This is a genomic window from Streptomyces sp. NPDC054770, from assembly GCF_053611985.1.
This window is the reverse complement of record NZ_JBSHBL010000037.1, coordinates 1-54,613: the sequence shown is the minus strand read 5'-3', so window position 1 is coordinate 54,613 and position 54,613 is coordinate 1. Positions and strand designations below refer to the sequence as shown.

Below are 54,613 nucleotides of genomic sequence, written 5' to 3'. Positions count from 1 at the left end.
GCGTCAGGATCTCCGCAGGTCCGGGCGAGATCAAGGGCGCGGGCGGCCCCGGCCGCGGCGTCGTGGCCGCCGAGCAGCCGGGTGTTGGCCAGGGCCCGCGCGGACGTCAGTCGCGCCGCGACCGCCTGGTCGAGCCGGCCGGCGCTGAGCAGGGGCTCGATGCGGGACAGCAGCCGGCCGAGCTGACCGCTGAGCCACAGTGCCCAGGCAGCCTCGCCTTCGACGGCGCCGACCAGGTCGCCGTCCTCCACCCGGGCCAGGATCTGATCCGCCACGGCAAGGGCCTCTCCGGCCCGCTGCGTGCGGCACAGCACGGTCAGGCACCGGCGGCCGACTTCCAGCCATTGGATCTGGTCCGGGCGCACGGTGCGGAAGGCGAGCGCGGCCAGATCGCCGGCATCCTCCGGGCTGGGCGTGACCAGTTGCTCGGCCGCGGTGATCAGGATCAGAGCGCTGGGAACGTCACCGGCGGTGGCTGCGGCGCGGGCGTGTGGCGCGGCGGCCAGCGCGTGCCCTTCGTCCAGGTGCAGCTGGGCGAAGCGGCGGTGCAGGGCCCGGACCGTCGGGGCCGGCAGGTCGGCGCACAGCGCCTCGCGCACCAGGTCGTGGCGCGGTGTCAGTGCCCCGTCGTGCAGTTCGATGAGTCCGGAGTCGAAGGCTTGGGTCAGCGCGCCGTCGGGCTCCAGCCCGCGCGCACCGGGCAGCAGCCGGAGCGCCTCGGGCACCGGCAGATCCCGGCCGGCGACCGCGACCAGAGCCACCAGGTCACGCGCGGCCTCCGGCAGTTCCCTCATCCGTTGGGCAATGGCCGCGCTGAACTGTGCCGGAGCCGTGTCGCCTTCACCGCGCACCGCCGCGCGGGCCAGCCCGTCCAGGAGTTCGAGCGCCAGCAGCGGGTTCCCGGCGGACGCCTCCAGGAACCGGCGGGTGCGCTCGTCGGGGACGTGGCCGAGCCGGTCCTGGGCCACCGCCGCCAGGTCGGTGGCGGTCAGGGGGGCGAGCGTGATGTCCTCGACGTGCCCGTGGTCCGGACCGAGCAGTTCTCCGGCGTTCTCCCGCCCGGCCAACAGCCAGACCACGGGCAGTCCGAGCAGGCGCGGAACCAACATGCGGATCAGGAAACGGCTGACCCGGTCGGCCCACTGCAGGTCGTCGATCGCGAAGAGGACCGGTCCGTCCGCCGCGGCAGCCTCCAGATCGGCGGCGATGCGCTCGGCCAGCAGCAGCGGCTCGTGCGCCGCCTTCAGGATCTGCCGGTACTGCTCGATGGTCACCAGCGGCCCGCGCCCGGCCCGCAGCGCGGCGATGACGGGCGCGCCCGGGCTGACCTGTTCGATCGGGTCGCACTGGCCGACGACGGGCCGCACGCCGATCCTCCCGGCCTGCCGGCACACCTCCGCAAGCAGCGCCGACTTGCCGATGCCGGCCGGCCCGTTCACCAGGATCACCCCGCCGGAGCCGTGCTTCTGCGCGCTGCGTACCAGGGACAAGGCGCGCACCATCGGTTCGCTACGACCGCGCAACGGCCCATGCCGCACTCGCACCACTCCTCGGGTCAGGAAGGATCCCTCGACGGACGAGGCTACGAGCGGCGCGAGGGCCGACTGGCGTGTCCAGCCCACTGCCGTAGAGGCTGCCACACCCCAAGAGGCACCTCGTGTGGTCCACTCAACGCGAGCCTACTCGCCTGCTCGCCCGCACAGTGAGTTGGCGATTTGCGGCGGCCTCGCTCCTGCCTGAGCCGACCCCGGCCAGTGGGCCCGGTGGCGATCATGCCGACGGGACGCGACCCAGCCTCCTCACAGCGACGCCGCACACATGTCCCGGTCAGGCCGTGGTGGGCAACGCCACGGCCAGCAGCGTCTCGGCCGCTCGGCGGGCGTCCGTGAAGGCCTCCGCGTCGTCCGTGGAGGCCGCGAGCGCGTTGGCGCCCTCGTAGAGCACGGCCAGTTGCCGGCCCAGGGGCTCCGGGTCGGCTGCTCCCGCCTCGGCGGCGGTGGCCACCAGGCGCTCACGGAAGGCCTGCTTGTGCTGCTGCGCGAGGTGGGCGATCTCGGGCAGTTCGCCGGCACCCTCGACGACGGCGTTGTGGAACGGACAGCCGCGGATGACCGTGGCCGGGCCCCCGTCGATCGGAGCGAAGATCGCCAGCAGCCGCTGGACCGGCGTCAGGTCGCCGCGCTCCAGTTCCGTTTCGGCGAGGAGCGGCGTCTCCTTCTCGAACCGGCGCAGGTACTCCTCCACCAGTGCGTTCTTGGTCGGGAAGTGCACGTAGAAGGTCCGCGGCGACACATGTGCGGCCTCGATCAGTGCCGCCACGCCGGTGGCGTGGATACCGCGAGCGTAGAAGAGCTCGCCTGCCGCCCGCAGGATGCGCTCCCGCGCGCCGCGTCCGCCACCGCGGACGGTCCCAGTGGTCGTAGTCCCAGTCTCCATGCACCCAAGTATAACGACCGCTTTACATCCGTCGAGGGAGGGGGTAGCTTCACCGACGTCGAAGTAAAGCGATCGGTATACATCGACCGCCGGAGATCGATGGCGCTCGGCCGCCGACCAGCGGTTTCTGTGCGCCGGAGTATCCATCCAGGCCCCAGCGGCCGCCGCCGGCTGAACGACAGGGAGACGTCATGTCCACCAGCACCGACTCCGGCCTCGGTTACGACGTGTTCGTCGCGGACCCACTGCCCATGGCCGGTCCCGGACCGCTGCCCGACGGAGAGCCCCGCGCCTTCCAGCCCATCGCGGTCACCCTGATCCACGGCACGCAGGACGCCGTGCTCGTCGACCCGCCGCTCACCCTCGAGCAGGCACAAGCGGTCGGTGACTGGGTCGAGGCGAGCGGTAAGAGGCTGACGCACATCGTCGTCACCCATGGGCACGGTGACCACCGGTTCACCGCCGGGGTGCTCGCCGAACGCTTCGGCGCCCAGGTGGTCGCCGCCGCGGGCGCCATCGCGCAGATGCACAACAACCTGTACGCCAGGGAGGTCCTGTGGCCGGGCCAGACCCCTCCGTCACCCGTCACGGCCGTCGCGGCGCCCGGCAACCGCCTCAGCCTTGAAGGTCACGACGTCGACCTCGTGGAGGTGGGGCACGCGGACAGCGACGACAGCGCGGTGGTGCAGGTGCCGGACCTCGACCTCGTGGTGGCCGGCGATGTCATCCACAACGGCGTCCACGTCCACCTCGCCGAGTCCGCGGACGGCGACTTCGGCGCCTGACGCAAGGCCATCGACACCTCGCCGCGCCGGCCGCGCACGACACCCCGGAGGCGTTCTTCCAGGCGCTGCTCGACCGCTGCCCGGACCATGGCGGCCCGACCGTTCTGCGGGTCAGCTCCCGCGCCCTCTACCTCGCGCGCGAAGGCGGCGACCCGGTGCAGAACCTCGGCGCCGCCTGGCGGCAGTAAACCGGTCGGCCTGCCGGCAGGCCGCCCCCCTTCCTCTCCGGAACGCAACTCCCCACGAATGGACGGCATCCCATGAGCGACCTGCTGAATCTCGTTCTCGAGGGCCACGGCGGCCTCCCCCGCTGGCAAGAGGCTCGGACCATCCGAGCCAAGGGCACCCTGGGCGGGCTGCTGTGGCCCATGCGCGGCCAGGAAGGGATCTTCGCCAAGGCCGACATGACCGTCGACGTACAGCGACAGCATCTGGTCTACGAGGGTTTCACCGGCCCGGAGCTGCGTGGGGTGTTCACCCCCGACCGCGTCACGATCGAGAAGCGGGACGGCGAGGTCGTCGCCGAACGCACCGCCCCCCGCGAGTCCTTCGCCGGCCACGGCCCGGACACCCCCTGGGACGAACTGCACGCGCTCTACTTCGCGGGCTACGCGATGTGGAACTACCTCACGGCCCCCTACCTCCTCACCCGCCCGGGCGTCGTACTGGAGGAAGCGGAGCCCTGGCAGGAGGACGGTACGACCTGGCGGCGGCTCCACGTGACCTTCTCCGAGGACATCGCCACCCACAACACCGAACAGGTCTTCTACTACGACACCGGCGGGCTCCTGCGACGCCAGGACTACGCACCCGACGTCCTAGGCCGCCCCCATGCCGCGCACTTCGCCGAACAGCACATCACCGCGTCGGGACTGGTCTTCCCCACCCACCGGTACATCGTGCCCGCCCAGGAAGACGGACGCGCTCTCAAGGAGCCGGTCCTGATCTCCATCGACCTCACCGAGATCTCCGTCGACTGACAACGGCGGCGGGGGACCCTTCCGTCACGCAGCGCACCCGGCAAGGAAGTCGTCCAGAACTTCAGCGAGTTGCTCGGCAAGAGCCGACCCGGTCAAGCCGGTGGGGCCCTCAGGTGGTGAGCCTGGAGGCCCCACTCGTCGTCAGGGCTGTGTGCAGTGGGCGGCCGCCCGTTCCGCTTCCTGCTCAACGGGACGCCGCTCTTCGCGCGCGGCGCCAGCTGGATCCCCGCGAGCATTCTGCCCGGTTCCGTCACCGCCGGCACGCTGCGTCATCTCGTCGACCGGGCCCGCAACGGCAACATGACGATGCTGCGGGTGTGGGGCGGCGGCATGTACGAACAGGACGACTTCTACTCGGCCTGCGACGAGAACGGCGTCCTCGTCTGGCAGGACTTCATGTTCGCCTGCCTGGACTACCCCAGCGACGACCCCGTCCTGTACGCCGAGGTCGTACGCGAGGCCGACCACCAGATCAAGCGGCTGCGCAACCGCGCCTGCCTCGCCGTGTGGGCCGGGAACAACGAGGTCCACGCCATCCACGGCGCAGCGCACGGCGGGGACCTGGGCCCCGGCAACTGGGGCTGGTCGTTCTTCCATGACGTCCTGCCGGGCGCCGTGGCACGCCTCAGCCCCGAGGTGCCCTACTGGCCGGGCTGTCCGTGGGCCGACAGTGACCCCGCCGGTGTCAACGGTGTGGCCGACGGGGACCGGCACGCCTGGGAGGTCTGGCACGGACTCGATCTCGGCGCCGGTGACCGGACCGACTTCGCGAGCCGCGGAGAGGCGGTCCACTTCCGCCGTTACGCCCACGACCACGGCAAATTCATCAGCGAGTTCGGCATTCACGCCGCCCCCGAACTCAGCACGCTCGAACGCTGGACACCGCCCGGCTCCCTCGCCCTGCACAGCCCCGGTACGTCGACTACTCCATGGCCTGTCAGGCGGAGGGCCTGAAGTTCGGCATCGAGCACTACCGCCGCTGCCAGCCGCACTGCTCGGGAACACTCCTGTGGCAGCTCAACGACCCCTGGCCGGGGCTGTCCTCACCAGCTTCCGCACCACCGAGGACCAGACCCTCGAACTGTGGGTCACCAACAGCGGCAACCGAAGCATCGACCTTCACCTCCACGTGGAGGTGGCCGCGTTCACCGGCGAGAAGATCGTCGACACGCTGCTGACCGTGGCCGCGCCGGCCTACGGTTCCCGCCGCGTGTGGTCGTCACCGGCGGCCGAGCACCAGCCGGGGCCCAACCGCTACGCCTGGGTGTCCGACCTGCTGGGCAACACCGACGCCAACCGCGTCTTCTTCACCCCGCTCAAAGACCTTCGCCTGCCCGGGTCCCGCCTGGCGACCCGGGTCACCGCCCTGCACGGCGGGACCGCGGACATCACCCTCACCTCGCACGGTTACAGCTACCTCGCCCGCCTGCTCGCACCCGCTCCCGGAGTCACCTTCAGCCGCAACTACCTCGACCTGCGCGACGGCGACCAGGCCCGCATCACGGTCGGGAACCTGCCGCCGGACTTCGACCCCGAGCGGCTCCTGGCCGCTGTCTACCCCCACTGAACAGGAGCTCACCATGGGGCAGTTGACACACCTCTACCCATTTCCGGACGCGTCCGTACGCATCCAGGGGGCGCTCGAACTGGAGAAGACCGATCGCGGTCTCACACCGCGACGGCTACCGGCCTGGACCCGACCACAACTGCCGCCGGGACTCGACCTCGCCGCCCAAGCCACCGCCGGCGTACGACCGGCAGGGCGGGCTGACCCCGAGCGGCAATGGTCCGTCCGGCCGACCGGTTCCGCGGGATCCCTGGCGGGCCTGCGACGCCCACACGACCCATCGATCTCCAATGGTAACCATGTAGCAGATGGAGCTATGGACTCTTTTCGAGATGCGATATAGAGTCCCACTGTGACAGCAGAAGACCGATCAGTGAGCGATGCCCCTTACCGGCCGAACATTCTTGACGCGCTCTGCCCCAGCCGTGACGTGTTCGTGGACCTGGCAGACAAGTGGGTTCTGCTCATGCTGGTGAGTCTTCGCGAAGGCGGCGCCCAGCGTTACTCCGAACTGCATCGTTCCCTGGGCGGCATCAGCCGCAAGATGCTGTCCCAGACCCTGCGGACGATGGAGCGGGACGGCCTTGTCCTGCGCTCCGTCGACCCCAGATCGACTCCGCCCCTGGTGCTGTACAGCCTGACCGAACTCGGCGGCGAACTCGCCGAGGAGACAAGGACTCTGTGCACCTGGACCGAGAAGCGGACCTCCGTGGTACAGGAAGCCCGCGCGGCCTACGACCGACGCCAGGACGCCGGCCAGGACGCCTGAGACAGGCAAACGCCCCGCCGGACGCCGGGCTCGGAAACGGGCAAATGGACGCGTCCATGCGCTCGCCGCTCGGCGGGGACCGCCGGATCATCCGACGTCAGTGGCGCCCCTTGTCACTTCCGGTGCGCGGAGGACTCCATCGCGGGTCTCTGCCGCTGAGTGCCAGACTGCGCTCGAACAGGGGCGCATGGGTGTCGTGGGGTACTTCGTCGGTCAGGAGGCCGATGCCGCGCATGCGAGGAGCCTCACGCGCATAGGTGCCGAGTATGACCTTGGGCAAGGGCTCGGGCACGTCGAGATGTTGGCCGGTGGCTACCGCCAAGTCCCAGGCGTGGATGGCGAATTCCGCGATGAGGATCTCGCCGAGTGCTTCGGCGGGCATGGGCGGACCACCGAGGGCCGCCTCCCCCTCCCACGCCGTCGGCTCGGACCACGCCATGGCCGCCGGCTCCGCCAGACCGTTCACGATCAGGGCCCACTCCGACTCCGGCCGTCCGGCAAGAACGGGGACCGGATTCGCAGTCAGCAGGGCAGGGTCCCAAGCCGTACGGGCACCCACGTCTCGTGTCAGCACCAGCATCATGGCGATGTGATTGACGAGGGCTTTCACCCTCCACTCCGAATCGGGAGTCGGGTTCTCGTACTGGTCGACCGACGCGCCGCCGACAGCGGCCGCGACCAGGCCGATACTCTGCGCCAGTTGTTCCGCTCTGGCCGGTGACGCCATGAGACGCCTCTCCTTTCTTTGCCACGGGTGTAGACGGTCTAGTCGATGAAGACGCTCCAGGCGACCGCGTTGAGGTTGTCGTGCAGGAAGATGTCGGTTCCCGCCAGGCGGTCGTCCCAGGACGGCATCAGCTCCGCCGCGCGCGCGACGACGGCGTCCATCCAGACCTTCAGTTCGGCCTGGCGGTTGTTGTGCGGAACCCTGGCGGCGGCCGCGGCCTCCCTCAGGTCGACCGTGCGCAGGGCCTCGGCGGCGGAGGTGCGCAGGTCGCGGATGAACTCGCGGTTCGCCGCCACGTCCTCGCGGGTGCCGGGCAGGGCCATGTGGCCGGTCACGATGGTGTCGTAGTCGTACTCGAGCAACTCGTCCATCGCGTCGTAATAGGCAGGCACGTGTGCGGAGAAGTACAGCCGGAAGAACGGTGCGCTCTTCGGCGAGAAGCTGTCCACCGCTGTCATGAGCCGCTGCTCCGGGAGGTGGATGAACAGGTTGCCGGCCACGTGCCAGTCTCTCGTGTAGTCCAGGACGAACCGGACCCCGTCGATGTCCATCTCCTGATGCCGGCCGCCGAAGGTCTCGGTGGGCAGCGGGCGCCGGTCGTCCTTGGCCTCCTTGATCAGGTCGCCGGTGATCTCGTGCGCGATGATCTTCAGGCCGTCCCGGTTCAGCAGATGCGCGGCGCCGATGTGGTCGGCGTGCGCGTGACTGTAGATGAGGTGGGTGAGGGGCTTGGGGGTCACCGACTCGATGGCCTCCAGCAGTTTGTCCCCGAGGAACGGCGTGGCGTCCACGAGGACGACGCCCTTCTTCGTCACCAGGAACATCGTGTTGATCATCCCTTGCGTGACGACGTAGGCATCGCCGCCCAGGTCGGTCACGGCGTACCCGGTGGACTCCGGGATGTCCGGCCCGAGGGCGAAGTCGGGGATGAGCTTGAACGCGGTCATGGTGATCTCCTCTTTGCGATTCCGCGATTCCGCGATTCCGCGATTCCGCGATTCGGTGATTCGGTGATTCCACCCGGCGGACGCGCGCGGCGATGCGGTTGTGGACGACCCGGGAGGTCGAGCTCGGGGTGGCGGGCTCGTCGGTGACGGCGATCTTGTTGCCCGCGCTCCGCTGCCCGGCCGACGTCGGGGGACCTCTGGAGCTTTATGGTTTCTAATGTAGACCACGTTTCCAGTGGGGGTCTAGTACCCGATGGGCACTTGTGGTGATGTCGGGGGTCGCCGTGGCCGCCTCAGGGGCGGACGCCCTGGCGTCGAAGTCGGGGCTCGTCGGTCTGTCCTTGTCCCTGCCGGCCGCTGCCGACGCCGACGAACGGGCAGGGCGGTCGCCGGCGACACATATCCCTATGGTTTCGCGGGACGGCCGACGACGACATCACCCGAATATGTGACCGGCCGTCGAGGCGCGGCGTGGCCCGTCCGGTGGCTCTCCCCGTCGGGCTCTCCTGCGGGCGATGTGAGGCAGGCCGCGCGCAGGCTTGCGTCGCTGCCTCACCCGTTCATGTGATGTGAAGGAACTCCCTGTGATGGTGACCTTGGTTCAGCCTCGCGGGCGAGGGCCGGTCACGGCGTCCGTGAGCGAGTACGGAGGTCGGCCGTGGATGCTCGGCGTGCAACAGCACCATCGGCTCCCGGGCGCAGCCGGGCGGTCGGGCCCGGGGCAACGCACGTGATCGTGCTGCCCGGCGGCGGCTACACGGCACACGCCGCCCACGAAGCCGAGCCGGTTGCCGATTGGCTCACCGGGCTCGGGCTGTCAGCGAGCGTGTTCCGCTACCCGCTGCATGCACGGCATCCCGAGCCCCTCCTGGCGCTTCGCACGGAGATCCGGCGGCGACGCGATCAGGGTGGCGACCGCATCGGGGTCGTCGGCTTCTCGGCCGGCGGCCATCTCGCGGGACTGGCCGCTCTCGCACCGGGCCATGACCCACGCGAGTCCGTGCAGTTCGCCGTCCTCGGCTGCGCGATCACGTCGATGGAGATGGAGACGTACCGGTCGGCCCGGATGATCCTGCTGGGCGAGGACGCCTCACCCGAGCTGCGCCGAGCGACCACTCTCGATGCACTCGTGACCAGTGCATCGCCTCACTTCTTCCTCTGGTACACCGCCGACGACATCCACGTGTCACCGGAGCACACCTGTCTGCTCGCTTCGTCCCTGGCCTCGCACCAGGTCCCGCACACCATGCACGTCTTCGCCCGCGAGCCGCAGGGTCTCGGTCTCGCCCGGGACGCGGGCGACGCGACAGAGACATGGACGAGATACGCGAAGCCCTGGATCGCGCAGCAGGTAGCCACACGCGCCGCCGCACCCTGACGGTCGGAGTCTTCGCCATCCTGTTCTATGTGGGCGAGGACAGCATCCTCCTGATGGACCCCATCGAGCACTGCTACGACGGTGTCGTCGCGGCGATCGAGTCGGTGACGACGAAACCGATCTGGCCACCGTCCGTGCATGCTGGGCTCGCGCGGTCGGCGGCTGACAGAGCTCAGGCCGCGAGAGCCTCGGCTGTCGTACGGAAGGCGACAGCGTCGTGGCACTGGACGAGGCAGTGACGGCGGAGAAGGCCCAGAGGCGGCCGGCGTGCTCAAAGGCATACGTCCGGTGCTGTCCTGACGGCAGACGTCCGCCAGGAGAGGCGACATCATCCGGCCGTGGTAGTGCACCCGGTGCTCCCGTGCCACTGCCTCGCTCGCGGCCTCGGTCCACAGACCGCCCCGCCGACGCGGGGGTGTTCCGCAGCCCTTCGGCCTGGTCGCCCTGGCCTCGCGCTTTCATGAAGCATGGTGTCCGACGGGTGGTCAGACAGGGGCCTCGACAATCCTCACTCTTGCTGGTCAGAGGCACTTTTCGTCCGATGACCTTCCTGGTCGGGGGCGGCGGCCTCCTTGATGTCGTACGCCAGCTTCAGCGCCTTCTCCAGTTCTGGTCGCGTATTGACGCGCGTGCTGATCTCCTCGGAGGGGATCGGCTTGCAGACCGGGTCAAGCGCGTCGAGCTGACTTGCAACTCCTGGTGGGCGGTCGAGCAGCGCGCGCATCCGATCCGGATGATCGCGGCAGGCTCGGGTCAGCGGGCCGGCCGCCACATGGTGGTGACGATGTGGCCGGTGGCGATGGTGATCCGATCGCGGGCGGTGAAGCCGACGCTCTGGTAGCGGGCGATGTTCGCCGGGTTGGACGATTCGAGGTAGGCGGGGGCACCGAGCGCATCGATACGCGCGAGGCTCTCGGCGAGCAGGCCCATGCCCAGTCCCTTGCCCCGGTGGTCGTCGTGGACGCCGAGCAGGGTGAGGTAGAAGCAGGGCTCCTCGGGGTGGGCGGCTTCGAGCTGGCCGTAGATCGTCAGGATGGCCTTGGCCACCTCGGCCCCGGCGGCCCCGGTCAGCAGGCCTGGCAGGCCGTCTTCCTCCTGATCGGTGAGTTCGGTGCCGCCCGGCGGGATCCACACGGCCGCGGCCTCTGCGCCCGGCGTGACGAGTGTCCAGGGGTAACGCAGTGCGGAGGTGACGTACAGGCGCCACATGGCTGCCGCCTGAGCGGCGCGTTGCCGTTCGTCGGGGAAGGCCGGCCCCCACAGCGGGTCGTGGAAGAAGGCGGTGGTCAGGGCCTCGACGATGGCGTCGGTGTCGGCGGGGGTGGCCGTCCGGGCCGGGACGGGGCGGTAGGTGCTGGTCATCGGCGTACGATAACCGCAGTCACGCACCTGGCGCCCGACGGATTTCGTCGCTGTGGCGCCTCACTTCAGCTCGATTTCGACGAAGGCCAGCGGAGTGGTGCCGGCGTTGGCGACTTCGTGTTCGCCGCCGGCCGGGCGGGCGTAGGACTCGCCCGCCCTGAGCTGCGAGGGGGTGACCGTGCCGTCGGGGGTGATCACATCGGTGCGCCCGTCGGTGACGGGCACGACGACGTAGTCGTACTCGTGCACGTGGCGGCCGGTGCTTTGCCCGGGTTCGAAGTCCCAGCGGGTGACGCGGACCCGTTCGTCCTCGTGCTGCACGGTTGCACGGGCGGTCATGGCGGTCATGGTCGCTCTCCTCGCTGTCGTCGGGCAGGGCCCGCTCGCTGCGGGCAGGCGGCCGGCGTCCCCAGGTGGCAGGCTAGTCGCCGGTTTCTGAGGTGCCGGGGTGGGGCGGGTGCGCGGCGGCGGCCGAGGCTTGCTGGGCGAGAAGGTCGGTGACCAGCGTGAGCGGGGGCCAGGCCAGGCGGCCGTGGCGTGCGACCGCGAAGGCGCGCAGTGTCACCTCGGGGCCGGTGAGCGGCACACCGGGGCCGTGGAACCCGGCGCACACCCGACGCGGCAGACGGGCCCTCGGCCTGCCCGTTGCTCTCCCAACAGGCCGAAACCGCATGCAAGTTGAACCAGTGAATCGTCACGAAAGATCGAGGCTAGTCCTCCAGGGACTTTGGACGCCGTTGTCAGCCGGCCGAGTGGTTATTCTCCCCAAGGAGATGAGGCGGCCGCCAACTCCATCCTTGTCACACCGTCAGTCTGACGCTCGCGCAGTAGCTCGCCGCCGATGGAGTAGCGAGGCGCTGCGGCGTCTGACCGAGCAGCACGTTCCACGATGGCGTCGACCAACGAACGCACCATGTCAAGACGGGGGTAGGCGGCGTGGATCTGATCCTGCCATGCAGCGGCCAGCTCCGCTTTGCGCCCAAAGTCCATCCCCACACCTTCGCGAGTGAGGTAACTCAGCAGTCCTCGGCGCTCAGCAATGCCGGCGGAGGTATGCAGAGCGATAGCCTCCCAGACGCGGTCGATGTCCGCTGCAGGAATGCCATGTGCCTGCAGCAGAGCTGCCGCCAGGTCGGCGCCCTCCACCTCGAAGCGGGCTTCGCCCTTCGCGAGGTTTCCGGTACCCAGATCGTGCAGGACGGTTGCGGCGAACAGCAGGTCACGATCGTATGCGGCATCTTCCAGACACCCCTCGCGCTCAGCCAGGAGCTGCGCGAAATAGAAACTCCGCACGCTGTGGTTGAAGACAGAAGTGGTTTCGGAGTCGCGCACTGCGGAGACGACGGCCTCGGCCAACGGGCCACTCGGAAGCTCAAGCGAGAAGTCCATATGCGCAGGCTAGGCGTCCCTAGTCCAATCACGGCAGGTGCATGCGTGCCACCAGCCACAACATTTGTGCCATTCATTCGACGGACTGGCCGGATCTGCTGCGCCGGTTTCTACCAAGGATCCCGGCGCGGACTTCAACGAGATTTCCTTCGACAACGCGACGAGCGAACTGGGCCTGCTCGATCGTCAGCGGGGGATCAACCAGCACTGTGTTCTGTTCCCCCTGGGCAGCGTGGTTGACATCGGAGACCAGAAGAACCGCTCTCGGTTGACGGCAACGAACGGCCGGAAATCACGTCTTGCTCAACGGGGCCGAGTTGAACGTCTCGCGGTACGCGCGGGGCGGTACTCCGACGTGGGCTTTGAACAGGGTCCGGAAGTTGGCCGGCGTGCCCAGGCCGCAGCGCCGTGCGACCGCTTCCACCGTCAGGTCGCTCGATTCCAGGAGTTCCCTTGCCAGTCCGAGCCTTGCGTCGAGTAGCCAACGCATGGGCGGTCGGCCGGTGTCGGCGTGAAAGCGGCGAATGAGGGTGCGACGCGACATCCCGGCCTTGCGCGCCAACTGGTCGACGGTGAGCTGCTGGTGCAGGTTGCGCAGGGCCCACTCGTACACCGGCGCCGGTCCGTCATCCACGTCGGGAAGTACTGGCAGGTCTATGAACTGGGCCTGACCGCCCGTGCGGTGCGGCGCGGCGACCAGCAGACGTGCTCGCTGGTTCGCCATTCGGGTGCCGTGATCGCGGCGGATGAGGTGCAGGCACAGATCGAGGCCGGCGGTGACGCCGCCGGAGGTCAGCACGTGGCCTTCGTCGATGTACAGAGCCTCCGGCTGCACCGTCACCTGTGGGTACTGCTTCGCCAGTGTTGCCGCGTACTGCCAATGCGTGGTGGCTCGTCGGCCGTCGAGCAGACCGGCGGTGGCAAGGGCGAACGCTCCCAAGCAGATGGACACCATGCGGCTGCCCCGCGCTGCCGCCTCCGCGAGCGCGGCGCTCACCGCGGCGGAGGGTGTGTCGGGCTCCATGTACCCCGGGACTATCACGGTGTCTGCGGTAGCCAGGGCGTCCAACCCGTCGGCGACCGACAGCGCGGGGCCGCCGTGCATCGCGACGAGCCCGGGCTGTTCCGCACACACCGTCAGCGTGTAGGGCCCATCCGGCCAGCTCCCGAAGACCTGCAACGGGATCCCGATGTCGAGTGCGAGGACGTTCTCGAGAGCCACCACGACCACGCGATGCTTTCCGCCTGACATCTCACCTCCCAGCCGATGGCACGATCCTATCTCTGCGTGGCATGCGTGCCACTGAATCCTTTGCCCGGATCGCGCCTACGGTCGTCTCATGACTGACAGAGACGTCGCCTGCCGCTGCCAGGCACCGTGAGGGGTTTACAGCGCCGACGAAAACGCCTGAGCGGATCCGCACCGCGAGACGTCATGGACAAGATCGTGGCCACCCCGTCACCACCGCCCTCCCCTGGTGCACGGCAGCGGGCAGCTTCGTGCGATCCCGTCGGTCGCAACACGACCTCGCACCGCCACCGATAGGGGCAACCGCCATGAGCATCACGCTGGATACAGCCCAAGCGCTGATCGAGAAGGCCCGCGCCCAGGCGGTGGAGATCGGCGTCGCGATGAACATCGCGGTCGTCGACGGCGGCGGACACCTGGTCGCGTTCGCCCGCATGGACGGATCGATCCTCGGCTCGATCGAGATCGCGCTGGCCAAAGCGAAGACCTCGGTCCTGTTCAACGGCCCGAGCGAAAACCTGTGGGAGTTCTGCAAGCCCGGCGGCCCGGCTCCCGCGACCGAGTACACCAACGGCGGCCTGATCCCCTACGCGGGGGGCCTCCCCATGCACGACGACAGCGGCACTCTGATCGGGGCCATCGGGGTCTCGGGCGGCATGCCCGTCCAGGACGGCAAGGTCGCCCGCATGGCGCTCGGAAAGGAAGCACGATGAAGAAGATCCTGATCACCGGCGCCGGCACCGGCCTGGGACGCGGCACCGTCATCGGCCTGGCCCGGGCCGGGCACCAGGTCATCGCCACCACGGAGATCTGGTCGCAGGTGACCGAACTGCGCAAGCACATCGAGGAACTCAGCTTGCAGGACCGCGTCACGGTCGACAAGCTCGACGTCCTGGACGCCCGCGACATCGCGGCTGTCTCCGGCTGGGACTTCGACACCTTCGTCAGCAATGCCGCGATCGGTGACTGCGGACCGCTGGCGGAGATTCCCGTCGAGCTGGTCCGGCGCACGTTCGAGACGAACGTCTTCGCGAACCTGGAACTCACCCAGCAGGTGATCCGCACCTGGGTGGACGCCGGCACGCCGGGCCGCGTCGTCATCGTCAGCTCGATGGGAGGCATGCTCACCGCGTTCGGCCTGGGGCCCTACTGCGCAACCAAGCATGCGCTCGAGGCGATCGCGGCGACCCTGCGCGACGAGCTCGCGCCGACCGGCATCACCGTTCAGACCATCAACCCCGGGGCGTACCTGACGGGATTCAATGACCGTATCGCGGACACGACCTTCCGCTGGCTGGACGACGCGGTCAACTTCAACCGGACCGAGGACGTGCGGGCCCGTTTCGCGGAAATCCTGGCCGACCAGTACGAGCCGCAAGACATGATCGACAAGATGGTCGAGATCATCGGCGCCGAACAGGGAAAGTACCGGAACGTCTGGCCCCCGGCGACCGAGGAGCTCATCAAGGAGGTCCAGGAAGCAGCCTGGACCCGCAAGGTGTGATCCGCCGCCCTCACCGGACGTAGGCCACGCTCGTCACGCCGGCACTGCCGACCGGCGAGCCGTCGATCGACATGGCGAACAAGTGGCCCGACACGGGCCTCACCCGGGACGGGACTTGAACGCCAGTACCGACTACGACGACGAACTGCTGTTCCTCAGCTGCGTCCTGCATGGCATTGGGATGAGCGAGGGGATCACGTGTCGTGCCGCGATGAGCGCCCGCAGTCTTCCCCGACCGCGCGAAGGCGCCGTCGGCCGTGGCGGACCAGGCCGGCAGGATCACGATCAATCGGTTCAGTGAGTGCAGGTGGGTGACCATCCACGTCGACGTGGCCGCCACGTCCGGCGGCGGCACGACCATCGCCCCGAAGAAGATCCTCGCCTGGCGCTCGGGCCCGAGCTGTACGACGCCGTACTGGCCGTCCGCTGGCGGTATTGAGTGGCTACTCCTCGGGCTCCCAGGCGATCAGCTGCTCGAACACCTGCTGGTCGCCCACGATCTTCAGGTCGCTCAGCGTGAGGCGGCCCCAGACGAAGAGGAGCAGCTGCTCGGCCGTGCCCGTGGCCGAAGCGGAGGCGGGCGCGGCGTCGTCCGTGAGGGGTGCGGGCCAGGCGCCGGTGCCGTCCAGCGCGAGGAGCCAGGAGCGGCCCTCGGTGGCGTGGTAGTGGATGGTGGCGGCCTCGTGCGGCCAGGCCGCCGGGGTGGAGTTGCAGGTGTCGAGAAACTCGGCCACGCCGTCGATCGCGACGTCCGCCGGCATCGGCTGCACGGCGCCTGCGGCGAGCTGGGCGTCGTAGGTGTGCACCAGCACCTCGTGCACCCGGCGCCGGGCAACGCCCCAGGCATTCGCCGGCGACACACCGGCGGCCCACCACACCCAGCACTCGCGCTCCGGGCCGGCCTCGCGCAGCGCACTCAGCAGCAGCTCGTTCGACTCGGCGTACCAGGCCAGCAGCGTCTCGAGCTCGCGCGGCACCTCCGCGGCGTCCTTGGCCGGCGGAGCCTCGGCCGGGCCCGCGGCGACGATCGCGGCCCACCAGCGCTGGCCCGTACCCAGGTGCTGCACCAGATCGAACAACGTCCACTCGGGGCAGGACGGCACCGGCGCGTCAAGGCTGGGCGCGGCGGCAACCGCACTCCGGAACGCGGCCGACCGCTCGTCGATCAGATGCAGCAGGGCGGAATACTCAAGGCTCTGTGTCACATCGCTTGCCTATCACCCCAGTTCAGACGACCGCACCGTATTTTCCAGGCCGTCGGCTGCGGGACTGGCACGAGGCCGGGGTATGGGACCGGCTGCACCAGGTGCTGCTGACCGAGCTGCACCATGCCGGGAAGCTGGACTGGTCCCCGGCGGTGATCGACGGCTCCCACCACCAGGCCCGTCGGGGCGGCCCAAAACCGGGCCGAGCCCGGTCGACCGTGCCCGGCCCGGCTCGAAGCAGCACGTCATCACCGACGCAGGCGGCACCCCGCTCGCCATTACCGTGACCGGTGGCAACCGCCACGACATCACCCAGCTGCCGCCCCTGCTCGACGCGATCCCGCGGATCCGCGAAGTGACCGGTCGCCCCGTCACCGGCCGCGGCAGTTGTTCGCCGACCAGGACTACGACTTCGACAAGTACCGTCGGCTCCCGTGGAGGCGCGGCATCAAGCCGGTCATCGCCCGACGCGGAGTTCCGCACAGCTCCGGCCTGGGCTCGGTCCGCTGCGTCGTCACCCTCTTCCAGTCGACCACGCACCCGCGCAGCCAACGCCCTCGATCGTCTGGCTCCAACGTGCAGCTCCTTGCGCAGCGTCTCTGCTGAAGCCGACCGCTGAGGCGGCTCCCGATGCCGAAGATCGAGCCTCCTCGCCTGCGCCAGCAGCGCCTCCTCATCCAGTTCCGTCCCGCCCGCATCCGCCCCGTCCCGGTCGAGCCACCCCGCTGCATCCAGCCGGCCACCAGCACCGACCGCCACTCCAGCCTCGGAGCCGCGGCGACATTCGCGGCCAAGGAGACGGCGATACCGAGCAAGAATGCAGCCCAGACCGCCCACTTGGCCCGACGGCCGACGCCGCTCTCCTGCTTCAGCAGCCCCAGCGTCGACAACAGCAGCAACTCCTGCCACAACCAGCGCGCACAGGGGCCGCACCCATGCCTCGACATCGAGGGACCGGCGAGCATTCTGGTGCTCGCCGAGCCCTTCTTTCGTGCTCACCGGGCCCTCCCCCGCCCCGCGCCCGTTGCACATTTCCGCGGGACATCGAGGGAACTCGCGGGAACTACTGACGAGTCGCCAGAACATCTGCCCGGGTCAGCAGCAGTGCAGGTCAGGCCCAGGAGGCCACCGGAAGGAACGAACTGTCCTGCCTGAACAGATCGGTGCCGTCCGAGAGGGACACGCGGAGTTGGTAGTTGTAGTGGCGCAGGTAGTAACCGGGGTAGTTGTACGACTCGAAGCGGACCGAGCCGGTGGTTGTGCCGGTGCGGGCGATGAAGGTGGCGTCCTGGGCGAAGGTCGTCGTGCCGTCGTTCGCGTCGAAGCGGCCCCGGAAGTCGTAGTGGCGCAGGTAGTTGCCGGCGGCGTCGCGGAAGGAGTAGGCGCTGGAGTCGGCCAGGCCCGCGACCACCGTGAAGGTGGCCGCCTGCTTGTCGGCGGTGGCGCTGGAGCTGGTCACGACCGGGAGGTTGAGGAGTGAGGACACTTCCTCCCAGTAGCGAGTGGGGTAGTTGACGGACTGGAGGGAGCGGGTCGCGTTCTTCGTCAGGGACGGGCCGCCGGTCACCGTCTCCTTGATGACCGTGAAGTGCCGGGCCGTACCGGAGAGTGTGGCCAGGGCCGTGGGGGTGCTCCAAGTCGCGAACGTGTCGTAGCTGTCGCTGTAGTAGTAGTTGCCGTCGGCGTAACCGTCGAAGAAGATCCGCCAGCCGCCGCTGTCGAGCTGGATCACGGAGGGACCCTCGCGGTAGCTGCCCCAGCCCGCCCAGTCGCCGGTCCTGGTGAGGGTGTAGGGGCCCTTGAGGCTGGTGGCCGTACCGTACTCGATGTACTTCGCCGTCTCGTTCTTCGTGAACGCGTGGTACGTCGAGCCGATCCTCACGATGTACGTGTCGATGTGGTTCGAGCCGATGCCGGACAGAGCGGTGGGTGAAGTCCACGCCGTGAGAGCCGAGTTGGTCGCCGTCAGGACGTACGGGGTGAAGATCCACTCGTCGTCGGTCGTGGAGCAGGACACGATGACGTTGACGCTGCCGTCGCTGTCCACGAACCACTCGGGCGCCCAGGCCCGGGACAGGTCGGTGATGGGGATCGTGTAGTCGTACAGGAAGGTCCAGTTGACCCGGTCGGCGCTGCGGGCGAAGCCGATCGTGGTGCTCTCGTCCTCCCAGGTGTGGGTGGTGTAGGTGACGTAGTAGTAGCCGTCCGTGTGCTTGAAGATGCTCGCGTCGCGGATGCGGTTGCTGGGCGGGGTGTAGGCCGAGGACTGGAGGAGGCGGAAGTCCGTGGCGTCGTCGGACTGGTAGACGTTCACCGTGCCGTCGTCGCTGTTGAGGAACGGGACGATGGTGTAGCGGGTGGCGTAGCCGCTCGCGGGAGCGGCGGCCTCGGCCTCGCCGAGCAGGCCGGGCAGTTCGCCCAGGGCCAGGGCCGTCGCGGGCAGGGCGGCCAGCGCGCGCAGCAGGGTGCGACGGGACGGGGTGGGGGGACGTGTGGTCACGGCGGCTCTCCGGGGCTCGTGCAGACGCGGACACAGCGGTGCGGTGCGTCCGGTATTTCGAACTGAGTTCGAGAAGTCGCGCAGAAAGTAGAAGTCGCGACAGGTTCACGTCAATGCTTTGGGCAGGACTGGGGACCGGCTGGATACCCGCTGTGCGAAACCTGTCCTGCGACGGCCGGATCGACGTTACCCTCCGGTAAAAGCTGCACCCCGGAGGTAGGTCCCCCGCATGCCGTACGACCGTTCCGCAGGCCTCGCCGAGTCCGTACGCGCCTTGGCCGCCGGTGAATTGACCTCCCGTCAGCTGGTCGAGGAGTGCCTCGCGCGGATCGAGGCCACCCAGGACTCCCTCAACGCCTTCCGGATCGTGCGCCGTACCGCGGCCCTCGCCGAAGCGGACGCGGCCGACCGGGAGTTGGCCGACGGAGTGCGCCGGCCCCTGCTCGGGGTGCCGGTCGCGGTGAAGGACGACACGGACGTGGCAGGCGAGCCGACCGCCTTCGGCTGCCCGGGCGAGTTCCCGCCGGTGGCGGAGGACGGGGAGGCGGTACGGCGGCTGCGCGCGGCCGGGGCGGTGATCATCGGCAAGACCAACACCTGCGAGCTGGGGCAGTGGCCGTTCACGGAAGGGCCGGCCTTCGGCGCCACCCGCAATCCCTGGCAGCCGGGGCACACTCCGAGCGGGTCCTCGGGCGGGTCGGCGGCCGCCGTGGCGGCGGGTCTGGTGCCGGCCGCGCTCGGCTCGGACGGCGCCGGATCGGTGCGGATCCCGGCCGCCTGGAGCCATCTCGTCGGCATCAAACCGCAGCGCGGCCGCATCTCCACCTGGCCGCGCGGCGAGTCGTTCCAGGGCATCACGGTCAACGGCACGCTGGCCCGCACGGTCGCCGACGCGGCCCTCCTGCTGGACGCGGCGAGCGGGAACCATCCCCAAGACCCGCATCGCCCAGATCAGTTGACGCTCCTCGACGCGGTCGGACGCGAACCCGGGCGGCTGCGCATCGCCCTCTCCCTCAAACCGCCGTTCACCGCGCTCCCCGCCCGCCTCCAGCCGGAGATACGCACCCGCATCCTCGAACTCGCGGAAAAACTCTCCGAGTTGGGCCACACCGTCGAGGAGGCCGACCCGCCCTACGGCCAGATCGGGCTCACCTTCGTCCCGCGCGCCGCGGTCGGGATCGCCGAACGCGTCCGCGAGGCTCCGCACCCGGACCTTCTCGACCGGCGCACCCTGGAGACGGCCCGCCTGGGCCGGCTGCTCGGCGGCGCCCCGCTGCGGGCCGCCCGGCGTGCGGAGGCCACCCTGCGGGGCAGGATCGGCGGCTTCTTCACGTCGTACGACCTGATCCTCGCGCCGACCACCGCCGCTCCCCCACCCCGGGTCGGCGCGCTGCTCGGGCTGGGCCCGTTCGCCACCGACCGGGCGATGATCGCCGCCTGCCCGTACGCCTGGCCGTGGAACGTGCTGGGGTGGCCGGGGGTGAACGTGCCCGCCGGGTTCACCGGGGACGGGCTGCCGGTGGGCGCCCAGTTGCTCGGGCCGGCGGACAGCGAGCCGCCGCTGGTCTCCGTCGCCGCCCAGCTGGAGGCCGAACTGCGCTGGCACGAGCTCTGGCCACCGCAGCCCGCGACCGCGGACTCCCCGGCCGCATGAACGCCAGCCGCGTGGACACCAGCCGCATGAACACCGGCCACGTGGACGCCGGCCACGTGGACACCAGCCGCGTGGACACCGGCCGCTTTCCTGCCGCTTGACCTGACCGTACCCTCTGACCATGGACGATGCGTCGATGGTCGGGCTCATGGGGCGGGTCACCGGAACGGTCGGGCCCGGACTCGTCGGCGAGGTGATCGTCCGGGTCCGCGGGGGTGCCGAGCACTTCCTCGCGTACGCCGCCGACGGCACCGGCCGGTTCGAGCGGGGCACGCTGGTGATGGTGGTCGAGTACCTGCCGCCGCGGACGGTCTACGTCACGCCCGCGTACGACAGTTGAGCGGTTGGGCCCCAGGTGAGGGGCGTATGCGTCAAGACTGCAACAAGGAATCACCGGCGTCTTCACCCCGCGCTCGCGCGGGCGCACACTCCCTTCGTTCGGTGCCGGAAGGGCACCATTCAAAGGGGGGCGTATGCCGATGGTCGTCGGCGTCGTAGCGGGGGCGGCGGTTCTCGCCGTTCTCGTGTTGATCGGTCTGTTCAAGATGATGTGGCGGGTTGCCGAGCCGAACGAGGCGCTCATCATCTCCGGTTCGAAGCATCGGACCGAAGGCCTCGAAGAAGGCATGGGGTTCCGGATCGTCACGGGGCGCGGCACGCTGGTGATGCCCGGCGTGCAGGCGGTGCGCAAGCTCTCCCTGGACCTCAACGAGACCGAGCTGTCGGTGGACTGCGTGACCCAGCAGGGCATTCCGCTGAAGGTGCGAGGGGTGGTCATCTTCAAGGTCGGCGACGACTTCGTGTCGATCGCCAACGCGGGCCGCCGTTTCCTGGACCAGCAGAAGATGATGTCCGAGCGGGTGCACAACGTGTTCGCCGGTCATCTGCGGTCCATCGTGGGCGGGTTGACGGTCGAGGACATGATCCGCGACCGGGACAAGCTCACCGGGCAGACCCGGGCGGCCTGCGGCACGGAGATGGAGAAGCTGGGGCTCATCGTGGACTCCCTGCAGATCCATGAGATCGAGGACCCGACCGGCTACATCAAGAACCTGGCGATGCCGCACGCGGCCGCCGTCCAGCGGGACGCGCGGATCGCGCAGGCCGAGGCGAACCGTCTCGCCACCGAGGCGGAGCAGCAGTCGTTCGCCCGGATGGCGGAGGCCACCCGGGACAGCGAGATCCTCCAGGCCGGCTACCAGGCCGAGCGGGACAAGGCGGCCGCGCAGGCCCGCCAGGCCGGTCCGCTCGCCGACGCGGCCGCCCGGCAGGAGGTCGTGGTCCAGGAGACGCGGGTCGCCGAGCTGGAGGCGCACCGCCGCGAGCAGCAGCTCCAGGCGGACGTCCGCAAGCCGGCCGACGCCAAGGCGTACGAGAAGCGGACGCTGGCCGAGGCCGAGCGCGACGCGCGGATCTCGGCGGCCCAGGCCAAGGCCAAGGAGACGGAACTGGCGGCCGCGGCCGAGGCGACCCGGGTCAAGGCGGCCGCGGGCGCCGAGGCCGAGGCGACCAAGTCCCGGGGTACGGCCACCGCGGCGGCGACCCGGGCCACCGGTGAGGCCGAGGCGGCCGCCGCGCAGGCCAGGGGGCTGGCGGACGCCGAGGCGGTGCGGGCCAAGGGGCTCGCCGAGGCAGAGGCGATCAAGGCCCGCGCCGCCGCCCTCGCGGAGAACCAGGAGGCGGTCGTCGCCCAGCAACTCGCCGAGAACTGGCCGGAGATCGTCAAGGCCGGCGCCTCCGCCTTCGGCAACGTCGACAACATGGTGCTGCTCAACGGCGCCGACGGCATGGCCGAGTTGTTCGCGAAGGCGCTCACGATGGGCGGCACGGGGCTGGGCCTGGCCCGCCAGCTCCTTGCCTCGATGAACCAGAACGGGCAGGCTCCGGGCGGGACTTCACCGGCTCTTGGCGGGGTCACGGCCCCGAAGAGCCAGAAGGTGCCGGTGGAGCAGGACGACTAGTAGCAGCCACGGTACCGGTGAACGGGGGTGCCTCCGGCCACGCGCCGGGGCACCTCTGTGGTCACTCCTGTGGTCACTCCTGTGGTCACTCCTGTGCGTTGAGCCGTCGCAGCAGCTCCAGCAGCGTCGCCCGCTCCGGCGCCGACAGCCCTGCGAAGCAGTCGGCCAGCACCTCGCCGGCCACCCCGTGCCCGGCGGCCAGCGTCCGCTCCCCGTCGGGGGTCAGATGGTGCTCGATGCGCCGTCCGCGGCCCGGCCGTCGTTCCACCAGTCCCTGCGCGGCCAGCCGGCCCACCAGTGTGCCGAGGGCCTGCTCGCTCTGGAAGGTGGCCGCGGCCAGCTCGCGCGCCGAGGCGCCCGGCGACCGGTCGATGGCGCGCAGCGCGTCCCACTGCGCGAGGGTGGTGCCGACGGCCGCGAGCGCGCTGTCCAGCGCCCGGTGCTGCCGGTACTGGGCCTGTTTCACCGCTCTTCCGAGAACTTGCAGGTCATCGTGCATGACCCCACTGTAGCTCACGACTAAGCTTGTTTATATAAACATCCTTAGTTAGATTGTGCGGCATGACGACGAACCGCATCGCCCAGGTGTATCCGGACCTCCCCATCTCGCTGACCGAGGCCGGTTCCGGCCGCCCGGTGCTCGTACTCCACGGAGGCGGCGGCCCGGCCACGGTCGCCGGCCTCGCCGCCCGCCTCGCCGAGACGGCCCGCACCCTCACCCCGGTCCACCCCGGCTGGGACGGCACCCCGCGTCCCGACTGGCTGACGAGCGTCGACGACCTGGCCGTCGCGTACCTCCACCTGCTCCAGGACGGCGAGTTGAGCGACGTCCTGGTCATCGGCTCCTCGCTGGGCGGCCAACTCGCCGCCGAGATGGCCGTACGCGACACGGCCGGGCTGATCACCGGCCTGGTCCTGATCAACGGTGTCGGTGCGGACATCGAGGGCGAGCCGGTCACGGACTTCTTCGCGCTGGATCCCCGTGCCGCGGCCGAGCACTCCTGGCACGACCCGGACCGCTTCTACGTCGACCCGGCCACCCTCCCCGCCGCCGAACTCGCCCGCCGCCAGGCCAACATGGCGACCATGCGGCTGCTCACCGACGGCGGCCGGATGACCGACCCGAAGCTGCTGCCCCGGCTGGGGCGGGTGCGGCAGCCCGCGCTGGTGATCTGGGGCGAGAGCGACCGTATCGTCACGCCCGCCTACGGAGCCGCGTACGCGAAGGCCTTCCCGCAGGGGCGGTTCGAGCCGATCGCCGAGGCCGGTCACCTTCCGCACATCGAACGCCTCGACGCCACGGCCGAGTTGATCGAGGCGGAGCTGCGCGGTACCGGCACCCCGTCTGTTCTCGCAGGCTGAGGCCCCTTAAAGTGCCCTCGTGACTGCGTACATCGACGACGAGAACATCCCCGGCCGGTACGGCCCCACCGCGACCACCGAGGCCGACCCGCACGAGGTCGGCAAGGTGCACACCGAGTACTCCCCCGCCCACGACGGCGACCCCGACCCCGGTGAGATCGTGTGGACCTGGGTGCCCTTCGAGGAGAACGACGGGCGGGGCAAGGACCGGCCGGTGCTGGTCGTCGCCCGGGAGGCGGCCGGCACCCTGCTCGCCGTCCAGTTGTCCAGCAAGCGGCACGACAACGACCGCGAGTGGGTGGCGATCGGCAGCGGGCCGTGGGACCGCTCCGGGCGTGACTCCTGGGTGGACGTGGACCGCGTGCTGCGACTGCACGAGGACGGGATGCGCCGCGAGGCCTGCGCACTCGACCGCGGCCGCTTCAACCTCGTACGCAACCGGCTGCACGAGCGCTACGGCTGGAAGTGAGCCGGGCGCTCCGCTGGTTGCGCGGTTCGTTTACCGCGGGCCGGTGGGGGCTGATCGCGCAGTTCCCCGCGCCCCTTACGGGGCGCGGTCCCGCACCGGACTTCACCAGATCCGCTCAGACCTCAGCGACACTGAACGCCTCGGCGAAGGCGGCCCGGGCCACGGATCCCGGCGTGCGGTCCAGGATGCCGAACACCACGTGTTCGAAGGTCCGTGCGAACCGTCCGCCGGGGCCCAGGAGCCCCCGGAAGGCGCCCGCCACCTGTGCCGGGTCGTTCTGGAACACCCCGCAGCCCCAGGCGCCGAGGACCAGCCGCCGGTAGCCGTGGGCGGCGGCCACCTCCAGGACCCGCTCGGCCCGTACGGCGAGGGCGGCCGGCAGTTCGCCGACGCGGTCCGGAGCCGTACGGCGGATCACGCCCGCGTTGGGCGCGGCGGCCGTCAGGAAGCCCGCGCGGTAGGGCTCGGCGAGCAGGCGGCCGCGGTCGTCACGGAAGACCGGCACGGCCGGGGAGTGGATCACGCGGTCCGAGTAGAAGGGGTCGCGGTGGGCGCGGTGGTGGTCGTAGTACCCGGGGGCCTCACGCACGCACGTGTACAGCGCGGAGGCGCGGCACAGGGCCTCCTCCTGCGCCTGGGCGCCGTTCAGGTAGCCGCCACCCGGATTGCGGGCCGAGGCGAAGTTGAGCACGGCCACCGGGGCGTCGGCCAGGCGGCGGGCGGCCTCCAGGCTGCTCTCGCCGGTGACCTCGAGGACGGCGTCCAGTTCCGGCGCGGACGGGACCGGCACCGGCTCCGGGCCGTACAACCGCGTCCCCGTCCGTGCGGCCGCGATGTCGGCCGCCAGCGGGACCTCCCGGCCGTCGGGCGTGCGGTAGCTCCCCGCCGCCACGATCTGTTCGGTCTGCTGCGCGATACCGCGCAGGCGCGCACTCATGGCACCACCCCCGTGGACGCCATGACCGCGGCCCGCGCGGCCTCCCCCGTCGTGCTCATGCAGGCATCCTGGGTGATGCTGGTGGTGCCGTGCAACGGAGTTTCCATGGCCCGAAACGGTCGGAAACACACGAGGAAGCAGAGGTTACCGATCTAGAACGTCCCTATAGGTGCCCTTGTGCGAATGGACGCGACCGTCTTGGGTGGAACGGACGATGCCGCCCCGGACGCATCCATGGCCGGGGCGGTGGCATGGTGGAATCTTCAGGAGGATCCCGACATGTCCGACTCGATATCCGACGGCGGCGACTGTACCGACGGCTCTGTGAAGACCGACTTCTCGGACGACCGCACCGCTGTCACCGAGGCGGAGGTGGAGGCCCTGGTCAAGGGCATCTGCTTCAAGACCGGCCCGCCCCGCACGCTCGGGGTGGAAGTGGAATGGCTGGTCCACGAGCTGCGCAGGCCGCAGCTCCCGGTAACACCCGAACGGCTCGAAGCGGCCTACGCCGCACTGCGCACGGTGCCCCTGGGCTCGGCACTCACCGTCGAACCCGGCGGTCAGCTGGAGCTCAGCTCCCCGCCCGCCGCCTCCCTCACGGAGTGCATCGGCACCGTCTCCGCCGACCTGGACGCCGTCCGCAAGGTCCTCGCCCGACAGGACCTCGGACTCGTGGGCGTCGGTCACGACCCCTGGCACACACCCCGCCGCTTCCTGCGCGAACCGCGCTACGACGCGATGGAGAACTGCCTGGACCGTACCGGCACCGCGGGCCGCCACATGATGTGCTCCTCGGCCTCCGTACAGGTCTGCCTGGACGCCGGCCACGAGGAGCCCGGTCCGCTGGGGTACACCCGGCGCTGGTGGCTGGCCCATCAGCTGGGCCCGGTGCTGGTGGCCGCGTTCGCGAACTCCCCGCTGGTCGGGCACCGGCCCACCGGCTGGGTCTCCACCCGGCAGCTGCTGTGGATGGAGATCGGCCCGGGCCGCGCGGGCGCGCCCCCGCTGGACGGCGACCCGCGGGCGGCCTGGGCCCGGCACGTCCTCGACGCACCGGTGATGTGCGTACGGCGGGACGGCGGCCCCTGGGAGGTTCCCGAAGGCCTCACCTTCCGGGCCTGGACCCGGTCGGGGACGCCCACCGGCGCGGACCTGGCGTACCACCTCACCACGCTGTTCCCGCCGGTCAGGCCGCGCGGTCATCTGGAACTGCGGATGATCGACGCGCAGCCCGGCGACGACGGGTGGATCGTGCCGCTGGCCGTGACGACGGCGCTGTTCGACGACCCGGAGGCCGCCGAGACCGCGTACCGGACGGTGAAACCGCTGGCCGAGCGGGCGGGACCGCAGCCCGCCCCGCACAACCCGCTGTGGCTCGACGCGGCCCGGACCGGGCTCCGCGACCCGGAGCTGCACGAGGCGGCCGTCGCCTGTTTCTCGGCGGCCCTCGAGGCCCTGCCGAGGCTCGGCGCCACCTCCGAGGTCGTGGACGCCGTGACGGCGTACCGGGACCGGTACGTCCTGCGGGGCCGCTGCCCGGCCGACGACCTGCTGGACCGACTGCGCGGCACGGCCGGTCGCGCCCATGGGAAGGACATCAGCGCATGACCGAGACCGACGCCGACATCGATATCGAGACCCTGCGGGACCGGGCACTGAAGTCCCTGACCACGGCCCGCGACCGCACCACGCTGCTGACCAGCTGCGTGGAGGGACCCGACCTCACCGCCCAGCACTCCCCGCTGATGTCCCCGCTGGTCTGGGACCTGGCGCACATCGGCAACCAGGAGGAGCTCTGGCTGCTGCGCAACGTCGGCGGCCGGGGGGCGATGCGCCCCGAGATCGACAGCCTCTACGACGCCTTCGAGCATCCGCGGTCCGAGCGGCCCACGCTGCCCCTGCTGCCGCCGGCCGAGGCCCGGCAGTACGCGGCGGAGGTGCGCGGCCGGGCCCTGGACCTGCTGGACGGCGCGGCGTTCAGCGGCACCCGGCTGACCGAGGCCGGCTTCGCCTTCGGGATGATCGCGCAGCACGAACAGCAGCACGACGAGACGATGCTGATCACCCATCAGCTCCGCAAGGGCCCCCAGGCCCTGACCGCCCCGGACCCGGACCCGGCGCCGCCGTTCACCGGCCCGGCCGAAGTCCTGGTCCCCGGCGGCCCGTTCACCATGGGCACCTCCACCGAGCCCTGGGCGCTGGACAACGAACGCCCCGCGCACCGGCGGGAGGTGGCGCCCTACTGGATCGACACCACCCCGGTGACCAACGGCCGGTACCTGGCGTTCATCGAGGACGGCGGCTACGAGCAGGAGCGCTGGTGGGCGCCGGAGGGCTGGGCGCACATCCGGCAGCACGCCATCTCCGCGCCGCAGTTCTGGCACCGGGAGGGCGGCCAGTGGCTGCGCCGCCGGTTCGGGATCACCGAGGTCGTGCCGCCCGAGGAGCCGGTGCTGCACGTGTCCTGGTACGAGGCGGACGCCTACGCCCGCTGGGCCGGGCGCCGGCTGCCCACCGAGGCCGAGTGGGAGAAGGCCGCCCGGCACCACCCCGGCGAGAACCGGTCCCGGCGCTACCCGTGGGGCGACGCCGACCCGGCCCCGGCCCATGCCAACCTGGGCCAGCGGCATCTGCGCCCGGCCCCGGCGGGCAGCTACCCGGAGGGCGAGTCCCCGCTGGGCGTACGGCAGTTGATCGGTGACGTGTGGGAGTGGACGGCCAGCGACTTCGAGCCGTACCCGGGCTTCGCCGCCTTCCCGTACAAGGAGTACTCGGAGGTGTTCTTCGGCCCCGAGTACAAGGTGCTGCGCGGCGGTTCGTTCGCCGTGGACCAGGTGGCCTGCCGGGGGACGTTCCGCAACTGGGACTACCCGATCCGGCGGCAGATCTTCTCCGGCTTCCGCACCGCCCGTTCGGCGGAGACCGCCTGATGTGCCGTCACCTGGCCTGTCTGGGTCCCGAGGAGCCGCTCGGCCGGCTCCTCGTGGAGCCCGAGCACTCCCTCTACCGGCAGTCGTGGGCACCCCGGCGGCAGCGGTACGGGACGGTCAACGCGGACGGCTTCGGGGTGGGCTGGTACGCCCCGGCGGATCCGCAGCCGGCCCGCTACCGGCGGGCCGGGCCGATCTGGGCCGACCCGTCCTTCGCCGACCTGGCCCGGGTCGTCCGCACCGGCGCGCTGCTGGCCGCCGTACGGGACGCGACCCTGGCGGGCGCGGACGGGGAGGCCGCGGCGGCGCCGTTCGCCGCGGGCCGCTGGCTGTTCAGCCACAACGGGGCGATACCCGGCTGGCCGCAGTCGGTCGCGTCGCTCGTCCCGCTGCTGCCCCCGGCCGACCTGCTGTCGATGGAGGCACGCACCGACTCGGCGTTCGTCTGGGCGTTGGTCCTGCACCGGCTGCGCTCCGGTACGGAGCCGGGCACGGCTCTTGCCGAAACGGTTCAGCAGGTCGCCGAAGCCGCCCCCACGGCCCGGCTGAACCTCCTGCTCACCGACGGCGAGACCATCGCCGCCACCGCCTGGGGCGACAGCCTGTTCTCTCTCTCGGAACCCGGCCACCGCACCGTCGTCGCCTCCGAGCCGTACGACGACGACCCGCGCTGGCGGGAGGTCCCCGACCGCACGCTCCTCACCGCGAGCCGCACGGGCGTCGAACTCGCCCCGGTCGAGGACCTGGCATCGGTACCACCTAAGGAGCCCTGTACGTGAGTCCCTTCCGTGTCACCCGCACCCTTCCCGAGGACGCGACGGACGCCGCGCTCCGCGCCGATGTCCTGACCGGCCTCACCGCCACCCCCAAGACGCTGCCGCCGAAGTGGTTCTACGACGCCCGGGGCAGCGAGCTGTTCGAGCAGATCACCGAGCTGCCCGAGTACTACCCGACCCGGGCCGAACGGGAGATCCTGCGCACCCGGTCCGGCGAGATCGCCACCGCCTGCGGTGCCCGCACGCTGGTGGAGCTGGGTTCGGGCTCCTCCGAGAAGACCCGGCTGCTCATCGACGCGCTCACCGGTCTCGAGGTGTACGTGCCGGTCGACGTCAGCGAGAGCGCGCTGACCCAGGCCGGCCAGGCGCTCATCGCGGAGCGGCCGCAGCTGACCGTGCACGCCCTGATCGCCGACTTCACCGGCCGGCTGGAACTGCCCGAGACACCGGGGCCCCGGCTGCTGGCGTTCCTCGGCGGCACGATCGGCAACCTGCTGCCGGCCGAGCGGGCCGCGTTCCTGGCCTCGGTGCGCGGGCTGCTCGCGCCCGGCGACGCGCTGCTGCTCGGCACCGACCTGGTCAAGGACGAGGGGGTGCTGGTCCGGGCGTACGACGACGCGGCCGGGGTGACGGCCGAGTTCAACAAGAACGTCCTCGCCGTCGTCGACCGGGAGCTGGGCGCCGACTTCGCCCCGGACGCCTTCGACCATGTCGCCCTGTGGGACGCGGAGAACGAGTGGATCGAGATGCGGCTGCGCTCCCGGGTCGCGCAGACCGTGAAGGTGCCCGCGCTCGACCTGGCCGTGGACTTCGCGGCGGGCGAGGAACTGCGCACCGAGGTGTCGGCGAAGTTCCGGCGGGACGGCGTGACCGCGGAACTGGCCGCCGCTGGACTGGAGTTGACCAACTGGTGGACCGACTCGCAGGGACGCTTCGCGCTGTCGCTGAGCTTCGCCCGCTGAGTCGCTCCGCTGGAAGTGCCGTGCCATGTCGTCGGTCGTCTGCGGCGCCGTCGTGGCTGGTCGCGCAGTTCCCCGCGCCCCTTTGGGGCGCTGCCGAACCGCATGCGTCAGGTCACCCGAAGTCCGGTGCGAGGAGTTCGGTGATGCGTCGGGAGGCGCGGCGGGCCTCGGTCGTGGGGTCCGCTCCGCGGAGCACCTTGGTCATGTAGCCCTTGATCGGGTTGTCGGCCTCGACCGCCGGCCAGTCCGGGGTGTGGGGGGTCGCCCGTCCCCGGGCGGCCCCCGCCGCCATGGCGGCGACCCCCTCCTCCCCCGCCACCGCGCCCGCCCGCGTGGGCTTGTTGGGCACGTAGTTCATGGTGCGGGCCAGTTCGGTGTCCCACTTGGCGCCGGTCAGCGCGCCGACGACGGCGGTGGCGTCGTAGGGCCGGTCGGTGTTCTGCGGTACGACGAGGTCCGAGCCGCCGGTGAAGACCGCGCCGGGGTGGGCCGCAGTCAGCCCCGGCACCGGGAAGTAGCCGATCTGGTCCTTGAGTTCGGGGTTCTCCTGCACGATCGACTGGGCGAGGCCGGGCACCGCGACGATCTGCGCGACCTGGCCGCCCGCGAACACCTGCGCCTGCGGCGGGTGTTCCTCGTCGGCGTCGACGGGTCCCTTGCCGAGTGCCTGGAGTTGCCGGTAGAAGTCCATCCCGCGCAGCGCGGCCGGGCTGTCGAGGGTGCCCTTCCATTCGGTGTCCGTCTCCGTGGCGAGGTCGCCGCCCTCGTCCCAGATGAACCCGGAGAGGGTGTACCAGTCCTGTCCGGCGAGGTAGATCCCTTGTCTGCCACCGGAGTCGAGCTTCTCGGTGTCGGCCAGCCACTGCGCGCGGGTCTTCGGCGGGGAGGTGATCCCGGCCTTCCTGAACAGGTCCTTGCGGTAGATGACCACCCGGTTGGCGGCGTACCAGGGGATGCCGTACTGGCGGGAGTCGTCCCGGCCGGGCTCGGCGAGGCCGGGCAGCCAGTGGTCCTTGCCCCAGTCGCGCATCGACTCCAGGGTGAGGTCGGTGAGCCGGCCGTCCTCGACGTACTGCGGGACCTGGGTGTTGCCGACCTCGATGACGTCGGGCGCGTCGTCGGCGTCGCTCTTCAGGGCCGTCTGCACCTTGTCCACGATGCCGGTCCAGTCCTGGATGCGGATGTCCAGGCGGATGTCCTTGTGGGTGTGCTCGAAGTCCGCGGTGAACCGGCGCAGGAAGTCCGCCGAGGCGCTGTTCCGCATCAGCCACACCGTGACCGTGTGCCGGTCGCCGCCTCCGCCCGGCAGGACTCCACAGGCGCTCAGCAGGGCGGCGGACACGAAGACGAGGGCGAGCGGGCGGCGATGTCTCACGAGGGGGGTCCTGTTCTGTCTGGCGGACAGGCGAAGGGGCCCGACGTGGGGGAACGAGCACCGGGGGCTCGTGCGGGTGTACGGGATTTTGGTATGGACCAATGCGGAGGGTCAAGGGCTGTCGGCGTTTCGGAACCGACGCCTCGCGCTCCGCTTCCGGATGCGGCACGGTGGAGTGACGACGAGAGGAGCTCCCCGATGACGAACCACACCTACCGGGTCACCGAGATCGTCGGCACCTCGCACGAGGGCATCGACCAGGCCATCCGCAACGGTGTCGCACGCGCCAACCAGACCGTACGCAACCTGGACTGGTTCGAGGTGACACAGGTCAGGGGCCAGATCGAGAACGGGCAGATCGAGCACTACCAGGTGGGCCTGAAGGTGGGCTTCCGCATCGAGGACGAGGACTGACGGCCCGAGGACCAGGACTGACGGCCGAAGCCGGTCTCAGGTCCGCCCCTCCCCCTCCTGGGCCTGCTCCAGGGTTTCGGAGCGTTCGGCCCAGCGGGCCCGTACGACCGTGAACCCGGCCCGTTCGGCGGCGTCGCACACCAGCTCGTCGTCGTCGACCAGGACGCGGACCGTACGCCGTTCGGCGAGCCGGCGCAGGATCTCCAGCTTGGTGTGCCGGGCGGGCCTGCGGTCGGCGTTGCGCCGCATGTGCACGCGCCCCTCGGGCAGCCCGTGGGCGGCGAGCCAGTCCAGCGTGTCGCGCCGGCAGCGCTCGGGCCGCCCGGTGAGATAGACGATCTCGCACTCCTCGGCGGTCGCCACGGCCAGCGCGATCCCCTCGGCGATCGGCGGGTCCTGCGGCGCGGCCGCGAAGAACGCGTCCCAGTCCCGCGGCTTGCGCTCCAGGAACCGCTGCCGGTGCGCGGTGTCCGCGAGGGTGTTGTCGATGTCGAACACGGCGATCGGACGCTTGCTGCTCTCTGTCACGCGGCAACCCTAGAACGGGGCGCCGACAGTGGCCCCGGGAGCACTTGAAACACTGGGCGCATGCCGATCTCCGAGTTCACCGCGGACCGTCCCTGCACGGTCGTCGTCTGCCGAGGCTGCTGCTGCGGCGACCCCGGCAAGCACCCCGGCACCGACCACGTCCGGCAGCTGGAGCGGCTGCGGGCCGGTGCGGCCGAGGGCGGCTTCGCGGTGCGTACGACGGACTGCCTCGGCCCCTGCGACCAGGCGAACGTGCTCGTCGTACAGCCCTCGGCGGCCGGCCGGCGCGCGGGCGGCCGCCCGGTCTGGGTCGGCTTCGCGATGGACGACGACTGCACGGACGAGGTCCTGACCTGGGCGGGGGCGGGTGGACCGGGCGTGTGCGAGCCGCCGATCACCCTGGAACTCCAGTTCATCCGCCCGCCGAGGGGCGCCCGGGCCCGTTCCCGCCGCTGACGTGGGGTGACGGCGGGAATCCTGCGGCGGCCGGAGTGTTGAACCCACTGTGAACGCAACGATCGCCCGGACCAGGTTCTCCGTCCTCGACCGCTCGCGCACCCGGGAGGGGCACACTCCGGGTGAAGCGCTGCGGGACACCGTGGCGCTGGCGCGGGAGGTAGAGGCGCTCGGGTATCACCGGTTCTGGGTGTCGGAGCACCACGGTGTGCCCGGGGTCGCCGGGTCGGCACCGACCGTGCTGGCCGCCGCCGTGGCCGGCGCGACCCGGTCCATCCGGGTCGGCACCGGCGGCGTCATGCTGCCGAACCACCAACCTCTGGTCGTGGCCGAGCAGTTCGGGGTGCTGGAGTCGCTGTATCCGGGGCGCATCGACATGGGGCTCGGCCGGTCGGTGGGCTTCACCGACGGCGTGCGCAGGGCGCTGGGCCGGGACAAGGACGACGCCGAGGACTTCGCGGCGCAGCTCGGCGAGCTGCTCGGCTGGTTCGAGGGGACCTCGCCGACCGGGGTGCGGGCCCGCCCGGCGGACGGCCTGCGGGTGCCGCCGTTCGTGCTGGCGATGGGCGAGGGCGCGGACATCGCGGCCCGGGCCGGGCTGCCCATGGTCATCGGCGACCTGCGGGGCCGCGAGAAGATGCGGCGCGGGATCGACCACTACCGCGACCGCTTCCGGCCCTCCCCGTGGGCGGCCGAGCCGTATGTGGTGATCTCCGGGACGGTCGCCGTCGCCGACACCCCGGAGGCCGCGCACCGCATCCTGGTCCCGGAGGCCTGGTCGATGGCGTACTCCCGTACCCACGGCACGTTCCCGCCGCTGCCGCCGGCCGAGGCCGTCGAGGCCCGGACGACGACCGCGAAGGAACGCGGCTTCTACGAGTCCGGGCTCGCCGGGCACATCGCCGGCACCGAGGACCAGGTCGCGCACGAGCTGGAGACGGTCCTGAAGGAGACCGGTGCCGACGAGGTGCTGGTCACCACGAGTACGTACGACCGTGCGGCGCTGCTGGACTCGTACCGGCGGCTGGCCGGGATCGTGGCCTCCTGAACAGACCGGTCAGACCGTGGCCGGCTTGTCGGACCTGATGACGATCTCGCCGTTCGCCGCGTCCACCACCGCGCGGTCACCCGCCACCAGCTGGCCGGAGAGCAGCAGGTCGGCGAGGCGGTCGTCGACCTCGCGCTGGATGGTGCGGCGCAGCGGGCGGGCGCCGAAGTCGGGCTGGTGACCGAGGTTGGCGAGCAACTCGGCGGCCGTGTCGGTGACTTCGAGCGAGACGTCCTGGGCATGCAGCCGGCGCCGGGTGTGTTCCAGCAACAGGCCGACGATCTCGCGCAGTTGGGTGCGGTCCAGGCCGCGGAAGACGATGATCTCGTCGATGCGGTTGAGGAACTCCGGCCGGAAGTGCTGCTGGAGGGCCGGCATGACCGCCTCGCGGACCTTGGTGTAGTCCTCGGTGCCGGCGGCCAGGATGCGGTCGGCGCCGATGTTCGAGGTCATGATGACGACGGTGTTCTTGAAGTCGACGGTGCGGCCCTGGGCGTCGGTGAGGCGGCCGTCGTCGAGGAGCTGGAGCAGGGTGTTGAAGACGTCCGGGTGCGCCTTCTCCACCTCGTCCAGGAGCAGCACGGCGTACGGCTGCCTGCGCACCGCCTCGGTGAGCTGGCCGGCCTCCTCGTGGCCGACGTATCCGGGCGGGGCACCGACCAGCCGGGAGACCGTGTGGCGCTCCTGGAACTCGCTCATGTCGAGACGGATCATGCGGGTCTCGTCGCCGAAGAGGGCCGCGGCCAGGGCGCGGGCCAGTTCGGTCTTGCCGACGCCGGTCGGGCCGAGGAAGAGGAAGCTGCCGACGGGCCGGTCGGGGTCGCTCATGCCGGCGCGGGCGCGGCGGACCGCGCGGGCGACGGCGGTGATCGCCTCGTCCTGGCCGACGACCCGCTCGTGCAGGTGCTCCTCCAGCTTCATCAGCCGCTCCCGCTCCTCCTCGGTGAGCTCGGCGACCGGGATGCCGGTGGTGCGGGAGACGACCTCGGCGATGTCCTCGGCGGTGACCTTGGGCGCGTGCTCCTCGGCGGTGCCGGCCTGCTCCAGCTCGCCCTCGGCCGCCTTGATGCGGTCGCGCAGTTCCTTGGCCCGCTCGTACTCCTCGTCGGCGACGGCCTGGTCCTTCTCCCGGTTCAGGGCGGCGATCCGGTCCTCGATGTCCCGGGTGTCGGTGGGCGGGGTCTTCGAACGCAGCCGTACCCGCGCCGCCGCCTGGTCCATCAGGTCGATCGCCTTGTCGGGCAGGAAGCGGGAGGTGATGTACCGGTCGGACAGCTCGGCGGCGGCCACAACCGCCTCGTCGGTGATGCGGACCTGGTGGTGGGCCTCGTAGCGGTCGCGCAGGCCGCGCAGGATCTCGACGGTGTCGTCGACGGTGGGCTCGCCGACCAGGATGGGCGCGAACCGGCGTTCGAGGGCCGCGTCCTTCTCGATGTGCTTGCGGTACTCGTCGACGGTGGTCGCGCCGATGAGGTGCAACTCGCCGCGCGCGAGGGCCGGTTTGAGGATGTTCCCGGCGTCGAGGGCTCCGTCGCCGCCTCCGCCCGCGCCCACCACGGTGTGCAACTCGTCCAGGAACAGCACCAGTTCGTCGCTGTGCTCGCGGACCTCGTCGAGCAGCTTCTTCAGCCGCTCCTCGAACTCGCCCCGGTACTTGGTGCCGGCGACCATCCCGGCCAGGTCGAGGGAGACCAGCCGCTTGCCTTCGAGGGTCCTGGGTACGTCCCCGGCGACGATCCGCTGCGCGATGCCCTCCACGATGGCGGTCTTGCCGACGCCGGGGTCACCGATCAGGACCGGGTTGTTCTTGCTGCGCCGGGAGAGCACCTCGATGGTCTGCTCGACCTCCTCGTCCCGCCCGATCACCGGGTCCAGGCGCCCGGCCCGGGCGTCCTCGGTGAGGTCGCGGCCGTACTCGTCGACGGTCGGCGTGGTGCTGGGCTTCCTGCGCTCCCCGGCGCCCTCGGCCGGCATCCGGGTCGGCTCCCAGCCGCTGTCGCCGAGCGCCCGCCCGGCCGCCGACTCCGGGTTCGCGGCGAGCGCGCGCAGCAGGTGCTCGGGGCCGATGTAGGAGGCGCCCTCGGCGCGGGAGATCTGGTAGGCGTCGAGCAGGGCGCGTTTGGCGGCCGGGGTGAGGGCGGTGGGCTCGGTCTTCTCGCCGCCGCCGTGGCCGGCGGTGAGCCGTTCGCGGAGCTGGTCGGGGTCCGCGCCCGCCTCGGCGAGCAGCCGCCGGGTGGAGTCGTGGGTGGTGGCGGCGGCCAGCAGGTGCCGGGCGTCCAGTTCCTCGCTGCTCTCGACGGCGGCCAGGTCACGCGCGTCGGCGACCAGCTCCCGGGCCCGCTCGGACAGCAGACTGCCGATGTCGACGCGCTGTGGGCGGCGGGGCTGGGCGCCGGCCCCCGCGCCGCCGAAGAAGCGGGACATCAGCTCGTCGAACTCCTCGAAGGGACTGCGTCCGAATCCGAAACCGGAAGTGCTCATGAGGCCCCGGGCCTTTCTGCGGTCGGCTCTGCGGTAGGCGGGATTCCGCGTCTTCCAAGCTCGCACAGGCACGCCGGGCCCGCACGGGGACGGCCGCCGAGATGCGGACGGCGCCCCGGCCGGTGACGCTGGGGGTGGAAGCCGCAACCAGCGAGGAGGGCTGCCATGTCCATGCTGGACAAGCTCAAGGGGATGCTCAAGGGCCACGAGGACCAGGCCAGACAGGGCGTCGAAAAGGGCGGCGACATGATCGACCAGCGGACCGGCAACAAGTACCAGTCCCAGGTCGACGCGGCCCAGAAGCAGGCCGACGACTACATCGAGCGGGAGCGGAGGCAGGGCAACCCTCCGCAGTAGACATCCCTGCCGCGGGTAGGATCGCGGGGTTTGTCCCTGCCCCGCGAGCCGCCCGTCCCGGAGTGTCCGCCCGATGCACAGCCCCCACGACCCGTACGTCCGCGTCCGCGGCGCCCGTGAGCACAACCTCAAGGATGTCGACGTGGACATCCCGCGGGACGTGCTGGCCGTGTTCAGCGGTGTGTCCGGCTCGGGGAAGTCGTCCCTGGCGTTCGGCACGATCTACGCCGAGGCCCAGCGGCGCTACTTCGAGTCGGTCGCGCCGTACGCGCGACGGCTGATCCACCAGGTCGGGGCGCCGAAGGTCGCGGAGATCAGCGGACTGCCGCCGGCGGTCTCGCTCCAGCAGCGCCGCTCGGCGCCCACCTCCCGCTCCTCGGTCGGCACGGTCACCAACCTCTCCAACTCCCTGCGCATGCTGTTCTCGCGTGCCGGGGACTACCCGCCGGGCGCCGGACGGCTCGATTCCGACGCGTTCTCCCCCAACACGACGGCGGGCGCCTGTCCCGAGTGCCACGGCCTGGGCCGGGTGCACCGGGCGACCGAGGAGTCGCTGGTCCCCGACCCGTCGCTGTCGATCCGCGAGGGCGCGATCGCGGCCTGGCCGGGCGCCTGGCAGGGCAAGAACCTCCGGGACATCCTGGACGCGCTGGGCCACGACGTCGACCGGCCGTGGCGGGACCTGCCCGCCGGGCAGCGGGAGTGGATCCTCTTCACGGACGAGCAGCCGGTGGTCACCGTGCACCCGGTCCGGGACGCCGACCGCATCCAACGCCCTTACCAGGGCACGTACATGAGCGCCCGCCGGTATGTGCTGAAGACGTTCTCGGACTCCAGGAGCCCGGCCCTGCGGGCGAAGGCGGAGCGGTTCCTGACCAGTGCGCCCTGTCCGGTGTGCGGCGGCAGCAGGCTGCGCCCGGAGGCCCTCGCCGTGACCTTCGCCGGCCGTACGATCGCGGAGCTCGTCGCGCTGCCGCTCACCGAGCTGGCCCGACTCCTCGGCCACCAGAGCGATTCGGAGACCGTGCGGGTCCTGACCGCGGACCTCACCTCCCGTATCGCCCCCGTCGTCGAACTGGGCCTCGGCTACCTCAGCCTCGACCGGGCCACGCCCACCCTCTCCGCGGGCGAGCTCCAACGCCTGCGCCTGGCCACCCAGTTGCGCTCCGGGCTGTTCGGGGTCGTCTACGTCCTGGACGAGCCGTCGGCCGGGCTGCACCCGGCGGACACCGAGGCCCTGCTCACGGTGCTGGACCGGCTGAAGACGGCCGGGAACTCGGTGTTCGTGGTGGAGCACCACCTGGACGTGGTGCGCGGCGCCGACTGGCTGGTGGACGTGGGCCCACGGGCCGGTGAGCACGGCGGGGAGGTGCTGCACAGCGGACCGGTGGCGGAACTGGCCGGGGTCGCGGGGTCGGCCACCGCCCGCTACCTGTTCGCGCGGGAATCCGCCCCGGTGCGCCGACCGCGCCCCGCCAGAGGCTGGTTGACGATCGGGCCGGTGACCCGGCACAACCTCCGTGCGGTCACCGCCGAGTTCCCGCTCGGTGTCCTCACCGCCGTGACGGGCGTGTCCGGTTCCGGCAAGTCGACGCTGATCGGCGAGATCACCGAGGATTCGGCCGGGGTCGGCCGCCTGGTCTCGGTCGACCAGAAGCCGATCGGCCGCACGCCGCGCTCCAATCTGGCCACCTACACCGGCCTGTTCGACGTCGTCCGGAAGGTGTTCGCGGCCACCGGGCAGGCCCGGGAACGTGGTTACGGTGTCGGGCGGTTCTCCTTCAACGTGGCCGGAGGCCGGTGCGAGACCTGCCAGGGCGAGGGATTCGTCAGCGTGGAGCTGCTGTTCCTGCCCAGCACCTACGCGCCCTGCCCGGACTGCGGCGGGGCGCGCTACAACCCTCAGACGCTCGAAGTGACGTACCGGGGACGGAATATCGCCGAGGTGCTGGACCTGACCGTGGAGAGCGCGGCGGGGTTCTTCGCGGACACCCCGGCCGCCGCCCGCAGCCTGGCCACGCTGATGGACGTGGGCCTCGGATATCTGCGACTCGGCCAGCCCGCCACGGAGTTGTCCGGCGGCGAGGCCCAGCGCATCAAGCTGGCGGGCGAGTTGCAGCGCGGGCGGCGCGGCCACAGCCTCTATCTCCTCGACGAGCCGACGACAGGGCTGCATCCGGCCGATGTCGAGGTGCTGATGCGGCAGTTGCACGGGCTGATCGACGCCGGGCACACGGTCGTGGTGGTCGAGCACGACATGACGGTGGTGGCGGACGCCGACTGGGTGATCGACCTGGGGCCGGGCGGCGGGGACCAGGGCGGCCGGATCGTCGCGACGGGCCCGCCGGCCGAGGTCGCCAAGGCCGCGGGCAGCGCCACCGCGCCCTATCTGTCCCGTTCCCTCCCCTGACGGCCTTCAGGAACGCTTCAGGTTGCCCCGGAAGCTTGGGCGCATGCACGGACACCACCCCCGCACCCCCGAAGCCGAGCGCAGCCGCCGCTGGTTCATGAACAAGGCGCTGCTCGCCGGCGGGGTCGCCGCGCTGGCGACCATGACCGGCTGCTCCGACGGCTCGTCGAACGCGTCGAGTTCGCCCTCCGGGGCCCCGAACGGCGGCATGCCCTCGGGCGGCCCCGGCGGAGCCGGCGGCATGGGCCCCGGCCAGACCGAGGTCAAGTACAAGGACTTCACGGGCCTCACCACGGACGGCAAGGTCGTCGACGACCTGTACTCGATCCACTCCACCGACGTCTCCACGGACAAGGTCGTCGAGGCCGCACAGGCGTTCCTGGACGGGCTCAGTGCGAAGGAACGCAAGTCCTGCACCTTCGACGTGGCCGACGACGAGTGGCTGGCCTGGAGCAACGTCGACGGCTACGAGCGCAAGGGTGTCCGGATGGGCGACATCACGGACAAGAAGCGGGAGCTGGGCTTTACGCTGCTTGCCGCCGCGCTGTCCGCGAAGGGTCTCACCCAGACCCGCAACATCATGAAGCTCAACCAGTTCCTGGGCGACTACAACGGCGGCAACCGGGACACCCTGACCGAGGGCGCCTATTTCTTCACCTTCATGGGCACCCCGTCGACCAGCAAGCCGTGGGGCTTCCAGTACGAGGGCCACCATGTCGCCATCAACTACTTCGTGCTGGGCGACCAGGTCGTGATGACGCCGACCTTCATGGGCTCCGAGCCGACCTCGGCCACCTACCAGGGCGAGAAGATCACCCTCTTCAAGCCGGAGACCAAGGCCGGTCTGACCCTGCTGCGCTCGCTCACCTCCGCCCAGCGCGGCAAGGTGATCGACTCCAAGGTGAGCAAGTCCGGCACCGACATGAAGGCGGGCGCCGGCTCCGACAACCTGAAGCTCGCCTACCAGGGCCTGCCCGGCTCCGCGCTCACCTCCGCCCAGAAGGACAAGCTCCTCGACCTGGTCCGGGTGTACGTCGGCTACATGGACGACGGCCACGCCGGGGTGAAGATGAGCGAGGTGGAGAAGCACCTGGACCAGACGTACTTCTACTGGCTGGGCGGGACCAAGGACACCTCGGCCTTCTACTACCGGGTGCACAGCCCGGTCGTGCTCATCGAGTACGACGCCCAGTCCCCGCTCGCGTACGGGACGAAGACCGGCACCGGCGGCGGCCAGCCCTCAGGACAGCCCACCGGTCAGATGACCGGACAGCCCACCGGCGGCATGCCCTCCGGCGGGCCGGGCGGCGGTGGCATGGGCGGCCCGAACGGCACCCCGACCCAGCAGCACATCCACACCATCATCCGCACGCCCAACGGCGGCGACTACGGGGTCGACCTGCTCAAGCTCCACTTGGAGACCGACCACTGAGCAGCCCGCTCGGGGCTCACCAGAGCCGCGTGCGTCCAGGCGGGTTCGTGGGTCCCCGGCTGGGCGGCGCGGGCGAGGGTACGACGGTCCGGGTGGCTGCCGGCCGCTATCAGCGGCCGCACCTCCACCTCGGCCACCAGGCCACGGGTCGTCACCACTCGCCACAGGGAGGCCAGCAGCGTGTCCTCGCCGACATAGGCGGGCACGGTGCTGGCCGCTCCCGCTTCCAGCCGGTAGCGCAGCCGCACCGGCTGCACGGGCGCGCCGGCGTCCAGCGCGGCCTGGAACACCGCCCGCCGGAACCGCCCCTGGGCCCGGCCGCACCAGGTGCTGCCCTCCGGGAAGGCGACCACCGCGGCCCCCTGCCGCAGCGCCCCCGCGATCCGGCCGACCATGTCCGGCAGCGCGCGCAGCCGGTCCCGGTCGATGAACAGCACCCCGGCCCCGGCCACCAGCGCGCCGGCCACCGGCCACTCGCGGATCTCCTTCTTGGCGAGCATCCGCGCCGGCCGTACGGCGGCCAGCAGCGGGATGTCCAGCCAGGAGATGTGGTTGGCGACGAGCAGCACCCCGCCGGCGCCCGGGGCGCTGCCGGTGATCCGGACCCGGACCCCGGCGGCCCGGACGAGCGTGCGGGAGAACCGCCGCACCCACTCGGCCGGGATCCGCCCGCCGAGCGGCAGCAGCACGATGGCGACGAGCATCAGGGCCACCACCGCGGCGAACCGCAGCACCGCCCGGGGCAGGGCCGTGAGCGACCCCGCGCGCTCCACGCAGGCGCCCGGAGTGCAGGGCGCGCTGGGCAGCCAGACGCTCATCAGGCCGGGACGAGCGAGAGGAAGTGCCGCAGATAGCGCGCGTTGACGCGGCGCATCGACAGCAGCACGTACATGTCGGCGACCCCGAAGTCCGGGTCGTGCGCGGGCTCCCCGCACACCCAGGCGCCGAGACGGAGGTAGCCGCGCAGCAGGGCGGGCAGTTCGGTGCGGCCCTCGGGGGCCGGGCCGCTGGGGACCCAGGGCCGCAGCGGCCGTACCCGGAACTCCTCCGGCGCGAGGTGCTTGGCCTGGACCCGGTCCCAGGTCGCGGCGGCGAGGGCACCGCCGTCGGCGAGCGGGACGGAGCAGCAGCCGGCCAGCCACTCGTGGCCGCGGTCCACCATGTACCGGGCTATCCCGGCCCAGATGAGACCGATCACGGCACCGTCGCGGTGCGCGGGGTGCACGCAGGAGCGGCCGACCTCGACGAGGCCGGAGCGGATGCCGTCGAGCGGGGTGAGGTCGAACTCGCCCTCGGAGTAGAGTCGGCCGGCGACCGCGGCACGCTCCGGCGGCAGCAGCCGGTAGGTGCCGACGACCTCGCCGGTGAGGGCCTCGCGGATGAGGAGGTGGTCGCAGTACGCGTCGAAGGCGTCCACGTCCAGCCCCGGCTCCGGCCCGTCGAGCCGGGCGCCCATCTCTCCGGCGAACACCTGGTGGCGCAGCCGCTGTGCGGCCCGGACGTCGTCCTCGTCACGGGCGAGCTGCACCAGATAGCCGGAGTCTCCGGGTGGGGCGGCGATGGCGGGGGGTGAGGCGGGCATGGCGGTCATGGAGGTCTCCTGCGCCGAGCGGAAGCTGAGGAAATCTGCACCTGCTTTCTTCCGTGGCAGGCTGGACTCGGCGTGACATGCGCGGGACCCGTGGATGTGGGACTGCTGAATGCCGGGGGTCGGAGCCTCGCCGGTCACTCACGGACGCCTGAGGGTAACGCTACCGTGATCAAACGGCCGTAAAGAACGCGAGACGGGGCCGGAGAGCACCAACCCCGACCCCGCCCGTCCGCACCTTTCGGCGAACGTCTTTCACATGTCAGCGGCCCCGCACTGCAACGCGCCCTCTTGGGGGCGCGGGGAACTGCGCGACCAGCCCCCAGGCACCCGCACTCCCCGACGGCGCTACCGCTTCCCCGCCTTCCGGGTAGCCCGCAGCCACTCTTTGTTCATGCTCGTGATGGACACCAGCGGAATCCCCTTCGGACAAGCCGTCGCGCACTCCCCCGTCAACGTGCACCCCCCGAACCCCTCCGCATCCATCTGCGCCACCATGTCCAGCACCCGCGTCTCCCGCTCGGGCGCCCCCTGCGGCAGCACGTTCAGATGGTTGACCTTGGCGGAGGTGAACAGCATCGCCGCCCCGTTCGGGCAGGCGGCGACACACGCCCCGCACCCGATGCACTCCGCGTGCTCGAACGCGAAGTCGGCGTCGGCCTTGGGTACGGCCGTGGCGTGGGCCTCGGGCGCCGACCCGGTCGGCGCGGTGACATACCCACCCGCCTGGATGATCCGGTCGAACGCCGTCCGGTCCACCACCAGGTCCTTGATCACCGGGAACGCCGACGCCCGCCACGGCTCGATGTCGATCGTGTCGCCGTCCTTGAAGGACCGCATGTGCAGCTGGCAGGTGGTGGTGCGCTCGGGCCCGTGCGCGTCCCCGTTGATCACGAGGGAGCACGCGCCGCAGATGCCCTCACGGCAGTCGTGGTCGAAGGCGACCGGGTCCTCGCCGCGCAGGATGAGTTCCTCGTTGAGGGTGTCGAGCATCTCCAGGAAGGACATGTCGGAGGAGATGCCGTCCACCTCGTACGTGGACATCGCGCCGTCGGCGTCGGCGTTCCGCTGCCGCCAGACGCGCAGGGTGAGCTTCATGCGTAGCTCCGCTGGGTGGGGTGTACGTACTCGAAGACCAGGTCTTCCTTGTGCAGCACCGGGGCGTCCCCGGTGCCGGTGAACTCCCAGGCGGCGGCGTAGGCGAACTCGTCGTCCTTGCGGGCCGCCTCGCCGTCCGGTGTCTGGGACTCCTCCCTGAAGTGACCGCCGCAGGACTCGGCGCGGTGCAGCGCGTCGAGGCACATCAGCTCGGCCAGTTCCAGGTAGTCGACGATCCGGTTGGCCTTCTCCAGGGACTGGTTGAACTCCTCGCCGGTCCCCGGCACCTTGATCCGCCGCCAGAACTCCTCGCGGATCTGCGGGATGCGCTCAAGTGCCTTGCGCAGCCCGGCGTCCGTCCGGGCCATCCCGCAGAACTCCCACATCAGTTCGCCGAGTTCGCGGTGGAAGGAGTCGGGGGTTCGGTCGCCGTCGACGGACAGCAGCAGGTTGAGCCGGTCCTCGGTCTCCGCCAGCACCTCCTGCACGACGGGGTGTTCGTCCGTCACGGCGTCCTGGTGGGGGTTGCGGGCGAGGTAGTCGTTGATGGTGGCCGGGAGGACGAAGTAGCCGTCGGCCAGGCCCTGCATCAGCGCACTCGCGCCGAGCCGGTTGGCGCCGTGATCGGAGAAGTTGGCCTCGCCGACCGCGAACAGCCCGGGGACGGTGGTCTGGAGGTCGTAGTCGACCCACAGCCCGCCCATCGTGTAGTGCACGGCGGGATAGATCCGCATCGGCACCCGGTACGGATCCTCGTCGGTGATCCGCTGGTACATGTCGAAGAGGTTGCCGTACTTGGCCTCGACGGCCGCCCGCCCCATCCGCTGGATGGCGTCGGCGAAGTCGAGGTAGACGCCCTGGCCGCCCGGGCCGACGCCCCGCCCCTCGTCGCACACGTTCTTCGCGGCGCGGGAGGCGATGTCGCGCGGGACCAGGTTGCCGAAGGACGGGTAGATGCGCTCCAGGTAGTAGTCGCGCTCGTCCTCGGGGATCTGGTTCGCGGGCCGGGTGTCGCCCTTGGCCTTGGGCACCCAGATCCGCCCGTCGTTGCGCAGCGACTCGCTCATCAGGGTGAGCTTGGACTGGTGGTCGCCGGTGCGCGGGATGCAGGTGGGGTGGATCTGGGTGAAGCAGGGGTTGGCGAAGTAGGCACCGCGCCGGTGCGCCCGCCAGACCGCGGTGGCGTTGGAGTTCATGGCGTTCGTCGACAGGTAGAAGACGTTGCCGTAGCCGCCGCTGGCGAGGACGACGGCGTCCGCGAAGTACGTGTCGATCTTCCCGGTGACCAGGTCACGGGCCACGATCCCGCGCGCCCGCCCGTCGACGACGATCACGTCGAGCATCTCGGTGCGCGGGTGCATCTCCACGTTCCCGGCGGCGATCTGCCGGCTCAGCGCCTGGTAGGCGCCGAGCAGCAGCTGCTGTCCCGTCTGGCCGCGGGCGTAGAAGGTCCGGGACACCTGGACGCCGCCGAAGGACCGGGTGTCGAGCAGTCCGCCGTACTCACGGGCGAACGGCACGCCCTGCGCCACGCACTGGTCGATGATCTCGACGGAGATCTGGGCGAGCCGGTGCACGTTGGACTCGCGGGCGCGGAAGTCGCCGCCCTTGACGGTGTCGTAGAACAGCCGGTGGACGGAGTCGCCGTCGTTGCGGTAGTTCTTCGCCGCGTTGATCCCGCCCTGTGCCGCGATGGAATGGGCGCGGCGCGGGGAGTCCTGGTAGCAGAACTGGACGACGTGGTAGCCCTGTTCGGCGAGGGTGGCGCCGGCGGAGCCGCCCGCGAGGCCGGTGCCGACGACGATCACGGTGTGCTTGCGCCGGTTGGCGGGGTTGACCAGCTTGGCCTCGAAACGGCGCCGGTCCCAGCGCTCGTTGATCGGGCCGTCGGGAGCCTTGCCGTCGGTGACGGGTGCGCCGGTCGGGTAGTTCACGTAGTCGGTCATGTCAGCTCACCACTCCGGTCATGACGCCCACGGGTACGGCGATGAAGCCGGCCGTGAGCAGCACTGCGAGGACGTCGGCCGTGATCTTGAGGGCGCGGTCGCGGGTGCGGCTGCCGACGCCGAGGGTCTGGGCGGCGCTCCAGAAGCCGTGCCGGATGTGCAGGCCGAGCGCGAGCATCGCGACGATGTAGATGACGTCGCCGTACCAGGTGGAGAAGGTGTCCACGACGTTCTGGTACGGGTGACCCGGCTGGAAGCCGCCGGAGTGCACGGTGCCGGTGGTCAGGTCGAGGATGTGCCAGACGATGAACAGGCCGAGGATGATCCCGCCCCAGCGCATCGTGCGGGTGGCGTAGGAAGCCTGCGGCTTCTTGTGCACGTACTTGCTCGGGCGTGCCTTGATGTCGCGGCGGCTGAGCTGGTACGCGGACGTGGCGTGCGCGACCACCGCGACGACCAGGACGATCCGGATGAGCCAGAGCGTCCACTCGTAGTGCATGAACGGTTCACCGACGGTGCGCAGCCAGTGGGCGTAGTGGTTGAACTCGCCCGCCCCGAAGAAGATCTTCAGGTTCCCGATCACGTGCGCGACCAGGTAGAGCAGCATGATCAGGCCGCTGACGGCCATCACCGTCTTCTTGCCGACGGAGCTGTCCCACATCGTGCGCGCCATGGACGGCCGTCGGTCCGTCCGCGTTGCCAGAGCCATGCGGACGACGCTAGGGCCGGAGGACCCGATCAGTCCAAGACATGGTCCGGCTTGATTCGATAGGCAAGAGCTATCGTGTCACCATGCAGTTCCAGCAGCTTCAGTACTTCGTCGCCGTGGCGGAGACCCGGCACTTCACCCGGGCCGCCGAGCTGGTCCATGTCGCCCAGCCGTCGCTGTCCCAGCAGATCAAGGCGCTGGAGCGGGAGCTGGGGGCGGACCTGTTCCTGCGGGCGCGGGGCAACATCACCCTCACCGACGCGGGCGAGGCGCTGCTGCCGCTGGCCCGGCGGATCCTCGCGGACGCGGACACCGCCCGGTACGAGGTGCAGGAGCTGGTGCAGCTGCGCAGTGGCCGGGTGCGGCTGGGGGCGACGCCGAGTCTGTGCACCGGGCTGCTGCCGGACGTGCTGCGGGCCTTCCACGACCGGTATCCGGGGATCCAGCTGCTGATCGAGGAGAGCGGGTCCCATGATCTCGTACGGGAGCTGGCGCGCGGGGCGCTGGACCTGGCGCTGATCGTGCTGCCGCTGCCGCCGGGGTCGCCCGCGCTGACGACGGTCGAGCTGCTGCGGGAGGACCTGGTGGTGGTGTCCTCGCCCGAGGCGACGGCGCCCGGGCGGGGGCGGGGCGGGGTGAAGATCGCCGATCTGGAGGGGGAGCGGCTGGTGATGTTCCGGCACGGGTACGACCTGCGGGAGCTGACCGTCGCGGCGTGTCGCTCCGCTGGGTTCGAGCCGGGGTTTGCTGTCGAGGGGGGTGAGATGGACGCGGTGCTGGGGTTTGTGCGGGCCGGGTTGGGGGTGGCCGTGGTGCCTCGGATGGTGGCGGCTCGGTCGGGGCGGGGGCTGCGGGTCACTCCGTTGGCTCGGCCGGGGTTGTACCGGACGATCGCGTTGGCTCACCGGAGTGATGTTGCCCCGCCTCGGGCCGCTCGGGAGTTGCAGAGGATGTTGTTGGAGAGGTGACGGAGCGTGGTTGGGTGCGGGTGTGTGGGGGCTGGTCGCGCCCACGCGGCGGAGCCGCAAATTGAAACAGCCCCGCGCCCCTGAAGGGGCGCTGTAGTTGGCGTTCATTCCTTGGTCGCGCCCGCCAGCATCCCTGACACCAAGGTGCGTTGGGAGAAGAGGAACAGGACCAGGACCGGCAGGATTGCGATGATGATCGCCAAGGCCAGTTCGGGGATGGTGATGTTCAGGCCTGCGCCTGCTACCGGGTTGAAGGACGGGGTGGAGGTGAGGAGTTGGTTGAGGCCTACCTGGACCGGGAATTCGTTGCTGTTCGGGAGGACCAGGTAGGGGAGGAAGAAGTTGTTCCAGTTGCCTACGAAGCTGAAGAACGCGACCAGGCCGATCACCGGTTTCGCGAGGGGGAGCGCGATGCGGGCGAAGAGCTGCCATTCGGTGCAGCCGTCGATGCGGGCCGCCGACAGCAGGTCCCTGGGCAGGCTGCTGCCGAAGTAGATGTACACGAGGTACACGCCGAACGGGTAGAACGAGAAGGGCAGGATCACCGACCAGACCGTGCCGATCAGGTGGAAGCGGTTGAGCTCCAGGAAGACCGGCAGGACCAGGGTGGCCTGCGGCATGATCATGGTGACCAGGGTGATCACGAGGAGCGTCTTGCGGCCCCTGAACTTCGTCAGGGCCAGGGCGTAGCCGGCCGGGACGCTGACGGCGAGGGTCAGGACGAGCGAACCGCCGGAGTAGATCGCCGAGTTCTTCAGCCAGGTGAGCATCGCGCCGTCCTGGAAGGCGAAGAGGTGCCGCCAGGCCGCGCCGATCTGCCCGAACGAGCCGAAGGACAGCGGGTTGTCGCGGACCACCTCGCCTGCCGTCTTGGACGGGGCGAGCAGCAGCCAGATCACCGGCAGGACGAAGAACACCAGCAGGAGTGCCAGGAGGAGGGCCACGATCAGGAAGGAGAGGGCCCTGGAGGCCGACGGCCGGACGCGGCGGATCGGCGCCGCCGGAGTGAGAGTTGATTGCGTCATGACTCATCCAACTTGAACAGGTTCGAGCGGGCGACCAGCAGGCCCGCGGCCAGCAGCCCCACGGCCAACAGGACGACGGAGATGGCGGCGGCGCCGTTGAAGTCGCCCTGCTGGAAGGCGTACACGTAGGCGAGCTGGTTGGGCGACCAGGTGGGGCTGACCCGGCCGAGGCTTGCCGTCTGGAGCAGCTGGGGCTCGACGAACAGCTGGGTGCCGGTCGCGAACGCCATGATGGTCATGTAGACGATCCACTGCCGGATCATCGGGATCTGGATGTGCCAGGCGGTCCGCCAGGGACCCGCGCCGTCCATCCGGGCGGCTTCGACGACCTCGTCGGGGATGTTGTTGAGCGCCCCGTACATCACGACCATCCAGCCGCCCGCGCCGGTCCAGAAGGCGATGAGCATGAGGATCCACGGCAGGTCGGCCGGGGCGAGGACGGCCGCGAAGGTCTGCATGCCGAGGCTCTTGAGGAGCCAGGACACCGGGCTGACGTCCGGGTCCAGCATGAACAGCCAGACCAGGACACTGGCCACCCCCGCGAGGGCGCCGGGCATGTAGTAGAGGAAGCGGAGGAGGGCGGAGGTGCCGGGGCGGACCCGGCTGCGCAGGAGCACCGCGACCAGGACGACCAGGACGACGAGGGTGATCAGCCACAGCGCCAGGTAGCTCAGCATGTGGGTGAAAGCCGGCCCGAAGCGGTAGTCCTGGACCACCTTGACGAACTGGTTCAGGCCGGTGAACTGGCCCCGGTCGTTGGTGAACGCCAGGTAGAAGGAGTACGCGGTCGGGACGATGCCGAAGGCGAGCAGCAGCAGCGCGTAGCCGGCGACGAACCAGTAGCCCGCACGGCCGCGGGCCCTGCGCCGCGGCGGGGTGCCGCGGCGCAGGGAGGAGACGGCGACGTGCTCGGTCTCCAGCAGGGTCACTGGTTCGCCACCTTGTAGCCGTGCGCCTTCGCCTCGTTGCCGATCTCCTTCTGCCAGGCCGGCAGCGTGTCGGTCAGGCTCTTTCCGGCGGTCAGCGCGGGCAGGACGACGCTGGACCAGGCAGTCGAGTCGGAGAACTTGGTGTTCGACCAGCCGGTCCACACCTCGTTCGCGGCCTGCTCGAACGCCGGGCTGACATCATTGGCGAAGTAGCCGCTGTTGGCCGGGTTCTTCAGCCAGGCCTGGGCGGCCTTGGTGTAGGCGGGGTAGGTGGGCGCGGTCGCCTGGTTCTCGTCGGACGTGGTGAGCCAGGTGACCAGGTCGGTGGAGGCCTTGAGGTTGGCGCTGTGCGAGGACACCATCCAGACCCCGCCGCCGACGTTGCCGGTGGCCGCCTTCGTCTCGCCCTGCCAGGTGAGCGGGGGTGCCGCGGCGATCTGCTTGGCCGGGGTGTTGAAGGCCGCCTTGAAGAGGTACTGGCCGTACCAGGACGGGCCGTACGCCATCAGGACCTTGTTCCCGCTCTCCTTGGCGAAGCCCTGGCTGAAGAAGCCCTTGGTGGTGACGGCCTTGGCGTCGATCAGGCCGTCCAGGAGCTTGGCCGTGCGGGTGCAGTCGGGGTCCTGGAGGTCGGTGCGCAGGGTGTCCGGCTTCACCAGGTCGAACGCCGGGCACTGGCCGGACCAGAAGTACGACTCGTGGGAGTTGGTGTCGCCGACCGAGCCGACGAGGTAACCGGGGTGCTCCTTGGCCACCCGCTTGCCGAGGGCCTCGTACTGTTCCCAGGTGGTGGGGACTTGGTAACCCCACTTGTCCATGAGGGACTTGTTGTACCAGAGGACCACCTGGGCGATGTCGTTGCGCAGGCAGTAGGTGTGGCCGTCGAACTGACAGGGCGTCAGGGAGCCCTTGGCGAAGCCGTCCAGGGTGTTCTGCGGGACGAGCTTGTCGTCCAGCGGGGCGGCGAACGGCTGGACGCCGGGCTTGGTGGGCGCGGAGGCCCAGGTGACGTCGGTGGGCGAGCCGAACACCACGTCGGGCCAGCCGCTGCCGGTCCGGTCGAAGAGCTGCACCTTGGACTGGAGGTAGGTGGAGCCGTCGGCCCCGCCGTCGTACGTGACGATGTCCATCTTCACGTCCGGATGGGCCTTCTGGTACGCCTGCACGGAGGGCAGGCGGGTCGAGTCCGCCCAGACCGTGATCTGTGAACCGTCCTTCTGCGTGACCGGTTTGAAGGTCGACTGCCCGGAAGAGGGCTGCGCGGTGGTGTCGGCGCTGGCACAGCCGGCCAGGAGCGCCGCGGTGGTCAGGGAGAGCACGGCGGCGGCCGTACGCGGAACGCCCGCTCTCCTGGAGACGGAAGACCTCATTGTCTTGCCTTTCTGTTCTTGCCGGTCAGCGCGGCTGTTCGACGAACGGCAGGAGTTCGCTGCCGTAGCCGAGGTCGAGGGGAAGGGCGATGCCGGGTGCCGTGGGGGCGTGCACCAGGCCCCGGTCGTCCACGTGGCGCTCGCGTACGACCGTCGTCGCGGTCACCAGGGACTCGTAGTAGGTGGTGTTGGAGATGGCCATGCACAGGTGGTGGTTGGGGATGTCCGAACCGTGCACCTCGGCGCGCAGCCGGTAGGCGTCGGCGAGGTGGGCGGTGCGCATGGCGCCGGTGATGCCGCCCCGCAGGGTGGTGCCGGCCCGGACGCCGAAGGTGGCGGCGCCGGCCCGGATGAAGTCGGCGGAGTTCATGTGGGCGCCGTCGGAGGTCTCGGCGACCAGCAGCGGGACGTCCACGGCCGCGGCGAGCTGCCGGTAGGCGGAGACGCTGAACTCGCGCATCGGCTCCTCGTACCAGAGGTAGTCCGCCTCGGAGAGGGCTCGCCCGAGGCGGATCGCGTCGGGCAGGTCGAAGCCGGCCGAGCCGTCGTACATCAGGGGCACGTCGGGACCGACGTGCGCGCGCAGGGCGAGGCAGAGCTCGGCGTCCCGGCGGGCGTCGCCCCAGGCGTGCAGTTTGATGCCCCGGTAGCCGAGGTCCAGGCACTGGTCGGCGACGTCGAGGAACTCCTCGGTGGTGGCGAACGTCGACGTCGAGGCGTAGGCGGGGATGGACTCCCGGAAGCCGCCGAGCAGCCGCCAGACCGGCTGGCCGTGGTAGCGGCCGGCCAGGTCCCACAGGGCGATGTCGATCAGGCCCAGGGTGGGGAGCGGGAGCTCGTGGATCCGGTCCAGCTCCCACACCCGGTGCCACAGCCACTCCCGCTGGAACGGGTCGGCTCCGACCAGTTCCTCGCGGAAGACCCGGTCCACCAGCTCGGTGAGCGTGCTGAAGGCTCCTGGGCGGGCGAACAGGGCCACGCCCTCGGCCCCCTCGTCGGTGCCGATGCGCAGCACCGCGCCGTCGCCGGCCGGAGCGCTGCCGCTCAGGCCGTGGCGCCAGCGGAAGGGCGGATCGGCCGCCGGAACGTCGATCCGGTGTACTTCGACATGGGTGATCTTCATCCTGGCTTTCGTTTTCGGTGAGAGAGGTGCCCGGCCGGGAGCTGTCGGCTCAGAAGCCGCCGTACGCCTGGAGTTCGTAGACGCTGCCGCCGTTCCAGTTGGAGCCCGTGACGGTCAGGCGCAGGTAGCGGGCGGTGACCGGTTCGTCGGCGAAGGAGTAGTTGGTCTGCGCGACGGTGTCGTCCGCGGTGTGGTCCTCGAACGTCGACCAGTTCGCGCCGTCGGCGGAGTACTCCAGGCGGTACTTGTAGCCGCTCGCCTTCTCGAAAGTGGTGACGACGGCGGAGACGCCGGTGTCCTTGCCCAGGTCGACCTGGAGCCAGGACGGGTCGGGCAGCCCGAGGCCCTGCGCCCAGCGGGTCGACAGGTCGCCGTCGACCGCCTTGGCCGGAGCGTATCCGTCCGACTCGGAGGACGCCGTCGCCGTCTTGTCCAGGGCCAGGTCGTCGTCGGCCGGGGTGGTGACCTCCGCCGCCGGGCTGGGGTCGGAGGCGTTGAGTTCGGCATCGCGGGCGACGACGGTGAAGGAGTACTTCGTCCCGGGCTTCAGGCCCGCGACCCGGTAGGTCGTGCCACCGGTGACACCGATCCGCGTGCCGTCCTGGTAGACGACGTAGCTGGTCACGCCGGTGTCGTCGGTGGCGGCGGGCCAGCTGACGTCCACCAGGCTGGGCAGCAGCGCCTTGGCGGTGGGCTGTCCGGGGCTGCTGGGAGCGGTGTGGTCGGAGCCGGGTGCGCGGGCGGTGCCGTAGACCTGGAAGTCGTAGATGCTGCCGCCGTTGCCGCTGGAGCCGGTGACGGTCAGACGTACGAAGCGGCCGGTGACCGGGGTGCCGGCGTCGGCGTAGTCGGTCTGCGCGGTGGTGTTGCCGGCGGTGTGGTCCGCGAGGGTCTGCCAGTGGACCTCGTCCGGTGAGACCTCGATGCGGTACTTGTAGCCGCTGCTCTTCTCGAAGGTGGTGATCGCGCCGGTCACGTCGTACGACGCTCCGAGGTCCACCTGGATCCAGGACGGGTCGGGCAGGCCGAGGCCCTGCGCCCAGCGGGTCGACAGGTCGCCGTCGACCGCCTTGGCCGGGGTGTTGTCCTCCGAGTAGGAGGACGCCGTGACCGGCTTCTTCAGCGCCAGGTCGTCGCCGTCGGGCATCGTGACCTTCAGCGACCCGCTCGGCGCGGACTCGTTGCCGGCCGCATCGCGGGCGGTGACGGTGAAGGTGTACGTCTGTCCCGCCGTCAGGCCGGAGAGGCGTACGGAGGTCTTGCCGGAGGCGCTGACCAGCTTGCCGTCCTGGAAGACCGAGTAGCCGGTGACCCCGGTGTCGTCGGTGGCGGGGGTCCAGCTCAGGTCGGCCACGGTCGGGAAGTCGGTGACCGAGGTCGGGGTGCCGGGGGCGGTGGGTGCCTGGTGGTCGGTGACCGCGGGGCCCGGGTCGAGGTGCTGGTACGCCTTCTCCAGGCCGGCGTTGTCCACGATGGAGGCGGGCAGCTGGTCGCACGAGCCGACGGTGGTGTTGCCGCTGACGTCGTCGTTCTGGCTCTGGTTCTGCACGCTGAAAGCGGGCTGGGTGGTGTAGTTGCCCGTCGCCGTGTTGTCCTGGGCGTGGTTCATCAGCAGCCACTGGAGGGCGACGTCGCAGAACGCGTTGCCGGTGTTCTTCCAGTACTGGCTGGCCTCGTCGTGGTAGACGGCGCCGTAAGCGGTAGGCGTGGTGCCGTGGATGTAGTTGCCGGTCACCTTGCCGCCGGGGGTGCTGCTGAGCGTGTAGATCGCTCCGCCGTCGGCCTGCGACTTCATGATGTCGCCGATCTCGTTGTCGCTGACGACGGTGTCCCGGCTGATGGTGGGGGTGTCGGAGACGGGGACGCCCGCGTTGCCCGGGTAGGCGGGGTTGCCGCCCTGGTCGGTCAGGCCCCAGCCCCAGCCGACGGAGATGCCGCTGTAGGGCAGGTCGTAGACCTTGTTGTGAGTGATCACCGTGGAGTCTGTGTAGCCGGCCAGGATGCCCAGCGAGCCGTTGTACTGGTCGGCGACCTTGGTGACGACGTTGTCGTTCACCAGGGTGTCCTTCGTGATGTCACGGGGATCGTCGGGGTGCGCGTCGCCCCAGGTGACGCCGCCGATCTGGATGCCGGTCGCGGCGATCTGGCGGAAGACGTTGCCGGTGATGGTGGTGTGCTGGGTACCGGTGTTCAGGTTCAGGCCGACGGCGCCGAGATGGGTGAAGGTGTTGCCGGTGAACTCGACGCCCCGGCCGTGGCTGACGTTGACCGCGCCGGGGGTCTTCTTCCAGTTCAGGCGGGTGGAGTCGAAGGTCGGGTTGTCGTCGCCGACCATCCGGAAGCCGGCCTGGCCCTCGATGAGGCCGTCGGGCGAACTCGGTTCCAGCCAGGTGGAGTAGGAGAAGGTGATGCCCCGGAAGGCCACGTCCGTGACGGGGTGGTCGCGGGTGCCGTTCAGGTCGACCAGGTCCTGCACCGCGGGCACGGTGACGTCCGCGGTACTCATGTCCTCGCCCGGCTCGGGCATGTAGTAGACGTCGCCGGCGCTCTTGTCGAGGTACCACTCCCCCGGGCTGTCCAGCAGCTCGCGGGCGTTCTCCAGCCAGGTCGGGTTCTGGATCTCCTGGCCCTGCTGGAGGTTGGCGTTGTGCCAGCACGGCTGACGCATCGTCATCGTGTTGCCGGAGATCGACGCGACGGGGCAGCGCATCAGCTTCCAGCCCCAGGAACTGACCACTTCGAGGTCCGAGGGGTGCTTGTAGGCGCTGATGCCGCTGTCGGTGAACGTGTAGCCGGTGGACGTCTTGCTGAAGCCCGCGGGGTTCTTCCCGCTGCGGGCCCGGGTCCTCAACTCGCCATTGACATAAAGCTGTCGGGTGTCGAGGCCGGTCAGCCTCGCCTTGTAGACCTTGCCGTCCGCGTCGGCCTTGGTCCAGCCGGTGACCTGTCTGCCGCCGCTGATCACCGGGTGCGCGCCGGGTGCGGCCTCGTAGACGATCCGCTGTCCGTCCTTGCCGGAGTCCTGGGCGGTGAGGGTGAAGGTGCGGCTGAGCCGGTACGTGCCGGACAGCAGCCGGACATGGACGTCGCCGGCCGCCTTGGACTTGGCGTCGCGCACGTAGTCCCGGGCGTGTTCCAGGGTCTTGAAGGGGTGGTCGGCGGTGCCCCTGCCGGTGTCCTTGCCGGCCGGGGAGACGTAGACGGTGAGACCGGACGCTTTCGGGGCCGCCTGGGCCGGGGCGACGGCCAGCGGAGCCGCCGCGAGGGCCAGGGGCAGAGCGGCTATCAGGATTCTCGGCAGGGGCACGGCTCTGCCTCTGCGTACAGACAGAAGAGACACGGAGATCCAATCGCCTGGGGAATGGAGCACGGAAAACGGGTCGTCCGCCCGGTTTCCGGGGCGTCGGTGGGCTGTACGGGTGCGGGCCGGTGGGGGCTGGTCGCGCAGTTCCCCGCGCCCCTGAAGGGGCGCTGGTGCAGCCCCCTGCTTTTAGGGGCGCGGGGAAC

At 70.5% G+C, this 54,613-nt stretch carries 53 protein-coding genes (1 of these 53 cut by a window edge); 25 read left to right on the top strand and 28 right to left on the bottom strand.

What is annotated here, in order from left to right:
* On the bottom strand, positions 1 to 1,538 hold the 5' portion of the coding sequence (locus ACWGKQ_RS28665) for an AAA family ATPase (RefSeq protein WP_453294862.1). 1,216 nt of this gene lie to the left of the window's left edge; only the first 1,538 of its 2,754 coding nucleotides appear in the window; the start codon lies at positions 1,536 to 1,538; its stop codon lies off the left edge, out of view.
* 289 nt (positions 1,539 to 1,827) lie between these two features.
* The gene (locus ACWGKQ_RS28660; protein WP_453294861.1) at positions 1,828 to 2,436 is read right to left on the bottom strand and encodes a TetR/AcrR family transcriptional regulator; all 609 of its coding nucleotides are present in this window, start codon (positions 2,434 to 2,436) and stop codon (positions 1,828 to 1,830) included.
* 191 nt (positions 2,437 to 2,627) lie between these two features.
* Here ACWGKQ_RS28660 and ACWGKQ_RS28655 point away from each other — a divergent pair, with 191 nt between their 5' ends.
* From ACWGKQ_RS28655 to ACWGKQ_RS28635, 5 genes are all read left to right on the top strand, one after another.
* Positions 2,628 to 3,221 (top strand): MBL fold metallo-hydrolase, encoded by a 594-nt coding sequence (locus ACWGKQ_RS28655; protein WP_453294860.1) that lies wholly within the window; start codon positions 2,628 to 2,630, stop codon positions 3,219 to 3,221.
* Positions 3,222 to 3,481: 260 nt separating this feature from the next.
* Positions 3,482 to 4,201, top strand: coding sequence for a hypothetical protein (locus tag ACWGKQ_RS28650; RefSeq protein WP_453294859.1), 720 nt, complete (start codon positions 3,482 to 3,484; stop codon positions 4,199 to 4,201).
* Positions 4,202 to 4,357: 156 nt separating this feature from the next.
* A complete protein-coding gene (locus ACWGKQ_RS28645; protein WP_453294858.1) occupies positions 4,358 to 5,155 on the top strand; it encodes a hypothetical protein in 798 nt (265 codons plus the stop codon).
* A 55-nt stretch (positions 5,156 to 5,210) separates the two neighbouring features.
* Complete coding sequence (locus ACWGKQ_RS28640) at positions 5,211 to 5,768, top strand: hypothetical protein (RefSeq protein ID WP_453294857.1); 558 nt, start codon at positions 5,211 to 5,213, stop codon at positions 5,766 to 5,768.
* 373 nt (positions 5,769 to 6,141) lie between these two features.
* Positions 6,142 to 6,537, top strand: coding sequence for a winged helix-turn-helix transcriptional regulator (locus ACWGKQ_RS28635; RefSeq protein WP_453294856.1), 396 nt, complete (start codon positions 6,142 to 6,144; stop codon positions 6,535 to 6,537).
* Positions 6,538 to 6,634: 97 nt separating this feature from the next.
* On the opposite strand, the gene ACWGKQ_RS28630 is transcribed toward ACWGKQ_RS28635, so the two are convergent.
* A complete protein-coding gene (locus tag ACWGKQ_RS28630) occupies positions 6,635 to 7,264 on the bottom strand; it encodes a TIGR03086 family metal-binding protein (protein WP_453294855.1) in 630 nt (209 codons plus the stop codon).
* Positions 7,265 to 7,302: 38 nt separating this feature from the next.
* A complete protein-coding gene (locus ACWGKQ_RS28625; protein ID WP_453294854.1) occupies positions 7,303 to 8,211 on the bottom strand; it encodes an MBL fold metallo-hydrolase in 909 nt (302 codons plus the stop codon).
* Positions 8,212 to 8,941: 730 nt separating this feature from the next.
* On the opposite strand from ACWGKQ_RS28625, the gene ACWGKQ_RS28620 reads away from it, so the two are divergent.
* Positions 8,942 to 9,589 (top strand): alpha/beta hydrolase, encoded by a 648-nt coding sequence (locus ACWGKQ_RS28620; RefSeq protein WP_453294853.1) that lies wholly within the window; start codon positions 8,942 to 8,944, stop codon positions 9,587 to 9,589.
* Between the two features lie 508 nt (positions 9,590 to 10,097).
* Here the strand turns inward: ACWGKQ_RS28620 and ACWGKQ_RS28615 are convergent.
* The 6 genes from ACWGKQ_RS28615 to ACWGKQ_RS28590 form a co-directional block, all read right to left on the bottom strand.
* Positions 10,098 to 10,313 (bottom strand): hypothetical protein, encoded by a 216-nt coding sequence (locus ACWGKQ_RS28615; protein ID WP_453294852.1) that lies wholly within the window; start codon positions 10,311 to 10,313, stop codon positions 10,098 to 10,100.
* A 29-nt stretch (positions 10,314 to 10,342) separates the two neighbouring features.
* On the bottom strand, positions 10,343 to 10,951 hold the full coding sequence (locus ACWGKQ_RS28610; protein ID WP_453294851.1) for a GNAT family N-acetyltransferase: 609 nt from the start codon (positions 10,949 to 10,951) through the stop codon (positions 10,343 to 10,345).
* Positions 10,952 to 11,011: 60 nt separating this feature from the next.
* Positions 11,012 to 11,299 (bottom strand): cupin domain-containing protein, encoded by a 288-nt coding sequence (locus tag ACWGKQ_RS28605; protein ID WP_453294850.1) that lies wholly within the window; start codon positions 11,297 to 11,299, stop codon positions 11,012 to 11,014.
* 73 nt (positions 11,300 to 11,372) lie between these two features.
* Complete coding sequence (locus ACWGKQ_RS28600) at positions 11,373 to 11,537, bottom strand: hypothetical protein (protein ID WP_453294849.1); 165 nt, start codon at positions 11,535 to 11,537, stop codon at positions 11,373 to 11,375.
* A gap of 170 nt (positions 11,538 to 11,707) precedes the next feature.
* Positions 11,708 to 12,340: an HD domain-containing protein gene (locus ACWGKQ_RS28595; RefSeq protein ID WP_453294848.1), complete on the bottom strand. Its 633-nt coding sequence runs from the start codon at positions 12,338 to 12,340 to the stop codon at positions 11,708 to 11,710.
* 292 nt (positions 12,341 to 12,632) lie between these two features.
* On the bottom strand, positions 12,633 to 13,592 hold the full coding sequence (locus tag ACWGKQ_RS28590) for a GlxA family transcriptional regulator (RefSeq protein WP_453294847.1): 960 nt from the start codon (positions 13,590 to 13,592) through the stop codon (positions 12,633 to 12,635).
* A gap of 305 nt (positions 13,593 to 13,897) precedes the next feature.
* Between ACWGKQ_RS28590 and ACWGKQ_RS28585 the strand changes: the two genes are divergently transcribed.
* Positions 13,898 to 14,302 carry a GlcG/HbpS family heme-binding protein gene (locus tag ACWGKQ_RS28585; protein ID WP_453294846.1) on the top strand — a complete coding sequence of 135 codons (405 nt, stop codon included), beginning with the start codon at positions 13,898 to 13,900 and terminating at the stop codon, positions 14,300 to 14,302.
* The gene (locus ACWGKQ_RS28580) at positions 14,299 to 15,093 is read left to right on the top strand and encodes an SDR family oxidoreductase (RefSeq protein WP_453294845.1); all 795 of its coding nucleotides are present in this window, start codon (positions 14,299 to 14,301) and stop codon (positions 15,091 to 15,093) included. Before ACWGKQ_RS28585 ends, ACWGKQ_RS28580 begins: the two co-directional genes overlap by 4 nt.
* 10 nt (positions 15,094 to 15,103) lie before the next feature.
* Here the strand turns inward: ACWGKQ_RS28580 and ACWGKQ_RS28575 are convergent, their stop codons facing one another.
* Together ACWGKQ_RS28575 and ACWGKQ_RS28570 are read right to left on the bottom strand one after the other, a co-directional pair.
* Positions 15,104 to 15,454, bottom strand: a complete 351-nt coding sequence (locus ACWGKQ_RS28575) for a hypothetical protein (protein ID WP_453294844.1) — start codon at positions 15,452 to 15,454, stop codon at positions 15,104 to 15,106.
* Positions 15,455 to 15,536: 82 nt separating this feature from the next.
* Positions 15,537 to 16,298, bottom strand: a complete 762-nt coding sequence (locus ACWGKQ_RS28570) for a maleylpyruvate isomerase family mycothiol-dependent enzyme (RefSeq protein ID WP_453294843.1) — start codon at positions 16,296 to 16,298, stop codon at positions 15,537 to 15,539.
* Between the two features lie 82 nt (positions 16,299 to 16,380).
* Between ACWGKQ_RS28570 and ACWGKQ_RS28565 the strand changes: the two genes are divergently transcribed.
* The gene (locus ACWGKQ_RS28565) at positions 16,381 to 16,917 is read left to right on the top strand and encodes a transposase (RefSeq protein WP_453294842.1); all 537 of its coding nucleotides are present in this window, start codon (positions 16,381 to 16,383) and stop codon (positions 16,915 to 16,917) included.
* Between the two features lie 492 nt (positions 16,918 to 17,409).
* Here the strand turns inward: ACWGKQ_RS28565 and ACWGKQ_RS28560 are convergent, their stop codons facing one another.
* Entirely contained in the window at positions 17,410 to 18,798 is a 1,389-nt protein-coding gene (locus tag ACWGKQ_RS28560) for a glycoside hydrolase family 43 protein (protein WP_453294841.1), read from the bottom strand.
* A 229-nt stretch (positions 18,799 to 19,027) separates the two neighbouring features.
* Here ACWGKQ_RS28560 and ACWGKQ_RS28555 point away from each other — a divergent pair, with 229 nt between their 5' ends.
* The 3 genes from ACWGKQ_RS28555 to ACWGKQ_RS28545 all read left to right on the top strand — a co-directional run bounded on the left by ACWGKQ_RS28555 (position 19,028) and on the right by ACWGKQ_RS28545 (position 22,413).
* Complete coding sequence (locus ACWGKQ_RS28555; protein WP_453294840.1) at positions 19,028 to 20,452, top strand: amidase; 1,425 nt, start codon at positions 19,028 to 19,030, stop codon at positions 20,450 to 20,452.
* A gap of 121 nt (positions 20,453 to 20,573) precedes the next feature.
* Entirely contained in the window at positions 20,574 to 20,792 is a 219-nt protein-coding gene (locus ACWGKQ_RS28550; protein ID WP_453294839.1) for a hypothetical protein, read from the top strand.
* A gap of 133 nt (positions 20,793 to 20,925) precedes the next feature.
* Complete coding sequence (locus ACWGKQ_RS28545; protein ID WP_453294838.1) at positions 20,926 to 22,413, top strand: flotillin family protein; 1,488 nt, start codon at positions 20,926 to 20,928, stop codon at positions 22,411 to 22,413.
* Positions 22,414 to 22,498: 85 nt separating this feature from the next.
* On the opposite strand, the gene ACWGKQ_RS28540 is transcribed toward ACWGKQ_RS28545, so the two are convergent.
* On the bottom strand, positions 22,499 to 22,912 hold the full coding sequence (locus tag ACWGKQ_RS28540; protein WP_453294837.1) for a MarR family winged helix-turn-helix transcriptional regulator: 414 nt from the start codon (positions 22,910 to 22,912) through the stop codon (positions 22,499 to 22,501).
* A gap of 62 nt (positions 22,913 to 22,974) precedes the next feature.
* On the opposite strand from ACWGKQ_RS28540, the gene ACWGKQ_RS28535 reads away from it, so the two are divergent.
* Positions 22,975 to 23,775 (top strand): alpha/beta fold hydrolase, encoded by an 801-nt coding sequence (locus tag ACWGKQ_RS28535; protein WP_453294836.1) that lies wholly within the window; start codon positions 22,975 to 22,977, stop codon positions 23,773 to 23,775.
* A gap of 19 nt (positions 23,776 to 23,794) precedes the next feature.
* A complete protein-coding gene (locus tag ACWGKQ_RS28530) occupies positions 23,795 to 24,244 on the top strand; it encodes a type II toxin-antitoxin system PemK/MazF family toxin (protein WP_453294835.1) in 450 nt (149 codons plus the stop codon).
* Between the two features lie 115 nt (positions 24,245 to 24,359).
* On the opposite strand, the gene ACWGKQ_RS28525 is transcribed toward ACWGKQ_RS28530, so the two are convergent.
* Entirely contained in the window at positions 24,360 to 25,181 is an 822-nt protein-coding gene (locus tag ACWGKQ_RS28525) for a TIGR02452 family protein (protein ID WP_453294834.1), read from the bottom strand.
* A gap of 279 nt (positions 25,182 to 25,460) precedes the next feature.
* Here ACWGKQ_RS28525 and egtA point away from each other — a divergent pair, with 279 nt between their 5' ends.
* The 4 genes from egtA to egtD are packed head-to-tail and all read left to right on the top strand — an operon-like array spanning position 25,461 to position 29,849.
* The gene (gene egtA / locus ACWGKQ_RS28520; protein WP_453294833.1) at positions 25,461 to 26,789 is read left to right on the top strand and encodes an ergothioneine biosynthesis glutamate--cysteine ligase EgtA; all 1,329 of its coding nucleotides are present in this window, start codon (positions 25,461 to 25,463) and stop codon (positions 26,787 to 26,789) included.
* Positions 26,786 to 28,111 (top strand): ergothioneine biosynthesis protein EgtB, encoded by a 1,326-nt coding sequence (gene egtB / locus ACWGKQ_RS28515; protein ID WP_453294832.1) that lies wholly within the window; start codon positions 26,786 to 26,788, stop codon positions 28,109 to 28,111. The genes egtA and egtB overlap by 4 nt, the downstream gene beginning before the upstream one ends.
* Positions 28,111 to 28,890 carry an ergothioneine biosynthesis protein EgtC gene (gene egtC, locus ACWGKQ_RS28510; RefSeq protein ID WP_453294831.1) on the top strand — a complete coding sequence of 260 codons (780 nt, stop codon included), beginning with the start codon at positions 28,111 to 28,113 and terminating at the stop codon, positions 28,888 to 28,890. Before egtB ends, egtC begins: the two co-directional genes overlap by 1 nt.
* Entirely contained in the window at positions 28,887 to 29,849 is a 963-nt protein-coding gene (gene egtD / locus ACWGKQ_RS28505) for an L-histidine N(alpha)-methyltransferase (protein ID WP_453294830.1), read from the top strand. Before egtC ends, egtD begins: the two co-directional genes overlap by 4 nt.
* Before the next feature lie 112 nt (positions 29,850 to 29,961).
* Here egtD and ACWGKQ_RS28500 read toward each other — a convergent pair whose 3' ends face one another.
* On the bottom strand, positions 29,962 to 31,224 hold the full coding sequence (locus tag ACWGKQ_RS28500; RefSeq protein WP_453294829.1) for an extracellular solute-binding protein: 1,263 nt from the start codon (positions 31,222 to 31,224) through the stop codon (positions 29,962 to 29,964).
* A gap of 198 nt (positions 31,225 to 31,422) precedes the next feature.
* Here ACWGKQ_RS28500 and ACWGKQ_RS28495 point away from each other — a divergent pair, with 198 nt between their 5' ends.
* Positions 31,423 to 31,638, top strand: a complete 216-nt coding sequence (locus ACWGKQ_RS28495; protein WP_453294828.1) for a dodecin — start codon at positions 31,423 to 31,425, stop codon at positions 31,636 to 31,638.
* Positions 31,639 to 31,674: 36 nt separating this feature from the next.
* Here ACWGKQ_RS28495 and ACWGKQ_RS28490 read toward each other — a convergent pair whose 3' ends face one another.
* Positions 31,675 to 32,166: a phosphatase domain-containing protein gene (locus ACWGKQ_RS28490; RefSeq protein ID WP_453294827.1), complete on the bottom strand. Its 492-nt coding sequence runs from the start codon at positions 32,164 to 32,166 to the stop codon at positions 31,675 to 31,677.
* A 60-nt stretch (positions 32,167 to 32,226) separates the two neighbouring features.
* Here ACWGKQ_RS28490 and ACWGKQ_RS28485 point away from each other — a divergent pair, with 60 nt between their 5' ends.
* Both ACWGKQ_RS28485 and ACWGKQ_RS28480 read left to right on the top strand, forming a co-directional pair.
* The gene (locus ACWGKQ_RS28485) at positions 32,227 to 32,622 is read left to right on the top strand and encodes a (2Fe-2S) ferredoxin domain-containing protein (protein ID WP_453294826.1); all 396 of its coding nucleotides are present in this window, start codon (positions 32,227 to 32,229) and stop codon (positions 32,620 to 32,622) included.
* Positions 32,623 to 32,671: 49 nt separating this feature from the next.
* A complete protein-coding gene (locus ACWGKQ_RS28480) occupies positions 32,672 to 33,670 on the top strand; it encodes an LLM class flavin-dependent oxidoreductase (RefSeq protein WP_453294825.1) in 999 nt (332 codons plus the stop codon).
* A 9-nt stretch (positions 33,671 to 33,679) separates the two neighbouring features.
* Here ACWGKQ_RS28480 and ACWGKQ_RS28475 read toward each other — a convergent pair whose 3' ends face one another.
* Positions 33,680 to 36,151, bottom strand: a complete 2,472-nt coding sequence (locus tag ACWGKQ_RS28475; RefSeq protein WP_453294824.1) for an ATP-dependent Clp protease ATP-binding subunit — start codon at positions 36,149 to 36,151, stop codon at positions 33,680 to 33,682.
* A 165-nt stretch (positions 36,152 to 36,316) separates the two neighbouring features.
* Between ACWGKQ_RS28475 and ACWGKQ_RS28470 the strand changes: the two genes are divergently transcribed.
* The 3 genes from ACWGKQ_RS28470 to ACWGKQ_RS28460 all read left to right on the top strand — a co-directional run bounded on the left by ACWGKQ_RS28470 (position 36,317) and on the right by ACWGKQ_RS28460 (position 40,350).
* Positions 36,317 to 36,508: an antitoxin gene (locus ACWGKQ_RS28470; protein ID WP_453294823.1), complete on the top strand. Its 192-nt coding sequence runs from the start codon at positions 36,317 to 36,319 to the stop codon at positions 36,506 to 36,508.
* Between the two features lie 73 nt (positions 36,509 to 36,581).
* Positions 36,582 to 38,918 (top strand): ATP-binding cassette domain-containing protein, encoded by a 2,337-nt coding sequence (locus ACWGKQ_RS28465; RefSeq protein ID WP_453294822.1) that lies wholly within the window; start codon positions 36,582 to 36,584, stop codon positions 38,916 to 38,918.
* A 43-nt stretch (positions 38,919 to 38,961) separates the two neighbouring features.
* The gene (locus tag ACWGKQ_RS28460; protein ID WP_453294821.1) at positions 38,962 to 40,350 is read left to right on the top strand and encodes a DUF3500 domain-containing protein; all 1,389 of its coding nucleotides are present in this window, start codon (positions 38,962 to 38,964) and stop codon (positions 40,348 to 40,350) included.
* Here the strand turns inward: ACWGKQ_RS28460 and ACWGKQ_RS28455 are convergent.
* From ACWGKQ_RS28455 to ACWGKQ_RS28435, 5 genes are all read right to left on the bottom strand, one after another.
* Positions 40,305 to 41,168, bottom strand: a complete 864-nt coding sequence (locus tag ACWGKQ_RS28455) for a lysophospholipid acyltransferase family protein (protein ID WP_453294820.1) — start codon at positions 41,166 to 41,168, stop codon at positions 40,305 to 40,307. The two genes, ACWGKQ_RS28460 and ACWGKQ_RS28455, sit on opposite strands and share 46 nt — an antisense overlap.
* A complete protein-coding gene (locus ACWGKQ_RS28450; RefSeq protein ID WP_453294914.1) occupies positions 41,168 to 41,932 on the bottom strand; it encodes a GNAT family N-acetyltransferase in 765 nt (254 codons plus the stop codon). The genes ACWGKQ_RS28455 and ACWGKQ_RS28450 overlap by 1 nt, the downstream gene beginning before the upstream one ends.
* A 354-nt stretch (positions 41,933 to 42,286) precedes the next feature.
* Entirely contained in the window at positions 42,287 to 43,036 is a 750-nt protein-coding gene (locus ACWGKQ_RS28445; RefSeq protein ID WP_453294819.1) for a succinate dehydrogenase/fumarate reductase iron-sulfur subunit, read from the bottom strand.
* The gene (locus tag ACWGKQ_RS28440; protein WP_453294818.1) at positions 43,033 to 44,982 is read right to left on the bottom strand and encodes a fumarate reductase/succinate dehydrogenase flavoprotein subunit; all 1,950 of its coding nucleotides are present in this window, start codon (positions 44,980 to 44,982) and stop codon (positions 43,033 to 43,035) included. Before ACWGKQ_RS28440 ends, ACWGKQ_RS28445 begins: the two co-directional genes overlap by 4 nt.
* A 1-nt stretch (position 44,983) precedes the next feature.
* Entirely contained in the window at positions 44,984 to 45,655 is a 672-nt protein-coding gene (locus ACWGKQ_RS28435) for a succinate dehydrogenase (RefSeq protein WP_453294913.1), read from the bottom strand.
* A gap of 119 nt (positions 45,656 to 45,774) precedes the next feature.
* Here ACWGKQ_RS28435 and ACWGKQ_RS28430 point away from each other — a divergent pair, with 119 nt between their 5' ends.
* Positions 45,775 to 46,659, top strand: coding sequence for a LysR family transcriptional regulator (locus ACWGKQ_RS28430; RefSeq protein ID WP_453294817.1), 885 nt, complete (start codon positions 45,775 to 45,777; stop codon positions 46,657 to 46,659).
* 104 nt (positions 46,660 to 46,763) lie between these two features.
* On the opposite strand, the gene ACWGKQ_RS28425 is transcribed toward ACWGKQ_RS28430, so the two are convergent.
* From ACWGKQ_RS28425 to ACWGKQ_RS28405, 5 genes are read right to left on the bottom strand one after another with little or no spacing between them, the layout of a single operon-like run.
* A complete protein-coding gene (locus ACWGKQ_RS28425; protein ID WP_453294816.1) occupies positions 46,764 to 47,684 on the bottom strand; it encodes a carbohydrate ABC transporter permease in 921 nt (306 codons plus the stop codon).
* On the bottom strand, positions 47,681 to 48,613 hold the full coding sequence (locus tag ACWGKQ_RS28420) for a carbohydrate ABC transporter permease (protein ID WP_453294815.1): 933 nt from the start codon (positions 48,611 to 48,613) through the stop codon (positions 47,681 to 47,683). Before ACWGKQ_RS28420 ends, ACWGKQ_RS28425 begins: the two co-directional genes overlap by 4 nt.
* The gene (locus tag ACWGKQ_RS28415) at positions 48,610 to 49,983 is read right to left on the bottom strand and encodes an ABC transporter substrate-binding protein (protein ID WP_453294814.1); all 1,374 of its coding nucleotides are present in this window, start codon (positions 49,981 to 49,983) and stop codon (positions 48,610 to 48,612) included. The genes ACWGKQ_RS28420 and ACWGKQ_RS28415 overlap by 4 nt, the downstream gene beginning before the upstream one ends.
* 25 nt (positions 49,984 to 50,008) lie before the next feature.
* Entirely contained in the window at positions 50,009 to 51,106 is a 1,098-nt protein-coding gene (locus tag ACWGKQ_RS28410) for an enolase C-terminal domain-like protein (protein WP_453294813.1), read from the bottom strand.
* 49 nt (positions 51,107 to 51,155) lie between these two features.
* Positions 51,156 to 54,413, bottom strand: coding sequence for a discoidin domain-containing protein (locus tag ACWGKQ_RS28405; RefSeq protein WP_453294812.1), 3,258 nt, complete (start codon positions 54,411 to 54,413; stop codon positions 51,156 to 51,158).
* Positions 54,414 to 54,613 lie beyond the last annotated feature (200 nt).

What these genes read in the sequence shown, in the direction of transcription:
- ACWGKQ_RS28660 (WP_453294861.1), bottom strand. Translation starts at nt 2,436, where the DNA reads ATGGAGACTGGGACTACGACCACTGGGACCGTCCGCGGTGGCGGACGC.
- ACWGKQ_RS28655 (WP_453294860.1), top strand. Translation starts at nt 2,628, where the DNA reads ATGTCCACCAGCACCGACTCCGGCCTCGGTTACGACGTGTTCGTCGCG.
- ACWGKQ_RS28650 (WP_453294859.1), top strand. Translation starts at nt 3,482, where the DNA reads ATGAGCGACCTGCTGAATCTCGTTCTCGAGGGCCACGGCGGCCTCCCC.
- ACWGKQ_RS28630 (WP_453294855.1), bottom strand. Translation starts at nt 7,264, where the DNA reads ATGGCGTCACCGGCCAGAGCGGAACAACTGGCGCAGAGTATCGGCCTG.
- ACWGKQ_RS28625 (WP_453294854.1), bottom strand. Translation starts at nt 8,211, where the DNA reads ATGACCGCGTTCAAGCTCATCCCCGACTTCGCCCTCGGGCCGGACATC.
- ACWGKQ_RS28615 (WP_453294852.1), bottom strand. Translation starts at nt 10,313, where the DNA reads ATGCGCGCGCTGCTCGACCGCCCACCAGGAGTTGCAAGTCAGCTCGAC.
- ACWGKQ_RS28610 (WP_453294851.1), bottom strand. Translation starts at nt 10,951, where the DNA reads ATGACCAGCACCTACCGCCCCGTCCCGGCCCGGACGGCCACCCCCGCC.
- ACWGKQ_RS28605 (WP_453294850.1), bottom strand. Translation starts at nt 11,299, where the DNA reads ATGACCGCCATGACCGCCCGTGCAACCGTGCAGCACGAGGACGAACGG.
- ACWGKQ_RS28595 (WP_453294848.1), bottom strand. Translation starts at nt 12,340, where the DNA reads ATGGACTTCTCGCTTGAGCTTCCGAGTGGCCCGTTGGCCGAGGCCGTC.
- ACWGKQ_RS28590 (WP_453294847.1), bottom strand. Translation starts at nt 13,592, where the DNA reads ATGTCAGGCGGAAAGCATCGCGTGGTCGTGGTGGCTCTCGAGAACGTC.
- ACWGKQ_RS28585 (WP_453294846.1), top strand. Translation starts at nt 13,898, where the DNA reads ATGAGCATCACGCTGGATACAGCCCAAGCGCTGATCGAGAAGGCCCGC.
- ACWGKQ_RS28580 (WP_453294845.1), top strand. Translation starts at nt 14,299, where the DNA reads ATGAAGAAGATCCTGATCACCGGCGCCGGCACCGGCCTGGGACGCGGC.
- ACWGKQ_RS28575 (WP_453294844.1), bottom strand. Translation starts at nt 15,454, where the DNA reads ATGGTCGTGCCGCCGCCGGACGTGGCGGCCACGTCGACGTGGATGGTC.
- ACWGKQ_RS28565 (WP_453294842.1), top strand. Translation starts at nt 16,381, where the DNA reads ATGGGACCGGCTGCACCAGGTGCTGCTGACCGAGCTGCACCATGCCGG.
- ACWGKQ_RS28555 (WP_453294840.1), top strand. Translation starts at nt 19,028, where the DNA reads ATGCCGTACGACCGTTCCGCAGGCCTCGCCGAGTCCGTACGCGCCTTG.
- ACWGKQ_RS28550 (WP_453294839.1), top strand. Translation starts at nt 20,574, where the DNA reads ATGGACGATGCGTCGATGGTCGGGCTCATGGGGCGGGTCACCGGAACG.
- ACWGKQ_RS28545 (WP_453294838.1), top strand. Translation starts at nt 20,926, where the DNA reads ATGCCGATGGTCGTCGGCGTCGTAGCGGGGGCGGCGGTTCTCGCCGTT.
- ACWGKQ_RS28540 (WP_453294837.1), bottom strand. Translation starts at nt 22,912, where the DNA reads ATGCACGATGACCTGCAAGTTCTCGGAAGAGCGGTGAAACAGGCCCAG.
- ACWGKQ_RS28535 (WP_453294836.1), top strand. Translation starts at nt 22,975, where the DNA reads ATGACGACGAACCGCATCGCCCAGGTGTATCCGGACCTCCCCATCTCG.
- ACWGKQ_RS28525 (WP_453294834.1), bottom strand. Translation starts at nt 25,181, where the DNA reads ATGAGTGCGCGCCTGCGCGGTATCGCGCAGCAGACCGAACAGATCGTG.
- egtA (WP_453294833.1), top strand. Translation starts at nt 25,461, where the DNA reads ATGTCCGACTCGATATCCGACGGCGGCGACTGTACCGACGGCTCTGTG.
- egtB (WP_453294832.1), top strand. Translation starts at nt 26,786, where the DNA reads ATGACCGAGACCGACGCCGACATCGATATCGAGACCCTGCGGGACCGG.
- egtC (WP_453294831.1), top strand. Translation starts at nt 28,111, where the DNA reads ATGTGCCGTCACCTGGCCTGTCTGGGTCCCGAGGAGCCGCTCGGCCGG.
- ACWGKQ_RS28495 (WP_453294828.1), top strand. Translation starts at nt 31,423, where the DNA reads ATGACGAACCACACCTACCGGGTCACCGAGATCGTCGGCACCTCGCAC.
- ACWGKQ_RS28485 (WP_453294826.1), top strand. Translation starts at nt 32,227, where the DNA reads ATGCCGATCTCCGAGTTCACCGCGGACCGTCCCTGCACGGTCGTCGTC.
- ACWGKQ_RS28475 (WP_453294824.1), bottom strand. Translation starts at nt 36,151, where the DNA reads ATGAGCACTTCCGGTTTCGGATTCGGACGCAGTCCCTTCGAGGAGTTC.
- ACWGKQ_RS28470 (WP_453294823.1), top strand. Translation starts at nt 36,317, where the DNA reads ATGTCCATGCTGGACAAGCTCAAGGGGATGCTCAAGGGCCACGAGGAC.
- ACWGKQ_RS28465 (WP_453294822.1), top strand. Translation starts at nt 36,582, where the DNA reads ATGCACAGCCCCCACGACCCGTACGTCCGCGTCCGCGGCGCCCGTGAG.
- ACWGKQ_RS28460 (WP_453294821.1), top strand. Translation starts at nt 38,962, where the DNA reads ATGCACGGACACCACCCCCGCACCCCCGAAGCCGAGCGCAGCCGCCGC.
- ACWGKQ_RS28455 (WP_453294820.1), bottom strand. Translation starts at nt 41,168, where the DNA reads ATGAGCGTCTGGCTGCCCAGCGCGCCCTGCACTCCGGGCGCCTGCGTG.
- ACWGKQ_RS28450 (WP_453294914.1), bottom strand. Translation starts at nt 41,932, where the DNA reads ATGCCCGCCTCACCCCCCGCCATCGCCGCCCCACCCGGAGACTCCGGC.
- ACWGKQ_RS28445 (WP_453294819.1), bottom strand. Translation starts at nt 43,036, where the DNA reads ATGAAGCTCACCCTGCGCGTCTGGCGGCAGCGGAACGCCGACGCCGAC.
- ACWGKQ_RS28440 (WP_453294818.1), bottom strand. Translation starts at nt 44,982, where the DNA reads ATGACCGACTACGTGAACTACCCGACCGGCGCACCCGTCACCGACGGC.
- ACWGKQ_RS28435 (WP_453294913.1), bottom strand. Translation starts at nt 45,655, where the DNA reads ATGGCGCGCACGATGTGGGACAGCTCCGTCGGCAAGAAGACGGTGATG.
- ACWGKQ_RS28430 (WP_453294817.1), top strand. Translation starts at nt 45,775, where the DNA reads ATGCAGTTCCAGCAGCTTCAGTACTTCGTCGCCGTGGCGGAGACCCGG.
- ACWGKQ_RS28425 (WP_453294816.1), bottom strand. Translation starts at nt 47,684, where the DNA reads ATGACGCAATCAACTCTCACTCCGGCGGCGCCGATCCGCCGCGTCCGG.
- ACWGKQ_RS28415 (WP_453294814.1), bottom strand. Translation starts at nt 49,983, where the DNA reads ATGAGGTCTTCCGTCTCCAGGAGAGCGGGCGTTCCGCGTACGGCCGCC.
- ACWGKQ_RS28410 (WP_453294813.1), bottom strand. Translation starts at nt 51,106, where the DNA reads ATGAAGATCACCCATGTCGAAGTACACCGGATCGACGTTCCGGCGGCC.